We start from the raw sequence: 57,671 nt of genomic DNA, 5'->3' as shown, positions 1-57,671 counted from the left end.
CCTGAACAAATAGCATTTTTATTAATTTTAACTCAGTGTCAAAGCCAACATCTTTTTGAACACCATAAGAATAACCAGGACGCCATTTCTGCTTTGAATATTGTCTACCAGTCGGGATACATTTCTAATCAAGAGTTTAGTGCTACCTCATTTTTAAATAATGAGATGGCAATAAACTGCTTGGCAAAGCTTACGCCAATCATGCATTTGATGGATAAGGACGCTCAATTAAAGCTTGTTGAGCAAATCATGAGTTCAAATCTTAATTTAAATACATCAGAGCAACATCCATTATTAACTTATTTGCAATTTGACTCTCCAACACGACATTTAATTGCCCCTGTTTTAAGCATCGCAATTAAAAATGATGTTGACCTTGATGAGGTTCTTAAAAATATTGAATTTATAAAGGCGATATCTCCTCTTATCCGCGATAACCCCAAAAATATTATTTTGGGGCCTGGAGAAAATATAGTGGAGCGATTATGTTATGAATATAAGGGGGAGCTAGGTAAAAATCTTTCTCTTTTTTTCGCTGCTAAAAAATTTCTAGGCCCAGAAAATTTTAAAGAAATTTTTAGAACTCAAGACGTGATGGAGGCATTAAAATATGAAGTTCAGGAGCATAAAGAAAAATATTCCAAGAAAGGAATAGGATTTTTTGGTCGAAAAAATAATGATGGTATAAATAAATTAAATCAACTAGATAGTAGTGACGAAAAAACATATGGCAAGTTTGCACAAAAGATCGAAGGCATTAGTCCTGATGGTGCATTGCCTTTTTTCCGTTCGCGCGATCCTGAAATTCAAAAATTTTATTGTATTGCTCATGTGCTCTTAAGTACCGTAGGGTGCATCAAAGAAAACGAGCAAATCATGGAAAAACAAAATTACCTACTCTAGCCTTTTCCAGGATAAGGAGAAGACCTGCCCCTTTTTTGTAGGGTTCATTTTTTATACAAGCAATTTTAACTTGGTTATGTCGGTAATTTAATTTCTATTTGTGTTAAAAAATTCTTCTTGCCGGGTTTTGACTGGATTTTCAGCGAGCACCTATTTTTATTAAAAGGTGTTACAATGCCTCAGCATAAAGATATGACCGCTAATGGTGTTATAAGAAAAAAACTGGAATAGATAGATTCAAGCAATTGAATTTCAAACAAATATTCCTGAGACAAAATATTCCTGAGAAGTGATGGTTCATTATTTACTTACCTCAGGATAAGCTCTATTTAAAATAAAACAGAGGAGATGTTTAAATGTCATTGAGTAAAGAAGAAATTAGCTCTAATAATTTTAGTTGGTCTAATTTTTTAAACTGGGGTACTTTATATAGGGGATATAATGCAGGAGTTGCATTGCTCGTTACCTATCAATATTTGACCAATCCTGAGGCTGCATTTATTGAACATGTCCCTGATATCCTTATTCATGCCGCAGAAGCAATCATTCCGAACCAATGGTCTCAAATCGCAATCGTTGCAAATGTTGGGCGTGCCTCGCAAGCTGCTTATGGATTTTTCTCTGGAAATTCGACAATCCCTAGTGTCGCCAATGTGGTCGATGTGGGGAATCATTTGTTAAATACAGTGCATAGATTGTCTTAATCTTGTCTCTTGCAAATTGTTAAAAAACATTAAGGGGTCAGGTCGTCACCTTTCTCAGTAAGCGAAGCCTGGTTGCAAGCACCAGGCTTCGCTCACTTGTATCTGGGGATATTAAATATAGACATACTTAAAAAACTGGATATGGGAAAAGATCTATCTGTGGGCAATATGCTATACACTATTTTCCCATAAATGACATTCCCATACTTACGCCTTGGTCAAGTATATCCTCTCCTTTATCTATTACGGATTCAACTGGACTCTGTCCTCCACCACTTCCATTTGCCTGAAATAGCGAATCAAAATTATCAGGCAACAGAGATGAAGCTAACTGCGTAGGATCTAAACTAGATATAGCTCCTGAGGGAGCACTTAAGAAAAGGCTTTGATCATCTTGATCATCAGTGGAAGATGATGATTGGCTTTGGCTTTGATTTTGCCCCTGATTTTGTAGCATCTTATCAGCTTCATCTAAAGCGACCTGGGCGGCTACTACCCCGACTATTTGAGCCATAATGAATATCTTTGTTATAAAAGTACCATACATTAAGAATAGCATAAATAATAGAATAACAACTTCTTACTCCCAGGCACTGTCAATACTTCACGGCACCTGGATCTGAGGGGCAAGCCTTAGCATCGTATTAATTTTACATTGCGCCCAGGGTTTTCTTTTTTGCTAGGCAGCTAAGCCTTCTAACAATAAAATTAACAAAAATCCAACAAAAAAACATAAAGTAATCAATGGAGTTTCACGAACTTCATGAGCTTCAATTAAAAGTTCTTCTGTAACGAGATAAAGTAACGCTGCGACACCAAAAGATAAAATTACATTCGTAACTGTTTGAGGTAAATGAATTAACAAGCTTGCACCCAGACCTGCACCAATTGGAATCAAGAGTGCTAAAATAAAACTAGCTAACAAACGGATAGGTGCACTGACTTGCCTTGCCCCTAGAGTAGACGTAGTCGATAATCCTAAGAAGAAAATTTCAATGGAAAGGGCTATAGCGATAAGAATTCCTCCTTTTTCGCCCGCCAAAAAAGAGACACCAATCAAAATACCATCTACTAATAAATCAATTCCAACCGCAGTCAATAACCCCCATGATAGACCTTTTTTTTGTTGTTCGAGATCTTCTAATCTACTGGCTAACCATTTTAAGAACAACATTCCAAAAACACCTAATGAAAAACCAATAATAAGCGCAATAGAATCGTGATAAGCACCAATTTTGGGTAGGAGTTCTTTTGCTACTGCTGCAAAAACAACTCCCGCAGCAAAATGTTGGGTCGCACTTGTTATTTGATTGCCCGGCTGATAAATACTGGCAAGTCCCCCGCCAATAAACATCAGTGCAGCGGGCATTAAAGAATATAGAATTATAAAAGTGATGGATGGAGTCATAGTCGTTTTTTGCTTAAAGTAATAGTTTACAGCATAGTGAAACATTCGAGCTGATTCAAGGAGTATAAAGTCGGGTTTTTCTTTTTGCCTATTTATATAAAAAGCAAAGGCAAAGCCCAACCCCTGAGGAGCTATTATTGGAATTCTAGTAAACAATACAATGGACAGCCTGAACGCGATCAGGGGGGTTCCCATCATCTTGCTTTGGTACTGGTTTAGGGATTAAAGCTTTTAATTTTCGATAACTATCCAGTACACTGTCTGCTACTGTAAGTGCCTCAGGAAGGCAATAGTTGATTTGTTTGCATTGATTAGCAAGCACGGGGAGATTATTCCAAGAGCTTATATTTTCTTTATTGATTTTTTTAGAGTCGAGTAATTTTTTATAACAGAACAGTTCTAAAAATCTTTTTACTTTATCTTTGTCAGCTGTTCGTTCAACTGTATTATGAAAAATTTTACCTATCTGCAGCTGCAGTTTTTTTTGTGTCAAAGGCAACTCTGTATTATCAATAATAAATTCCGCTGCCTCTTTAAAAAAAGCAGGAAGCTCGGAGATTCCTTGAAATTGTTGCTTCTGTTTGAAAAAAGTGGAAACTGGAGGCTTCTTTTTTCGAACGAATAAATCTAAAAATTCACTGTTTTTTAAAATGGAATCTAACAATAATTTAAGTGTTTCCTGCTTTGTATCATCATTTTTACGATCTTTCATAGCAATAGAGACAGCTATATATAAATTAGGATCGATATTAGTCAAATGAGTATTTGTTAATAAAGCAATGAGTTCTTGGTCACAAGGAACTTTTTCACATTCTTTTAAAAGTATTCTTTGCAGCGAGCCTTGGTAAACAGCAATGTTTTCTGGATCATTTAGAATAGAATCATTGGTTATGATTTCGATGGATTGGGTAACCACTAATTTAAGTAGCGCACCCCTGTTTTCTTTTTTTTCCCGGTTAAGATAATCATAAACATCACTAAAAAAACCGGGGTTGTTCGCTGCCTTTTTTATTAAATGTTTGAAAAATTCATTGTTACTCTGTTCTTCGGAGGATAAGGCAACGATTTTATCCGCCTCATTGCGCAGCACTCGATAAAATATCTCTGGTTTTTGCATCTCCGTGTTAAGTAATATTTTCTTAGATGTATCTATTCTTGCATGAATATAATTTTTGATATCAGCCCTATTGGCCCTGCTCAAAGCTTTATTCTCATTAATTACAGCCTCATAATGTCCTATCGCCTTGAATGCGTTCTTTAGGGTTTCAGATTTCCTGATATTGCCGAAATAACAGTTGACTATTCCTTCGACCGATTTATCAAAAATATAATTGATTAATTGTCTAAGGTGAAAAAAATCATCATCAGTATCTATATTAAAATGTTTATTTTTTAAATCTTTGCCTGATTGCAGCATAGGATTTATCAAATGCTCAATAGTGCTTAGGTTTCTCATTTCCGTAGTGCACCATTTATAGACATCCTCAGGCAATCGTTCTTTTAACAGACCTTTTAAATTTGCCAGAACACAATTACCTATTTTTTGGGATTTTACATGTTTGCCCAGGCTAAAACTGAAACCCAAATTTTTTAGCGCCTTATCGTATTGATCATAAAATTTCTTATAGTTGTCTTCACTACTACTTACTACTTCCAATCCAGTAATTGTTTCAATAGCCGCTCTTAACTTATCTAAATCTAAACCGGCAATGTTAATGCGATAAACTAAATTATAAGTCGATCTTTGACCATCGCCACGATTGCAATGGGTAAGGACCAATTGATTTTTTTCTTGATATATTTGGGTATATATTGCATGACCAATGCAATTATGCTCAATCGTTAAATCATTACCAGAAAGAAGATTTTTAATTCGTTTTGGAGTAATTTCACTTTTATCTTCGATAACAATTGTTTTAATTGAGCCATAATACCGATTCAGGATGCTTTTGTATTTTTTTAACTCTGAAGGAGAATATGTTTTTCCTGCTATTGTGATGTCTTGTGAGAGGACTGTTAGCAATAGTTTTACAAATTCTTCACTAGCCGCCTTAACAGTTACCCCCTGTCTTCTAACATGTTCATTTTGATTAACCACTAAATCAATTCGATAACCATGAAACATAGCAACCCAGAACGCCAAGAAGTTTTTACTTTCGGCATCATTTACATCACTTAGCCATTTTTTCTTTTTAGTGATCGCCTCATTTAATGTAGCTCTTTTTTGAGCTTTGCCTTTTTTTGATTTTAGTTTATTTAATTCTTTTTCTGCGTCGGTTATTTCCTGTTTGACCCGATCATAAGCAGCGGAAGACGATTGATTGAGATTCTGTCGTTCGAGATCTCTTCGCATGAAGTTCTCGAATGTATGAGTAAAATCCACCATTTTTTCTATCGGAGGATTCGATACACCAGGTGTCGTCCTGCGCTTTTTTCTTTTATACACATCTTTTTTTGATTGCATATCCTGACTATCCCAATGGATTGATCTATAACAATACATAATTAATAGATATAACACTTACAGTTATATTGTAAATCCACTTTTACAGAGTTCAATCAGGGTGTATTAATATTTTAATTGGAAATTTTTGCGCCAAAGCTGTATGGACCCCATTTTGCTTTTGCACGTTTCAACGAGCAAGCAAGTGGGTTCAAAATGAGCATGCGCTTTTTTATACAAACTTCGAGGCAAGTCATAAATGAGGAAACTGGTGAGTATAAGAAAAGATTAAATTTTTGTGTGAAAAAAATGAAAAACAAGATGACCTTCTCAAAACTATGGGCTCGACGGGACAAGCGATTAAATCTGTTTTGGGTATGGGTTAATAAGAGAGCCAGTTGCAGCTGTCTTGATTTCTCAATTTAAAACAATTGCTTGGTGATTGTAGTGCCGCAATGGTTTCAGGTTAGTATCCAGGCTACGTTTGCTAAAATTGCTCAAATCATAAAAGAACGTGTTTCCTCATCAGGGTTATCTTCATCATCCGCATCACTATCTAGTTGCTTATCTAAAACCGCTCTGCTGATCACTCCAGTTGCCAAGTCAATTTGAGATATTTTCTCAGGACATGCTTTTATGGAAACAATAGGGCTCTTCAGGGTTTCTTCCAACATAAATGCGATTAATAATCCAGGAAGCTCGCTATCGTTTTGCTCTTGCTCTTCTTCATTAATATAATCGGGATAGGGTCCATAAATAACAGTAATATGAGTTGATGGACTATGTAAATCTACATTGCACTCTTTTAAATACTTCGTTATATATCTGAAATCTTCATTTATAAATTCATGTATCTCCGTTACTGCTACTTGTAAATGGCTGTCTAGAACAAAGTGTTGTTCAGCATTTGTGATGATCAAGCGCGTGCAATACTCAAGAGAGCTCTCTTGCAGACTAATAGAACCGTTACAATCTTTAAACATAAAAATTCCCATCCCTTCTTGCTTCAGATGGGGTATCGTATTTCTCAAGACAAGCTGAGAATCTATTTTTAATTCAGGGGACACGAAATATCTGTCAAAAAGATTAATACGCCAAGCTGGATTCTGCTGATGATTTGCAATGATTTGTTGAATGTATTCTGGCCATTCTTCATCACATTGATAACCCGATTTGTCCATCGTACAAACTAGTTTTAACTTTCCATTATCTTCACTTTTATCTAATGCTGATTTTCGCTCAGAATTCCCCTTAAAGTCGAATAATCTTAGTTTCTTGGTTGCTGTGATTATTTTTTCATCTTGGGTATTATTTCTTCTATTTAAAACACTATATTTTCGTTTCATCGAGTATGTACCAATTCAAAAATCTAAACTCTAAAATAACTATCGTTAGTTTTTAAATATGAATTATATCATCGAATAGGGCGCAGTAATTCAAATGCGAACAACAACAGTTTCGTTTATGCCTTTGAATATCAGACAAAAGCTCACTATAGTGCAAACCATACGCATTCCAGTTAATATTTCACTAATATTATTTGCTCATAATTTGAGCTATCAACTTTAAACTTAGGCCGTATATTATGTTTACACCAATTGAAAAAAATCGAAAGCAACAACACAGTCGTTTATTAGAAAATATAACAGAATTACATTCCCGCATTTATAAGTGCAGAAACACAGTGCTAGCCGCTCTTGAGAAAGAAAATCTCGAACCAAACGAGCTAAACAGCTGGCTAGACCTCAACTGGAATTTATTTCTACTGGAAGTGAACAGTGGCTCTCAAAGAGATGAATTGAAACATTGTTCTTATCTTGGTAGTTCAGCTCTTAATGCTCATATTGAGCAATACGAAGGATACAGTGAGACGTATAGTTCAATAGTGCAGAAAATGAATGGATTTCACTCTATGAATGGAACGAATAACAATGCTGACAAATGGTTCGATTGGGATTATGCAGAAGATGAATCCAGTGACGAATCATGTGTTAGCATAATCAGCAATAACTCATTTTAAGACTAATTTATTTACATAAGCACATTATATCTGTCGTTTCGCTCTTATTAACCATCTGGAGTTTCCGGATGGTTCTAATTTCTTTTGCTCCAATTGAAATTTAAAAATTACTAAAATAAGATTTATTTATAAGATGTTTGTTATTCTATTATTTCTTTACTATTTAGAAGTTGTATTATGAGCAAATACGGAACAAAATTTAAAACAATAAACTTCCAGCACGCTACTCCCCTGGATGAAATAATTAATGAACTAGCACATACGGAACAATTAGAGCAGGGGCAACCAGGACCTGAACAATTAGAACACCCCGGCCCCTTAGAGCAAGTAGAGCAATTAAGCAACAACCGACACAGTATTTTTCATAGATTGAATCATGATGAAAAACTGGATAATGCGGTGCTTATCGCCATGCTGTCAGGTATGCTCATATTTACAGCATCGCTTTACTCTCAAGATAATAATCACGCTGTAACCGGGTTGGCTATTGCATTAGCTGCTTTCTTCTTAAGGGTTGTAATTGAGCTCATGGGAGAAGCCTTGCAAAATAATAATGTCAACTTTGTCTATCAATCGCACTACAGGAATGGAAGATAACTAAAACAGTACTTAACAAGCCGCACACCCGTATCAAGAAGACAGGATGAATTTGAATCGCATTAGGGCGCGGCGAATCCAAGCTTGCAGGGGTATCATCTCTTTTCTAGAAAATGAAAATTATTCTTTCAGGTCTTTAATTGTCTGCACATGGTACCGGTTATGTTGCTTTCATGTAAGTGTTTTTGAGCATGATGATAGAAGAGGGAGTTTGATGCGGATTGATTACGGAAACACCCTGAACTATTGGCTTAAATTAATCAAGTGATTCACCTCATCCAAACGCCTAATTGAAACCAAAAGCCACAAGCATTGTTTACCCTTCCATTATTAATCTAAATAGTAGCGAGAAATTTTTTTATTCAAAGAATATTTCATCATCATATTGTTTTTAATTTTATCTTAATGTTTATTTGTTAACCTATATGCACGAATCATTTGGATGCTTATTTTTTTGCTCATCTCTAAAGATTCAGATTGCAGGGTTATATTTAAGAGGTATTAAAGATGAATAGAAAGATATGCTTGAGTTTGAGTAGATTCTTCGCTCGTAACGTTCCAAATTTTGTCAAACTAAAAGGAGCCGCTTATGACTCACACACTGTCTCAGCTTTACGACTTCTTAAACAGAACCATAATATTCAGTTTATTAAACGCAGTAAGCCAACAATATACAGAGGAATCTCAGTAGAACATTGTCTTGGTAGTTTAGATTATCCTGGATTAGGAATAACAACAATGCGCGCTAGCCTTGCTCGTTTTTTAAAAACAAATGGGATTCTGTGTCTTGATGATTTAAATCCCAGTCAGAAAAAAGAGCTCATAGATTCGCATGTGAATGGTTACTCTTTTACCAAGGGAAACACAAAAATAGCTCATTCATTTACCTACTGCTCTAGTGTTGCTCTAGGCTTTGGGCTTGATGCATCCAAAAAATCAAATTTCCCCGGTATCATATTAATTGGTGCTGCATACAAAGACAGCTGCACACAAGCATGGGATGTGGAATATGATCCACCCGACTTAGATGGAGAGTTTGGTACCTCTATATTCTCATATCAATGTGAGACTATAGTGCCTCATCTTAGTTTTCCTATTAACCATTGCATTATTATCAATCAAAAATCATCCGATATGATTCACCTTGATGATTTAACTCAAGCAAAACGACTTGATGTCACAGGAGAATCGATACTTGAGTTGGACATTATCCCTTCAGAGAAGATGAAAAAATATCAACAACTGGAAATTGAAAAGGTAATTGCTTTTGATGATTTTGCCACTTATGTGTGCAGAAACGCTTCCAAAACTGTAGACCCTGCCCAAGCAGCTGAATTATACGAGAAGTATAGAAATATTTCGAAAAAACAAGCTGAATTAGTGAGTTTTCCCCTTTTTGAAAGAGATCTATGGGTGAGTGTGGCGAGTGAAGTAGCACCCAAAAAGTATACTTGTATTTCTGCTCATGAAGAAGGTTTCACTCTTGAAGTACCTGCAAAATGCGGTGGAGTACTTACAATAGATATCTCGGATATCGAGGCAATAATCTGTCTTGCCCCTTTATTTGAAAAGGATCCGACATTAACATTAGATCAGGTAAAAAATGGAGCGCTTCCTTGTGCTTTAAATTATCTAACTGAGTGTATTCTCAGGAAAAATAAGGATTTGATTTGTCAATCTGGATTAGAACAGTGCGTTGAAGATAAAGAAAATCAAAAAGTCAAAGTTCTGGCTTAATAACTAATAGGTCTCCTAATGCCTTGAGACTCATCAAGGCATTAATTTTTTCATTGAAGTATCAGCATCAAATTCTCGCAACGAGTTAATGAATCACCTAAAAAGCATATCGGTTCCATTTATTATTTTTATATCTGTTTTGATCCACACCCTATATATGACTGATAAACCTTGAAGACAGAACCAAATTATGCGCCCTCCTTGGGTGCACTTGTTTTGCTAGATTTAGGTGATGATTTTTTCACGGTTTTTTTTGAGTTTGTTTCTTTTGGAACTGACACGTCAGCAGCTTTTGATGTTGTTTTGGGAGTTGGTGTTTTTACGGTTTTCTTCGCAAGTTTTTCACCTGGACCGTTCTTGTTGCTTTTAGCATGTAGCACCAAATTTGCTTTTTCTTTTAATGTACGTCTTATGGCTTTGAACTCTTCTGTACGAATTTTAGCAAGATCCTTTTGATGTGTAGCACTAATTAATACGTTTCTCTCGATTTTTTCAGATAATATTGCGTATTTTTTCAGTAAGTGTCGTGCATTTTTAGCCAGCTCTGTAGAATCAATCTTAGCAGGAAATTCTTTAATCTCGGCTACAATTTTTTTAATTTTTGTTATTTCCATTGGAGTTCCTTGTCCCATGATGACTCTCCCTTTTGATAGCAGTAAAAAAAGTATAGCCCATGGTTGGGGGTTCTTCCACAGATCACCTAAGTGATTCCAGCGAAGATTAAGCAATCCTGGTTGCTTGCAACCAGGCTCCCTGAGTAACCTGCCGGATATGGGGCTAGGGCCTTCCTTTTCTCCATAGGATAAAGGAAGGCCTCACCAGGTTTGATGCATATGCATCATGTCGGACAACTTGTTGTCCAACCGACGCTTGCTAAATTATAGTTTTAAGGCCTACCGATGAAAGAATTAATAACCAGACTCTATCTTTTAAACAATGCATTTTGTTTCTTCAACCAGATCATTGCAATCTGGCATATTTGTTTCATGTCTATGAGAATGATTTTTAGAGAATAACGACTCCCTTATTGAGCTTGCTCTGACTACTTGATTCGTTTTTTCATCTCTAGCCCATTTACGCATTTCACCCTCGCGTATCGTGGGTGAATATAAAATTTTGTTTTGATAATAATCAACCCTTATAGCATTTGAATAATTAGCAAAACCTTCTAAAAATCGGTTTGCAATAATATAGGCTTTATTGCTTGGATCACAAAACCACAATTTAATAGTAACGGAATCTGTTTTAGTTAATCCGTCTGCTATCATACGTTTGGAAATATCATCTATTGTAATTACTTTTTTCCCTCCCGAAACAGCATAGGCCCAATCCTGAAACGGAAGGTACTTTAATTCCTCATAGGGTAAATGGGGATTGTTTAAGATTGATGATAATTTCCTATCGGGATGACAATCGATTCCGTGTCCTAATATATAAATTTTTGTATTGGGAGCTATAGTAGATAGATCACATTGATTGTGAAATAAAATTATAAAATTTTTATTCTTAAATCTGCTTGCGCTATTATCTCTAAATGTTTGTATATCTTTCCTCACATCATCGGAAAGTTCATCCTCCTTAAATGGTACATAAATATATCCATCGATAGGAGCTTTTAGATAACTATTACAGAAATTATTTAAACCATGCTTTATAGTATTAAGGATGCTTTGAGTCATTTTTTGATATACAATAGTTCAGTTTGCACTATTATAAAACATAAAGATTAGTGTTTTATTAACTGTCTGATCGATTAAATTAAAACCTGTTTGATGCGCATGTGATCAGTATGGGATAAACAACATCCGGGGTAAGGTCTTCCCTTTTCCCTGTAGGGTAATGAAAGACCTTATGCCGTTTTGTTCTGGGGTTTCTCTAACTCAATGAAATTAAAGTAGCAGGAGCCCGATATCTGCTTTGTAAATTTTTTGCGTGGTCAGAGCTTATCCTATCAGCATTTTGTTGTTACACTTAAATTACTTACTATAGTGTAAATAACATGCAAAACGGATTTTTTGATGAGGCAAGCTCCTGCTTTTAAAATACGCAATTTATCTAAAAAATACCAAATGGGTGAGGTTCAAATCCATGCCTTACAACAGATTAATCTGGATTTATATCAAGGTGAATTGGTTGTTTTATTAGGTCCCTCAGGGAGCGGTAAATCTACCTTACTCAATATTATTGGTGGTCTGGATGTTCCCACATCCGGAGAGGTCATTTATAAAGATCATATTATCACCTCCTCCAGCGAACATGAGCTTACCCGCTACAGGCGGGAGCACATTGGCTTTGTCTTCCAATTTTATAATTTGATATCCAATTTGACAGCCTTGGAAAATATATCAATAGTTACCGAAATTGCAGAAAACCCCATGAATCCTGTGGAAGCAATCAAATTATTGGGACTGGAAAATCGAATATCACATTTTCCTTCTCAACTATCAGGAGGCGAACAGCAACGAGTTGCTATTGCTCGCGCCATAGCCAAACAACCTGATGTACTCTTGTGCGATGAACCTACTGGCGCTCTTGATTGTGAAACGGGCAAAATAGTATTGGAGACACTTGAATTGGCAAATAAAAAATTAAATACCACAGTCGTCATCATTACCCATAATTTGGTAATAGGGGAAATAGCTGATCGGATAATTCATATAGCAGATGGTCGAGTTGCCCAGATTATTGAAAACAAGAATAAACGGAAAGCCTCTGATTTATCATGGTGATGATCTTAAACAGGAAGTTACTTCGTGATTTACTTAAACTTAAAGGACAGGTTATCACTATTGCTTTAGTTGTCTGTAGTGGTATTAGTGTTTTGATTTCATCAATTAGTACCTACCAGTCTTTGTCGCAAGCCCAACATAAGTTTTACTCCGATTATCATTTTGCAGATGTGTTTGCAACCTTAAAACGAGCTCCAATTTATATGCAAAAAAGGATTGGAGAAATACCTGGTGTATCTCAAGTAGAAACGCGTATTGTTGAGGATGTCATTTTAGATTTGCCATGGTTACAAGAACCTGCCATTGGTCGTTTTATCTCCATACCTGATTCAAAGTCACCCAGGTTAAATCAATTATTTTTACGCAAAGGACGTCTGCTTGATTCTGGCAGGGCTAATGAAGTATTAGTTAATGAAGGGTTCGCCGAAGCAAATTCTGTAAAACCTGGGGATCAAATTTATGCGCTATTAAATGGCCATCGACAACTCCTTCGTATAGTAGGGATTGTTTTATCTCCAGAATATGTATATGCAATTCGTGGTGAGGATCTTCTCCCGGATAATAGGCATTTTGGCGTATTCTGGATGAATCATAAAGCTTTAAGCGCTGCTTTCGGAATGCAAGAGGGATTTAATGATATTAGTCTAACCTTGACGCCCAATGCCTCAGAAAAATTGGTGCGTAATGATTTAGAAAAATTATTTTTAGATTATGGCTTATCAATTACCTATCCCAGGAAAGAACAAATATCGGATAGATTCGTAACGAATGAAATTAATCAACAAAAAATTATTGCCTCCTTTATTCCACCTATTTTCCTAATTGTCGCCTCATTTTTATTAAATTTAGTCACTGGAAGACTAGTTCAAAATCAACGAGAACAAATTGCTCTATTAAAAGCCCTGGGTTATACCAATTCATCAATCGTTTTATATTATTCAAAACTCGTGTTGGTAATTGTACTTTTGGGTGCCATCTTAGGAATAGGGCTTGGTGCCTGGTTTGGTCAGTTAATGACATTACTCTATGCTGAATATTTCAGGTTTCCCGTCTTCTATTATTCATTTTCAACTCTGGCAGCATTTATAGGAGTTTTGGTCAGTTTTTTCGCTGCGGGCTCTGGAGCACTGAGGTCAATATATCAAGTAGTTAATCTAGCTCCGGCGGTAGCGATGCGTCCTCCAGCACCCTCCATCTATCGAACACTTCGTTGGGAACGCTTTACCTTAATATCCCATTTTTCTGCAAGTGCCAAAATGTTTTATCGTCATACGTTTAGACATTTTTTTCGTACTGTAATTACCTCTGTAGGCATTGCCTTGGCAATGGCAATCGTTATATTAGGGCTCTTTTGGCAAGATGCAATTCACTATTTAATAAAAACACAATTTTTAATGTCACAAAAACAAGATGCAACGGTATCATTTACCCAGCAATTACAAGATAAAGTGCTCATTGAATTAAAACATGTCAAAGGGGTAATCGATGCTGAAGGCTACCGTATTTCGCCTGTCTTATTAAACCATCAAAATTACACCGAGCAAACTGCATTATTTGGTATACCTCCCAATGCAAAATTAAAGGTAGTTCTGGATAAAAATGAGAATCCAATCTTCATACCTGAGAATGGACTTGTCTTGAGCCAGGGCTTGGCTGAACGATTGCACGTAACCATAGGAGATTGGATTTATATCAATATGCTTGAAGGGAATAGAGCAAAAACCAAGCTTGAGGTTAAAGGAATAGTTAATGATTATGTAGGAATGTTTGCCTATACCAATATTTTTTTAATTAATAGAATATTGAATGAAGACCATCTGATAAATCTTGCAGGTATTACCATAGATCATCAATATCTTAATCAGCTATACAAGGAAATCAAAAAAATACCTAAAGTAAATTCGCTAACCTTTAATACATCAATTATTCAGACATTCAAAGAAACTTTTGCAAAACATGTACTGGTTTTTACCTCGATATTAGCAGGGTTCGCAATAGTAATCGCCATTGCTGTAGTTTATAACAATACCATCATTATTCTTGCCGAGCGCTCCTGGGAGTTATCTACTTTAAGAGTATTAGGGTTCACTGAGCAAGAAGTGTCTAACATACTCTTTTATAATATTATTTTTGAAGTACTATTAGCGATACCAATGGGTATTCTCTTTGGATATTGGATATCATGGTCTATATTAGAGTTAATGCAGACTGATTGGTTTAAAATTCCGTTTTTAATTGAACCTGAAACCTATGCAATATCAATAATTGTGGTAACGATTTCAAGTGTGATGAGTTTGTTTATTATTAGAAAGCGCATAAAACAACTCAATTTAACTACCGTATTAAAAGTGGGTGATTAGTGCCAATAATTTATCAAAATATAAAAAAATACATCTGGCTTTTTATTTTTTTAGCCTTGTGTTTTAGTATTATTTTTTGGTTAATTTTACCTAAACCAATTAGGGTCCAACTAGCTGAGGTTAAATATGGAACCTATTCCGAATACATAGAAGATGATGCAAAAACACGAGCAATTAAAATATACACTATAACCGCCCCAGTGATGGGAAAATTACTGAGGATCAATTATTTTGAAGGAGATGGTGTACGTAAGAATGATATACTAGCAACCTTTCTTCCTGCTACGCCATCGCTACTTGATGTTCGCGCCAAAGATGAATTGGAACAAGAATTGGGTGCTGCAGAAGCAAGGTATGAAGAAGCCAAAGCAATACTAGAACAAGCCAAATCAGCATTAGATACAGCCCTTTCAGATTTTAATAGAAAAAAAGGGCTAGTCGCAAAAGGGTATGTCAGTCCAAGTGAAATGGAGCATACTGAATTGGAGTACAAGTTGAAGCAAAAAATGGTTAATGCTGCTGAACGTAAGGTCCATAGTGCCCAACACGATATTGAAAAAATTAAAGCATCTTTAGCTGCTACCTCATCGAATCAAAATTATTCTCAAGAACAAATTAACATTCTTGCTCCGATCTCTGGAAAGATATTACGCATTAATCAAAAAAGTGAAACCACCCTCAATGTAGGTGCCGATATTATGGAGCTTGCTGATGTATCTAAGCTGGAGATCGTAGCTGATGTCTTAAGTACTGATGCAGCCCAAATTCCAGACAAAGCAAAAGTTTTAATTAAAAGATGGGGTGGAACTGTAGATTTAAAAGGTACAGTTCGTACAGTAGAGCCAAGTGGGTATACTAAAATTTCAGCCCTGGGAGTTGAAGAGCAAAGAGTAAATGTCATTATTGATATTAACTCTCCTTATGAACAATGGAAGAATCTTGGAGACGAGTTTCGAGTTGACGTATACATCTTTATTTATGAATCAAAAAAAGAACTACTTGTTCCAATGAGTGCATTATTTCGAGACGCTGAACATTGGGCAGTTTTTGTCGTTGAAAATGGAAGAGCCATGAAGCGTATCGTAGAAATAAAACGCCACAACCCGGATAATGCGATTGTGGCTAAAGGGCTAAAAGAAGGAGAAAAGGTAGTTCTTTATCCTGGAAATTTAATTAGTAATGGGGTGAAGATTAAAGAATAAGGATAAACCTGCGGGAAACTTTTGAATAGAATTGAGCGCTTCTCATTATTTACCACACTTACCCCTATAAGAATTAATTTCACGTCTGTAGGGCAAAAAGCCCCCTGCCCACAAACCACTTTCCCATATTGTTCTTGGATAGGTTGTGCGGAAACGACAGCAGAAAAAGCCACCAAGATGTAAATTGCTAACGTTTGATGAGGTATTAAAAATTTTCGACAGAACCATAACGTTTCAATCAGCAAGGCTGCGCAATCCGACGAGCAGGCTGCATATCCATTTCTTGTTCCTGGTTTGTATTGGATGTACTCTTCGGGATGAAATCCACTTGATGGAGACATGATGCTCCTATATCGCCATTGTTTGATGAAAGCGGAGGCTGCATCCAACAATGAGATTCGGATGCCGCTACAGACTCGAGTGCTTCATACTCTTTTTGGGGAGCATTTACTTGTTCTATAGATTTTAACACTTCAGGATTACTTGTGCTTAAGTCAGGACTATTTGCACTTACGGTACCGCTTGCGCTTATGTCAGGACTGCTGTAAATACGGGTACCTGAGGGTGATGTAAGCACAGGCTCTTCTGAGCTTGCGTCGGTGTGGGACTCTGTTTGACGTGGATCTGTGGGGTGTGTCACACTGTGTTTTATAGCATGCTCTGCTGCTGTCTTTGGAGAAGAACTGTCCGTGATCTCTTTAAAGTTCCTTATCACATCTTTTGCAGCTGCTTTCATTTTCGTTAATTGATCACTATTTTTGGAACTCCAAAAAGAATCCAGAGTATTTTTTTCCTCTTTACTCACACTCATAACTTCTTTAAATTTACGTATGGAGTTTTCTAAATCGTTTTCGAGAACGCGCCGATCCGTGTATGCATCTTGGGAATTGGATAGGAGTGTATTAAAATCCTTAGGCTCATCAAGATAGTCTTTGAGTTTATTTAATTCCGTTATTTTATTATCAATAATTTCCTTTCGTTTTGGATCATTCAAGCTACCTGAGATTTTTCCTAAATCGCTAAGACTTGATTCTACACTTGCTCTAAGCAAAGCGGATTTTCTAGCATATAAATTAGTGGCACCTTCAAGATAACTTTGCTTGTTTAGCGTAAAATCAGAATTCAAACTGTTACTTAAGTATTCTGTGTTAAAATCTTTCACGGGAGACAAGCTATGTTCTTTCGGATCATAATCATGAGTTTTATTTACTATTCTTCCATCAGTGTAGCTACTACTAAAGGCTTTGGATTCCTTAAAAAAATCCTTTGCTTCGTAAACTTTATTTGCCCATGGATCGCATATATAGGCAGAATCTCCCCATTTGGTCGGATCATCTACTGCACTCTTTGGATCTCTTCCTAGAACTAAAAATGAATGATCCCCTCCTGGATCAGGCACTCCTTTTTGAATAGGATTCCTTCTTGCAAGCTGATACTTCTCCGCATAGATTGGTTCATTGTGAAAATTGTGATTCACAACATGCTCTAAAGCCAACGATGCATATTCACCACAATTTCCTTTTTTATGTTGATGTATTGAAGTAACTTCATCAAGAAAATCATCACTTGATTGTCGAACACTGGATCGGTATCCATCTTGGCGTTGAAGTTCTTCCCCCTCCTGTCTTTGTTTGCGAATACCATATCTTTTGGGATTAGTACTGTGTTTACGTGTATGGAGTGAAAATGGTTCAATTTCTTTGTCTAAGTCTTCTTTTCTTGGAATGCCTTTCCTCATCCACTCGACATCACTGTGCGTTTTCCATTGGTCTTCAAAAGTTGGTCTACTATTCATCTCTAAACTGGAAGAGGATCCAGTTTTATCATCAACAACACTTCGGGCGTATTTGTTCGCTGCTATTGCAAGTTCTTTTACTTTTTCCTTTCGAGATTTCATTTGTTTCCTCTATCCTTTAACAAAGCAGTATAAAATATAGACTATGATTTAAAGTTGTTCAAATTTTATGCAAAAAATTTAATTTTAACTCCCGCAAACTCCTGTCAACGCATCAATTAAAGTAAAAGATATGAAATCATGTGGATGTTCAAAAAAGGACAGTTCAATAGGTAGATGTTTGGAGCTCGAACCGAAGCATCCTTCATCAATGAACAGTTTGGTCTGTACAGCTGAGACCCGCCCAAAACATTAAGCATTTTTAAATCAATTTTTTTTGCGGCGGAGCCGAAAAACCTTTGAATTAGCCATATAGGCTGCGGGTTCAATAAGTGTTGCCAAGAGCGTCATTTCAAACGCAAACATAAGACCGTTGCATTTATTGCGTAAATATTTTAACTATTACTTATAGATTGAAAAATATAGAATTACGGTGAATTCACAATGAATTATATAGTGAATAGTAACTCTCCTCTTTAATTAGATTTAAACTATCTTTTCAGCGTTAAGTTACCAATTAATCACCACAAATTTATTACCAAAAAAACTCATATATTGAGCTCTTACCCTTAAGAGATGCTGCAATAGCAGCTAAAATGATTCACCAACATTTAGAGTTTCTGCGGCAAAGGGACGAGCTTATACCCACCCAATCATTAATCTTTATGAGCCAGATAATATTAAATGCTTATCATCTCGACTAAGTCATGGTGATTCTACTGGGGCCCGCATTTTTGAATACACGGATACCTGTAACAATTCAAAAGAAATTTGGAAAGCAAATCCCAATAACCCAGAAGAAATTGACCTATGGGAGTATATCGACGTTTTAGTAAAACCAACATGCTATTAATCTTGCTACCATTGGAGAGAGGATAAGTGATCTTTCCCTCTATTCCGTTTTGCAAGAAAAAATAAGATAATGCTATCATTTTTTGAATGGAAAAATACTAAAAATATGCATGTTGGCATCTCGCTTTATTTCTCAAACAAAAGGGTTCTCTGATATTTTCATGCGGATTTAATTATATATATCTTATTGATAAAAAATAGATTTTATTTACCAGTTTCAATAATTTTATTCGTATGCAAATTTTATTTTTTGTTTGCGTTTATGGCCCTGCATCACTTACGGCTATAACTCTCAAATATCGAAGAAAATAATTTAAAAATAAAAATTAACAGGAGTACAAATGATTTTTTTTACTAACGCTGGAAGACAACACGCCCTTCATTTTAAGAAATTATCTGAATATGAGGAAAATAAAGAAGAATATTTAAAACTTGCAGCTTCGTGGGCAAAAAAAGCCTGGGGGTATTTGCAGAACAATGACAAACAATTTTATCTCAGAGATGTGCGTGAAAAGCAGGAGCAAATTTACGTTGGAACTTATAATAATCAACCTGTTGGCATGTTTGGTTTATTTGAAAAAAAATTTCATCCGTTTCAAGATAATGAAGGGAACTTCGCAATACCCGGTGAATTAAAAGTCGTTTATTTTGATTATATTTATGTAGAAGAGAATGCACGAGGTTTAGGTTTTGCGCGACAGCTTCTGGAAAAGGCGAAATCTCTAGCTGTTGAATTGGATGCTGATTATATTTACCTCGATACCTTAAATCCTAAACTCAATAAAATGTATATAAAAATCGGAGCAAAAGTGATTTGTGAAGGGCAATATCTTGAAAATCCAACAGATGTATTAAGCATTCATCTTTAATACATGCATTTTGCAGCCTTGATGGAGCTATGCGCAATCAAGGTCAATGTTCGTTGCCTTGAATACTAAAAAGTCAGGCCTTGAATTGTGAATTATCGACTAAAAGTTGATTAATATATTGACGATCCGAATCACAGATTAAAAACATGCTAACAAAATTCAAGGCCTGCCCCTTAGACTAAAACATTCTCCACAAAGAATTTTTATTTTTTTGGCTTTTAAATTGATACCATCTTTTGCACAGAGGAAGAAGAATTATCAATCCAATTAGCCATACAGTGATTATGCCAGTCAGCGTAGTTAGATGGTACGGCAGGGCAATGGATAGGCCGTAATATATAAACCAATGACCAATAAAAAAGAAAAGAGCATTTTGTCCAAATATTTTAAGCGCTTTGAAAGAAGTAAATAATTTGGGTTGGATTTGTTCCAGTTTAAACCACCAAACTATACCTAAAAGATTAATACTCCAAGACCAAAGAAAATAAGTTAAGCTTGGAGGAAATTTTGAAATGCTCATGTAAGATTGCCAAGTCAGCGGGGCAGAATTTGGTGATATTGTTTTATAATCGCCGAAGAAAAATAATCCTTGTATATTTGCAGTACGAATAACAAACCAGATGGTTAAGAAAATAAAGGCAAGTGCGCATAGAGGAGCCCAGGCTTTTTCTTTTTTGGTTGTTACTATTTTACCAATAATTAGTCCCAAAGCGACCGAAGGAAACCACGGAAATGGGGTAAAATTAATGTCAATAAAAAACATCGGCGTGTGGTATTCTCCACCAAGTAATAATGCTATTTGTAAGACATCAGGGGAAATATTATAGTGATGATTGCTCCAAATAACCCCATGAGAAAATAAAATTATTATTAATCCTAATGACAGAGGCAGCCAGTATTCAATTTTAGAAAAACCAAACCAGGATTTGGTTTTAAGGAGCTCGACTCCATACATGACCCAAGCTGCCATCATCATACAAATGCCCAGGCTAAAAAGAACACCTACATAAAGGTAGAATTGTCCCTCGGCAATTGTTTCAAAGAGCGCCAGAACAGTGAACTGTACAGTAACCAGAACAAATCCTCGGCAGACTAAGTAGTTCCTAATTGTTTTGGGATTTACGCCGTCTTTGATCCTTGATTGCCATAAAAGGAAAATACCAATGCCCATCATCATATAAAAGCCGCCAGCTGCAACAAGGCTAATCAGTGATTTTTGCAAAAAATCCAAAGAGCTTATATTTTGCTCGATTAACGGGCTATTCCAGCTTAAATTTTTATTCGGGACCGAACTAACGTAATCCCTGCAATGAGAAAACGCCATTAAGCACATAATCAAACCTCGCTGTAAATCAAGCGCACTTAAACGAGATGATTTGTAAGTATCCCCTTTTTTAGGAGTTATCAGTACATTTTGAGAGAGGAATACCTGTCCTTGGTTTAACCCTACATCTTCCATTTTTTTCCTGACCTAAATTTCGTTTGCAGAACCCAGCTTCTATGGACGAAATTTTAATTAATTGAAAATAGCAGTGCTAATAGTGGAGTTCGATTGACGAACGTAAAGACACTAACGGAGCTGCCAGAATGCATCATAATATATCAGAAAAACTATGGGATAAACCTTGTTCTTACCGATACCATCTACAATCCGAGAATCGTATCATCATTGTCAATTAATGGGCCATTAGTGTTATGTCTTTGCGGAGCATAATATGATATATACGTATTTTTCATCAATGCCTATCTATATTTTTTCTGGCTCTGTGTATGACCGATACCCTCAAGTTATGTTTTATTTAACACTATCTTTACTCATTATGAGCAAAATATTAACCAATCTTGTTTTCAATCTTTTAAAATAGACTCTTTTAGTATGTCTAAGATAAGGTTCATTATGAAAAAAATTATAAGTATCGGCTTTCTTCTTTTCTTTATTTCCTGCCAAGTTTTTGCAGCAGATGCTAACGATCTGGTTTTAATCTATAGGGTTTCAGAAAATGATAAAAATCAAATTTATAACAAGTTCGTGAAAAACACTATTGTTGCAGAAAAAACAAACAATAAGCCTAGAAATTATCATGTCACCTTAGGATGGATAAGACAGGTTGGCCAAGCAAAAGAATTGAGAAGTTTTATGAAAAAGGAATTAAAAAATAAGGAGCAGTTTATTTATTATTTTGCTCCAGCTGCCCTACTGCATGTAGCACCTAACTGCCCTGAACCTTCTAATCCGAAAAATCCGCTGAATAAAAAATGCACGCGTAATGCTGTAGTTCTTTTTCCTGCACAGGATTCTCTGGAAACACTAAAAATCATTAACCGGGAATTGAATGAAGCACTGGAGCGATATAATGAAGTGCATGGAACAAAGTACAAAATGGATACCGATCTCCTTCCAAAATATTTTGCTCCCCACATAACTCTGGCAAATACAAGTCAGATTAAACAAAAAGAGCGGAAAAGGGCTATCAACGAGGTAAACAGTAACATGAAAGATAATAATAATTTTATCTCTGTCATTCTAAATAAGAAGTAGGATGATTTGCTAGTGAGGGTCTTTTGTGATTTACCTGGAGCTTCTCTTTTGGATAAAAGGAGTGCCTAACCTCTCCTGCGTTCTATCACAGCATTTTGATTAAATACGGTCTATAATTAGTTCATGTTGTACAAATTTGCTTCTGCGCCATGAAATTAAAAATTGACCCCACCTTGATTAACAAAACCCCGGAAGAAGCACGAGAATTAGGTGCTTACTTGATTAAAAATGATTTAGCTTTTTTAGAAAAAAAAGGAGAATATCAGGCATCAACTACTCTCCAGCTAGAAATAACTCATAACTTGATTCTTGATCAAGAAAACACCGATACTAACATTAAACGCTATTACGTTATAGACAAAGACTTTTTAGGAAAAGGGGCTTTTAGTAAGGCCAGAGGTGCTCTTGGTTATATTGATGTAGACATTACAAGTGGTCATGTTGTTTTTACACCCAGCGATGCCAAAGCCATTAGAGTCAAAAACACTCAATACGCCCAAAAGAAAATCCAGGCCAAGGGTGCCGCTCCATATAGCCATTCAGAAGCCATAGCAGATTATATTCAAAGTAAAAACTTTGGACATTTAGGTATGCAACCACCTATTGAGGTTAAAAAATCTCACCTTCAACTCGGATTGTTTTCAAAAAGTTACTCCATTATGAACAAGCTAAAGGGAGGAGATCTTGATGTAGAAATTGATGCGTTCATTGGTAATGATGAGCCTGATACTGCTACCATGCTGAAACAGGTTCTACTCCCTATATTGGAAGCATACAAAGCACAAATTGCCGATAAAAACTTTGTACATAGGGATATCAAACCAGAGAACATTCGGGCTTATCTATCTGTGTCTGAAGCTAAAATTAATTTTTTAGATATAGACAGCGCTTTAAGACCCGGGTCCAATGATTCTGCTTATGGTAGCCCAGGCTTTTTACCACCAGAGCTATTTACATCCTCTAATCCAATATTAGTGGCTCAAGCAAGAGACATCTTTCAGCTTGGTATAGTGTTGACAGCATGTTTGAATCCTGATTTAAATCCTAACGCTTACTTTCCTAATGAGCTAAATGTACAGAGCGGCGAGGAATTTGTTCTATTGGCTCTCCAACAAATAGAAGAGAATGGATGTTACGATCCGGACCAAATGGGACATGATTTATTTGAGTACATCCATGACTCTCTCATCATTTCGGCCGCAGAAGAAAGTGAATTACGTAAGGAGATAAAGGACATTTTAAAGGAAATGACATGTGATGACCCGACTAAACGCCCTGACATTGATGCGGTTATTTCCAAGTTTAATGATATATTGGCTCTATTGGAAAAACAGAAAATCGCTTATACCTCCAGTTAAAACCATTAAACGGACACGGAAATGTATCCTCCAAACCGGCGAGGGCTGGCCTTGGTGATATCCTGAAAACCTGGTTATTACTGATGCATTTTTAATCTATATCGGTTATAGTCAGCGGTTTTTTGCCTGAGTATACCGTATGCCGAAAGAAAATATCTTGAGAGCGCTTACACCTGATGAAATCCGTAGCGCTACCCTTCACTTCTGGCCAAGAAGGCAAAAAACTGTAAATATACCCTATTCTTTTGATCTATCGATTATCCCGCAACGTCTCAAGAAGGAAGCTCTCGAGAGATTTTCGCAAATCTCGTTTGATCCCTTAAATGTTCATAGTATAAAATGGCTTCAAGAAGTACTTCACAAATGGCAAGAGTCTTGTGAAAACGCAGTTAAATTCACCTACGTGGATAAAATTCACACGGATGTTTTTAATGGTATCGTAATTGCTAATTGCGATAACATGAATACGGCAAATGGATATTGGCAACGAGTCTACTCCTCATCAAATCAGTTTCTATTTGGCCTGGTATGCATTCCTTCAAACTACTATGATGATTCTGGTAAACTCATAGAGTACAATCTTAGAACCATTAGTCATGAGATCGGGCACGCTATTGGCTTGGGGCATCTGCACGATGTAGAGTCCCTCCGAATTTATTTGCAAAACAGCCCCGAAGGAATGGGGTATTCCGTAATGCCTTACCTCGATAACATAACATCGGATGTAAGCTTATGTGTGAATATGGATGCCTGCTTAAATACTACTTACGCCATCATGCCTGGACCTTTAGATGCACAAATGTGTCAAGCACTCTATGGGGAAGATAGTCTATTTTTTCATAAACCCAGCCGATTAGAAGAGCTGCAAACTTACGCATATGGAGGCGCATCCATTGGATACACCCTTGGGATTTGTAACGCTATGGAGTATCTTTTTACACGTTTGGGCGATACTCATATAAACGCACATTTAAAGGTTGTTGGAATTTATTACTCGATTATCCTTCTTTCGCTTGTATATAACTCCAACTCTAGTAATTACTTAAGCCTTTTTGAGCAGGCGCAACAGTTAATGATTCCATTGGGTGGCGAGTTATGTCATATTATTTTTAAATTGCTGGGAGATTATTTACAAAGCAAAAATCTGCACGTACTTAGCCATACCTTAGAAATAACCGCTACCAGTTTGCAATTCCTTGCCTTAAGTAAAGGGCTATTAGATGCAACCAGAGATAGCTTTCATACAACCTGGAATTATGGCGCAACATTCCTATCAGGTATCGCCAGTTATGGGATTTCCAACTCTATAGGGAAATATATAGTTAACACACTCCTTAGTTCAGATGAAAAAAACACTGAGCATGTTGAACAAACACCTAAAAAAGGACTACTGTCTTCCTTTTATGGCTTTTTTGGTACAAAAAGCAAAGAAAAAGAAAGTGATATCCAAACCCCGAAATTAGCGGCATACAAGTGAATAATCAACAATACCTGGAGGCCAGGCCGTGAGTTGTGACTTCTCAATTTGAATTTGATGAGTCTCTTGAGGAGACGTATCAAACAGATTAAAAGCATGCTAATAAAACTCAAGCCTGCCCGCTGGGTACCGCATTCATTCTATGAATAATATACTAGACTTATCTATATTAACGAATGGAATAAATAGGTTGAAAATGAAAAGGATTGCATTAGAGGAAGCGATTGTTGTTCCTGGTCGAGACTTAATTTTGGAACACAAAAGCCATTTCGAGTTTAGTCAAAATTTAGATCGTTTAAAAGATATACATAAGCTAAGAATTGAAAGTATGGATGAGGCGGGCATTGACTTATCAGTTCTCTCTGTAACGACCCCAGGATTGCAATCATTAGCACTGGCATCGCAATTAGAATCCTGCGCCCAAAAGTGGAATGACTACTTAATAGACTGTGTTACTCAGTCCCCAAATAGATTTCGTGCCTTTGCCTGTGTCCCCACATATGCCCCGGAGCTTGCCATTAGAGAGCTTGAACGCATTCAAGGTGCGCAAGAAATCGTTGGCTGCCTCATAAATGGATATGATAGCAGTAACTATACACCTGCAAAATACCTGGATGAAAAGGCCTTTGACGAATTTTGGGGATACATTCATGACCATAACATCCCTGTTTATATACACCCCCGAGGGATTCCGGAAGAAAGAGTAGCTACCTATTCACCCTATCAAGCATTACATGGCTCAACATGGGGATTTCATATTGAAACTGCCGAACATGTTTTGCGCATAATGCTATCAGGACTTTTTGATAGGTATCCAAATCTTAAAATTATCATTGGACACATGGGGGAAATGCTTGCATTTTGGGCTTGGCGACTTGATCATCGGCTAAAAGAAGAAGGTTGGCGTGAAAAATTAGAATGTAAAAAAACAATTACAGAGTATCTCAATACTAATATATTCCTAACAACAAGTGGTTTTTTTGATACTCCATCTTTGATGCATGCAATTTCTACAGTGAGCACAGATAGAATCATGTTTTCAGTTGACTACCCTTACGAAGATAACCTAAAAGCAAGCCAATGGTTGGATTCTGTGCCATTGGCTGATGAAGATAAATTGAAAATAAGCTACTTAAATGCTGCTAACTTACTCAATATCTAAATCCTGCCGTTTTGATAACAGCCTCTTTGTCGCCTTTCCACCTAGAGAACCAGGTCTTAAATTGTGAATTATCAATTAGAAGTTGATGAATCTATTGACGATCCGAATCAAAATGAGGGGATTCACGTTGCGTCCAGTGTGGGTAAAATCACCCATTTTTTCTTTCTTTAACGTAAATTACCTTATCTTCCTGGCTACTCTGATTTTTCATACCAATCCAAGTCATTCAGCAAGGAGAAATAAGTGCTTTCCGTACAATTTTTTAAAAATGAAGAAACTTCAACTTCTTTTGAAATACCCCTCCCCAAATTATTTTGGGAGTATGGTATTGTCCTTGACTGGCAAAGTAATCCTCCCATTGCTCCCGAGTTAATTAAACAGCTAGAGGATAAATTTATCCCCGAAATAAGGGATATCGTATGGCCAAAGAAAGGAGCCCCCTTAATTGAAACTGTCCTTAGACTCGTAAAGAAAGAGTTTAACAATAATCACCCCACTGTATCGTTACAGTTAAATCCACAAGCCAGTTCAATGAGTCACCCTTTTTTAATGTGTATTAGTGATTTTGTAGTCCTTCCTCCCCAAAAACCAGCTTATTCACTTGAAGCCTTTGTCTATAGAGTCACTGTATTATTAATGATGCGATATACAGTAGACCATTGTCAGAAACTAGAGCAGACAAGCCCCTTAATAGAAAAATACCAATTAGAGGGTAAAGGAGTCACAAACCGCTTATTCCCCTTTGCTCTGGTTCAATATGCTTATGAAAAAAATGGGCGCATCGAAGAATTAAAAGCAAGGGTACAAGAAGCTATCACACCGGCAGTAAAGCGTGCGTGGGAAATCATCAGTACAGAAGGAAGTGAATTTATAAAAGAGATAGAAGACCATGAGTTTTTTATACAAAACAGCGTAACAACAGCTGAGTTCAACTAATAATAGATGCCCCATATTTTGTTTAAAATTTATGGGGATTGGTCTATTTAGGACTGGGATTCACGTTGCGTATAAAAGCGGACAATTTCTTCAAAAGAAAATTGGGGTCTATTTGGGCAGGCATTGGGTAGTTCAGGGTTGCTCAGATTGATGTGATAGATAATGTAAAAATCCAACTAATAAGACCAGTCTTATGGAGCGGGATTATTAAGCCTCGTTGAGCTCTTTAGGCTAAAGACCAAATGCTGTAGCAGCACTTAAGGCTTGATGGGTATCATACTCAATAAAATCATCATATTCTTCAATGATTGGGTCTGGCTCATCATTACTCAGCTGACTATTTTTACTAAACCGCTCTATAAACTCCCTTAACTGTGCTCTTTTAGTAAGTGGGTCGCCAGTTGGGATACCTTCAAGTTTTGCATAGCTCGAGAATAATGCTTCTAGTTGATCCTCTGCACACAGTTTGCTAAATCCAGGGTTAGCTATTATTTCTTGCAAGACCTTGGTCATAGGGAGGGTAGGCGGAGTATGGGTAATGTTGTCTACCAACTTGTTGACATTATTTTTCTGAAAGACTTCTTTGCCCTTTCCAAGGGTTGTTTTCTTTAGATATTCATCAACTTTTAGTAGCGCAGCGTCTAAGTTATCCATATCTAATGATTTAAGAAAGATACTAAGAGAACTGCCGCCACCTACTTTTTTTATTTTGGATAAGCTTTGCTTGTAATCGGCATGAGCTTGCTGAATAAGATACAATTTTTGCTGGGGATCAATCCTCTTATCATGTAACTCAGTTAAAATAGGCTCTAAGTAAAAAGCGAAATCTTCTGAACTTCTATTTTCTTGAGGTCTACTATCTAGATAATTTTCTACAACTTGAGTCAACTTAGTAGTTAATCTTTCTATTTTGCTGTCAGAACCAAATGGAACTTGCAACTCAATGTTAAATAAATCCTGCAGGCTATATTCTTCCTCATTGGTTTTATTAAAAAACTCAACTATGCTGTCTTTAAATGGCTTTTGTGCTGTTTCAATTTTGACGGCTTGTTTCTCTATATTCTTTTTATGAATTTTAAGAAGAATACCTGCTATCACGCTGCCAATGACAATACCAATCGCAATCGTAGGTAAAATTGGGGCAGCCGCTATTGCTAGCGGAAAAGAGCAAGCAATGGTAATTGCCAGTACGGCAGCGGATGCGGCAGCAATTGTAAATGCACCAAACACTTGTATTAGTCGAGCATTATTAGTTTCCTTGAGCATGGGCTGATACATTTCATAAGCAATCATGTGCTGCTTAAAAGCAATAGCTTGAGAAATTGCAACTCGGTAATTTCCTTTTTCATCGTCCGGTAAATCCGATAAAGCGCTTTCGATTTTTTTTTCTATTGCCATTTGATACACTCGCGCTGTTGGCAATAGTTTTGCTTTTTCATGAAAGCGAGCATAAGTTTGTTCATAAATCAGTTCAGAGTAGGTTTTTTCTTCACCTAATAAGTCTGATGCGACTTGAGCCCCAAGATCCTCAATGTTTTTACGTGTCGCTTTAACAGTATTCTTAAATAGAAAAGCGTAGTGATCTTTTGCATCACGCTCATCAGGAATTTCAATCTTCTTGCTAAAATCATCGTCTAAAATAGATTTCAACCATTGATAAACAGGATCAGAGATATCTGCATTATTTAAAAAGTCATTAAATTGATTTTCTAGTTTGTTTTTTATTTGATCCAGCTTATTAAGCTCTACATTTTTGGCTACGAATTTCCTTAGTTCTTTGAAGCCAGCAACAGTTGCCATGCAAACACCAGCAAAAGCAATGAAAGGACAAGTTTGACTAACTATGCCCCCGATCGCCCCACCTATGTCACTTATGCTCTTTCCTGCTTCTAAAGTAGTACCTACAAAATTAATAACATTCGCCCCTGTAGATACAATCGCTGCACCATTGGCTAGCACACCGGTGAAAATTGTACTTACTTCTGCAAATGCTGCAGCTTTTTCAGCTGAGCTGTATTTTTGATAGGTTTTCAAATAGGCTTGATGAGAGAAAACATCATCAATGTTATTTACGAAAGAGGATACAAAATTTAGAATAGGTGGCTTATCTCTTGCCCAATAGTGTTGAGTATTGAGCTTTTTACGATCAGCCTCAACCTGGCTAAGAATCTTTCCCCATTTTTTAGGCTCAGCAGTGTTTAATTTATCAACAGCTTGAAATAGCCAGTGTTGTCTTAGGGAAAATTGATCCCATTTTTTTCCTTGTTTTAATAACTCAAGGTTTAATTGCTGCATTTTAGCTAGCTTTTCAACAGAAGTTAAATTTTGAAATTTATCTGAGCTTAACAACTGATGCATACTTTTAGCATAGGTACAAACCTTTGCTGAATGATGTTGTTTTTTATCTTGAGAAAGCGAGTTTGTTTTTTGCTGCGCTTCTAAATAGCCAAATGTTTGATCAGAATCCGTAACTTCGTCATCAATAGGATCAACAAACTCTTTATCAAGAATTTCTTTTAAAGTATTTATGGGGCTGTCTTCAGGGACAAAAAGTGAGTCCAGATCAAATGCATCTTCAATTTCCGTGACTAATAAACTGAAGTTATTGTTCAAGTCATCATTTAATAAACCTAGAAAAACTTGCTCGACAACCTCTTCACTTGCACTTATGTTATTTTCTAGTTTAAGAGAGAGCCTTTCCATCTTTCTTCTTGTCATAGCCAAAATGGTCGCGGTAACAGTGATCAACGCGCCGACTATGCCAACAGCAATTGGTAGAAATGGTGCCACTAAGAAACCTGACGCTAATATTGTCACTGCCGTAATGAATACCAAGGATAGAAGTATGCCTTTTAGGCTATTGCCGACAGCTAATTTGTGAATGACAGGTTTCATTACTTTGAGGTTTTCAATTTGCTGTTCAGCAATGACAATTTGTTTCATTTGATTTTTTATTTCATCATTAGAAATTCTAGCAATTCGTGATTCAATTTCGGCTTGATACACATCAGCTAATGATAAGGTGCGTTCTTTTGTGTTCATTCGGGCGATAGATTGCTCGGTTATAAGCTGTTGCAAACTTTTCTTTTTAAGTACTCGTTCAACTTCAGATATTTGTCCTTTTTTTAAAAGTTTATCTCCTCTTTTAATATAGTGAAGAGATTGTATAGACTCTGGATTCCTGTTTATATCACAAAGAGATAGACAGTCATCATACCAAGAGTTTTGATCCTTTAGACTCAGCTCTATGTTATTTAAATTTGTATAAACAGCATGTTTGACAATTGTTAACTCATCTTGTAATGCGAAAATAACATCATCGATTTCTTGGAATTTACGCTCCTGCATTCTCTGCTTTTTGAGATCTTTTAAATACAGCCCGGTTTCAGATACAAGCGCTAATGATGCGGCCATCATAGCTTCATGTCCAATGACATCGCCAAGAAATTTGTTTGCACTTTCATGTTTTATAATAGCGTTTTTTACATCGACAACCGCTATCAGTGCCATTGCTGATTTTAATACAAACTCACTCCCTTGTGATGCTATTTGACCAGCGTGCAGCAACTTATCTTCATCAGATAAATTTCCATACCGCTCTTTTATCATATTTTCTTCAAATACTAATTGTTGAATTGTAGGCATCACTCCTTTTACCTGCTCCGCTTTATCAATAGCTTGTTTACCTTTTCCTACTATTTCTTCTTTTTTTTGAAATGATTTTTTGGAAAACGACATGTCTATTTCCTTTTAACATACATCATTAAATGCTTCTAAGGCGCGTTTGGTATTGACCGCGTCAGTAATATCTTTACTAAAATCCTGATAGACGATATAACCATATTTATCAATAACAATTACTTCTCTGGCTAATAATCCGGCTAATGGTCCATCGATTATGGTTAAACCATATGCGTGGCCAAAATTATGATTCCTAAAATCAGATAACAAACGCACATTTGCAAATTTTTTTTCTTTTTCATAACGAGCTAAAGCAAAAGGTAAATCTTTAGAAATACAAAGAACCTCACCATCTTGTTTATGTGGTTGATTAAAGACTTCACAAGAACCAAAGCAAACCGGTGTGTCTATGCTCGGAAATACATTAAGGAGTAAAGCCTTATCTTTATAATCAGATAACCTTACCAGGCTTAAGTCGCTGGCTGTAAGGGTAAATTGGGGGGCTTTTTCTCCAATTGCATTCACTTCCCCACTGGTATGATATGTATGGTCTTTAATAGTGAAGTCGCTCATAGCATCCCTGATTTAATTGGTAATGTTTTGAGTATAGTCCAATTTTTAATATACACTCGAGTTTCACGCGTGTATGGTAAACCCTTGATTGCGCCCTGCTCCACCAAGGCTACGTTGTTTTCAATGCGACGTACCCCCTTAAATAGCCTATGATTTAAGCCACTTTCTGAATTAGATAATAAAAATAATATTTTTTACCCCACGCTTTTTCCTTACGAGCATACTTCGCCAAGTAACGTAGTGTGGGGTTTTTAAATCTTATTTTCCACCAAGGCAGAAAAGTTGCCCCCTTAGAGCCTGCTAGCGCAAGAAGCTCAGTAAGCGGCATCGGATTATCATCGCCGAATATCCGTTGAGCCCTTTTACAAAGTCCAGCTTCATCTTCAATGAGACGTTTGTAGATAGATGCTTGAACCATCCGGGTAATATTTTTCTTTATGATGATTTTTAAATGCTTACTGGTCTTAATATATGCTTCCAATCTGTCTGATTGCTGTTTATTCTTAAAATAAATATCGGCATAACAAAAGAATCCGCCAGGAGCGAGGACACGCTCCACTTCAGCAAAAAAAAGCTCAATTATTGGGTAAAGATGGGAACTTTCAAGGTTCGTTACCACATCAAAACTTTCATCTTTTAACGCTAAGCTTTCCGCATCAGATTGTAGATAATTTATTTGGTCATTTTTATAAAAATTACTCTTTGCATGTCTTATCAAAGGAGTTACTAAATCAACACCTAAAGCATATTGAGTTTTCAATAATTCAGAACCCAATCGTAAACCGAGCCCATTGCCGCAACCAACCTCTAACAATCTCTTATCGAAAAATTCCATTTTTACTAATGGCTTGATCAGGTAATAAAGAAGCAATGGTGAATAAATATCTTGATATGGAGATAAGGTAGAAATATCAAAATTTAACGCCATGTATTCCTTATATATTTTCTTATTCCACAAACCCCAGTTTAAAAAAACTTTCTCTTCAATAAAATTAGCAAAACATTCATAGCTCGACGCGACATCCTGTTTCATTAATATAGCATCTGAGCGATGATAACATTTTTGTTTAAGTATTTTATTTGTTTTTCTAAGAGCTTGACTGTACGTTTTGATTTCTTCTTTCATTTTAGTCACTTATTAAATCAGCAATTTTGGCTTCGTCATTTTTTACTAATTTTTTAATAAACTTAACTAATTCGCTGGCTATTTTATCGTTGCACTTTTCAGTTAGAGGGCCATTAATTGACACTAGATATTCGCCATCCTGATTCCTGGTAAAGATAATCCATAAGTATTGATTGCCTATAGGACGGTCTAAACTGGCAAAATGACTGGCATAATTATAATCAAGATCTGCAAACTTCATATGCGGAGGCTCTTTGAAAAAACCCTCGGTAATATTAATACATACGTTCAGCGGACTTGGTTTTAGTAAAGGGATATTCAAGTGAAGCATTTTATTAAGCTTTGATTTGATTAAAATATTTTTTTTCCTTGATGTGAGTTGCGCTAAGTAGTTCAGATAGTAGTCTATTACTATTGAGTTTAGTTTACTTTTTTTAAAATGTTTCGTTAGAAAAGCTTTGTTAAATGCATATACCAAATACTGAACAAGGGACAATGAAAAACCTCTTAGCCTCTGGTTTTTGATGAGTTGGGAACATTTTTGATAAGGGGCTGTTTTTAACAGTTCCGCTTCAATTGAATAAATAGAGTCAATATAGCTGTCCTCCACATTTAAGGTAATGTTTATCATTTTACGCTCTGAGAACAAACCAAGGGTTGACTTGTATTGACTTCCCTCTCTACCTTGATGAGATAGTATGACAGGTATTTTATTTTGCTGACTTATCTTGTACAAAACAATTTGGCACGCAGCAATTAATCCAGAGCTGATACTAATATTTTTTTCTTTATGCCAGTCGATATATTTTTCAATAAATTGTGACTCAATAGTATAATGAAACAAATGCTTTGAGCGGCCAAACCCTGAATCAGGCAAATGATTTCCGGAACCAAAATTTAATCCTTTAACCCCTTTATTATAACTCCACCAAAAATCAAGTTTATCTTTCAGATTTTTTGCATAATCAATATTATTCTGTCTCACATAATCAAAAAAAGATGCTTTTTCGGATATCGGGGTGAGTGTTTCTCCACGGGTAAGTGCAGTGTAATTTTGCTTAACCTGTGCAAGTACAATGTTACACGTATCATCATCGGATATAATGTGAGGCATCACGATATGTAATTCATGCAAATCATGATGCACCTTATACAGCCATACTCTAATCAGTGGCTGTCTGTTTAATGGAATAATACTCCTTACACTACTATAGAACCCATGCTTCAACACCTCCCTCTTATTATCTAAGGAAATGTCTTCGTAGTTGAGTTGAAATAGGCCGTCTTTCTTCACCATTTGGATCGGCGCATCTTCATTAAAGTTTATCCAGAAAGTACTGTTTTGCTTCACAACAAAATCAAACGCTTTGAACAAGTATTCTTTATTGAGTTTTCCATGAAGTTGTATGTGTATACCGCAATTCATAGCATACCCCATTTTATTTGCAACCCAATATATGTATTGATAATCAGATAAAGCTATTTCTTCTAAAACTCGATTTTCTGCGACGTGATTAGCGGTTTCTTTTTCAAAAATATTTTGTAATTCATTTGCAAGACTTCTGGCAATTTTATCTATACTTGGATGATTAAGAAAATATTCTATGGGTATGCTAAGCGATGGGCATTGCAATTTATCATGCATTCGGTTTCTAATTTCCAAATACATCAATGAATCCATCCCCATTGAGTACAAATCATCTTTTGCCGCCGTTTCATCCAGCTCCGGCATCCCCATAACATCTGCGGTAATTTTACATAAAGCCAAGCTCAACATAGCGACTCGCTCTTCATGAGTATGCTCTCGAAGAGAGTTTAAAAAGTGCTGATCGGGTACAGAAACCTCTTTACTCTGGGCGTGATTAGCGGTTTCTTTTTCAAAAATATTTTGTAATTCATTTGCAAGATTCCTGGCAATTTTATTAATGCTTGGCTGATTAAGAAAATATTCTATGGGTATGCTAAGCGACGGACATTGCAACTTATCATGCATTCGGTTTCTAATTTCCAAATACATCAATGAATCCATCCCCATCGAGTACAAATCATCTTGTGCTGCGGTTTGATCCAGTTCCGGCATCCCCATCACATCTGCAGTAATTTTACATAAAGCCAAACTCAGCATAGTGACACGCTCTTCATGGGCATGCTCTCGAAGAGAATTTAAAAAGTGCTGAGCTGGTGCAGGAGCCTCCCTGCTCTGAGCAAAAAACCTCTTTTGTTTCGGTTCGTTTTTGAAAAAAATATCTCTATCAATAGGACATACTGAAATTTGCGTCACCTGATGTGTCAATAAAACATCAAGAATATCCACACTGTCTTTATCTAAAGGAATTAAACCTTGTTGTTTCATAGCTTGCGTAAGATTTGCCGCCATCCCCACCGTATGAAAAGGGCCCCAGTTAATCGTAATTGCGGGTAAACCCAGCTGATGTCGTAAATGCGCTAGCCCATCTAAAAATCCATTAGCAGCAACATAGTTTGACTGCCCTTTTGATCCGAGTACTGAGGCTATAGAAGAAAATAGAACAAACACGTCCAACTGAATATTTTTAGATAATTGATGCAGAATAAGAGCGCTTTCCTTTTTCGCGCGTAAAACAGTTTGGATATCTTCATCGCGTAAATTGACAATCAAGCCATCTTTAATGACGCCTGCGAGATGAAACACTCCTCTGAGGGGTTTGGAATCTTGCTTAGCATACTCAAATATTTGCTTCATTTGCTGATAATTACTTGCATCAGCAGCAAAATGCCTAATGTAGACTTGTTTTTTTCTTGCACTCGAAATCAAGTCCTTTACATCCATTGAACATTCAGAGCGACTAGTAATAATAATATGTCTAGCACCTCTAAGAATAAGATATTCAATTAATGCCTTTCCCAAGCCTCCAGTGCCCCCTGTAATGAGGTAACTTGCCCCTCTATCGAATAATGTCTTTTGTTGCTCAGGAGCAGGAGACAATTGTTTTTTTTCTAGCCTGGGGACATAAATCGAATCTCTTACTGCAAATTGAGTTTCCAAATTTTTAGTATCAAATACATAGGTTAAAAGCTTGTTCAAATTGCCGTTAGCACCCAAGTCAATCGTATAATTTCTGCTGAGTCCGAGCTCATTTCTAAAGCTTTTCCAAAAAGCACTTGCCATAGTATGCTCTGGATTTACTTTATTTTTCCCATAAATGCTATAAGCATTTTCTGTAACTAATATAAAGCTGCTCGGGCATGATTTAAACATTTTTTGACAGCAATGAAACAACGCAGTAAATTGCCCTTCTTCATAAAAGAAGATTATATTTTTATTTTCTATACTCTCTAATGTATTCACATCATCTATGCGCTGGTAAACAAAATGGCCAAATACTTGTTTCGCTTTCATTTCATCTTGCGCAATAACCCAAAAATCAGGGATATCAGGTGTGCTTAGTAAGTTTACGTTAATCTTATTCCAGATTATTTCATAGAGATGATTCAAGTGAGATTCATTGCCCGAGACTGAGCTCGCCTGTCCTGAATCACTACTTATACTCATTAAAGAGTCCCTTTTTTCAAACCAAAATTCTCTCCGGTCAAACACATAGTTAGGAAGCGTTACTTTTATAAAACTATGACCACAATTTTTATAGTATAAATTCCAGTCTACGTTTTTGCCTTGCAAGTAATCGGTAAGCAATGACGTTAATGCGGCGTCATCTTGTAAATCAAACGGATTATTTTTCTCCTGCGATGATGCAAATTGGCCCATATCTAACAATCGCCCGGCCTCAGCAGCGCTCTTAGCAACCACAGCCAACCGATAAGGATGATGTTCTCGGCAAGTGGCAGCGGTAAAACATACATCACTAAAACTATCTTTTGTTGTTTCTAAATACGGTTGATATCGTGTTGCCAAATGGTCTAATGAGGTTTGGGTTTTTGCCGATAGAACCAGTACATTTAATCTGGCTGGTTGAGGTGGACTTTGATCTGCCGTTACAGCAAATTCTTGCAAAATAAGATGGGCATTCGTACCGCTGAAGCCAAAAGAATTGACCCCTGCGCATTTGGGTTGTGCACCCATATTCCAATCCATATTTTGCAGAGCGATACGTGTATTATCTAGTTTTATGTTGGGATTCAATTTCTTAAAATTTAAATTCTTATAAATTTTCTTCTTTTGTAGGCTAATAATCGTTTTAATAACACCTGCTATACCAGAGGCACTTTCAAGATGACCTATATTTGTTTTAACCGCCCCGAGATATAATGGGTTATCTTTGCTACGCTGACATCCATAGACGTTATTAATAGCATGAACCTCGGTAGGATCACCTATAGGAGTGCCTGTTCCATGTGCTTCAACATAGCTGATATCACTGCTCGATAACTCAGTTTGTTTCAGAGCTTGCAACATCACTTCTTCTTGGCTTTTACCGTTAGGAGTAGTAAAGCCCATAGATTTTCCGTCATTATTAACTGCTGAAGCTTTAATAACCGCTAAAACTGTATCCTTATCGCGAACCGCGTCCGCTAGTCTTTTAAGAAAGATGACCCCACAACCTTCGGAGCGCACATACCCATCTGCACCCTCATCAAAGGTTTTACATTGACCATCTGGCGATAACGCCTTTGCGTTGCAAAGAGCTATATTTAGCTCTGGCATTAATATGATATTCACACCACCAGCCAAGGCACAATCGATTTCTCTATTTTTTAAGCTCTGACACGCATAATGAATGGCAACTAAAGATGAAGAACACGTAGTACTAAAACCTATGGATGGTCCTTTAAAATCAAAAATATATGCCACTCGACCCGGAATATAACTTACTCCATTACCGGTGACATAATAAAAATTTAATGTTTCATTTTGATGTGGGTAATATCCCGTACCAATAGGACCCACGCCAGCAAACACACCGGTTAAACTATCACGCAAAGAACTGGGAGGGTAGTTTGCATTTTCCATAGCCAGATAACAACATTCTAAAAAAATTCGATGTTGAGGCTCCATAAATTGCGCCTCACGGGGACTAATACCAAAAAAATTCGCATCAAAATCTTTAATATTCTCTATTAATCCAAGTTTATTAACGTAAGATTTTCCTGGGACATCTTTATTTGGATTATAGTATTTTTCATTGTCCCATCGTTCAATTGGAATATCCTTAATGCCACTCAGCCCTTCTTCAAGCAACCTTTCGAATGCCTTAATATCAGGTGCATTAGGCAGTGAACAGCTCATTCCTATAATGGCGATTGCATCGTCTGCCATCTTCTGGGGCACATTAATTGATGATTGCGCCCTAATGCTAGGGCTTCTAGGATCATGCCAATAGAGTTTTCTATCAAAGTAATACGACGGTAAATCAACTTTATTGTATTGATTATCACGCTCATCTAATCTTATGTTGGCACCGGATAGATAAAGCTTAAACATCTGATTTGCATCATTTCCAGTGAGTTTGATGTCTTCTTTTATCGTTACTCTTTTCAATTCATAATCTTTAGACTCTATTGCCTTGATTAACTCCCTCTTATCTTTTGCAATGATGGCGCAGCGAAATTTATAATGGTCTCGGCAATTGATTAAGGTATAACACACATCGTGCAAACTTACGGAGGATTCCTTTAAATAGTGTAAGTACCTTGCCATCATGTGTTGCAATGAGTATTCACTGTTTGCTGAAATGACAAAGCATACGGGTTCACCGTTATCCGCAATTGGCTCTTTTGATGTAAAACTTGGGGGCTCCTCAATAATAGCGCTCACATTGGTACCCGTAAAACCAAAATTGGATACTTGTGCATACCTCTTTTTATTGAGATGTTTCGTAAAAGGTATTGCCTTAACAGGTATCAGCGCGGGTATGCTTTCCGGATCAATTGAGCTGTTTGGTGTTGCGTAATGTAGGTTTGCTGGTATGGTTTCATGCTTGAATGCCTCGATTACTTTAATCAGTGAGGCGATTCCCGATGATGAAATTGTATGGCCTAGATTACTTTTTAATGCACCGATAATCAGAGGTTTGTCTTGGTCATGCTGGCCTTGGTGTATGTGCTGAATCGCATTAAATTCAACCGAATCTCCAACAACGGTACCTGTTCCGTGTGTTTCAATATAATCAATGTCGCTTGCTGCTAAATGAGCTTGCTCTAACACAGATTGATGCATCGCAATTTGTGCCTCTATATTCGGCGCAGCCATGCCCATTCCACCACCATCCTGATTCATGACAATGCTTTTGATCACCGCATGGATCTGGTTATTATCTTTTATCGCATCACGTAACCGTTTAACTACCACAACACCACAACCTTCGCTACGTGCATAACCATCGGCTTTAGCATCAAAGCTACTGCATTGGCCAAGAGCTGATAGCATATTTGCCTTGGTTACGCCGATAAAAATTTCAGGACAAAGATTAAGATGGACTCCGCCAACAATTGCCATATCGCATTGCTGATTTCTTAATGCCGTGGTTGCAAGATAAAGCGCTGATAAAGAGGAAGAGCATGCTGTATCCACCGTGATGCATGGTCCCTTTAAATTTAAAAAATAAGAAAGCCTGCCTGCTGCCGCACTGTCAGCAGAACCAATATAGGTATATGCATTAAATTTTATATTGTCTTTATAATTCAGCTGGTTGTAGTCGTTAGTAGAGATCCCACAGTACACCGCGGTATTTGAATTCTTTAATGAACCAAGGGGGATATTGGCATGGTTTAATGCGCGAATGGATACTTCTAAAAACAGTCGGTGTTGTGGATCAATTTGTTTGGCTTCAATGGGAGCTATTTCAAAAAAAGCAGCATCGAATAACTGAGGCTCATTTAGAAAACCTCCTTTTCGACTCACTATTTTATCGTCTTTCTGTCTATCAGGATCATAATACCTGTCAATATCCCAGCGATTTGCAGGCACTTCTTTGATTGAGGTCTGTTCGTTAATTAACATCTCATAAAATGCATCAACATCTTCGATATCCGCATTAACTCCAGGAAACTGACAATTTATTCCCACAATAGCGATCGGCTCATGCATTATATCTGAAAGATTATCCCCCGAGTTTTTCTTTATCATAAAAAAAATTCCTTAAACCACTCTTTACAGATCTATAAAAATGTAAGCGAGTAGTAGATTCGTTTCGCTTTAGAGTGGAATTTTTAAAATCATTGTTTCAACTTCAGCAAGATTTACCTACATATCTATACCTATTATCCATAACATGTCCTATCCTAAAGAACAATCTCACACAATTTAGATTCTTTTAATCCTAATAAAACTATTGAGTTACATTACTCTTAAATCATGATCTCATACTGTTAACTTTTATTATAGTTGATTGATTATCCAATGCTTTGAAAAGCAATAAGTATAGGGTTCAATTAATCCTGGGGAAGCAGAGGATATAGATGGTTTACTCTTGGAAAAATAATGCCCCAGTTTATCACGGGTCGTTTTCCATACATTCGTAATAATTCTACTTAAATAATATTTTAGAAAGAGTTATTTGGTGTAAGCCATACATCTTTAAATGAAAATAAGTACCTGAATCTCAGTGCCTATACATGCTGGTTTACAATATTGGTACGAACAGCAAAAATCAAATCCAGTTATCGAGCAACATTGCCAACAACTCATTATCCAAATGAATGCACTCATTAAAAGAACTCAAGGACGCTTGATCAAGCACTTGTCGATTGGCTTCTCTGTTGTTGAAATTGATGAGTATTTTCATCGTTGTGTTATTTATATTGATTTAAATATGGTTCGGACTGAACGAGTTCAAAATTCCTTGGATTGGCAGTATTGCAGTTATTATGAACTATTCTATGGTAGACCACGATATCAAGTACTGTCAGTAGCTAAGGCGCTTGAACTTTTAGGGTATCGCTCAATTGAAGAGTTTAGAGAAAATCATCCGCTTTTGATAAAAAAATTATTGAAGAAAAAAATGTATCAAGAGAGCCTTTCTGGACTGAAAATAAAGTGATTGGTACAGAGACATTTCAAAAAAATTGATCTCAGCATAGAATTTATTGGCCAATAATCATCATTTCTTATTTTAGGACTCGAAAATAGCTATTAAGAACAGAAGCTTAAGTTTTTTGGGGCATCCTATTGTTTATTAACGAAGATTTTTTGTCAGACCGCTATATCAGTTACTTGCCGGATTTATATAGCACGTTGATTTTAACCCTCCTTATTTTCTGACTCTACTATACTTATAAACAGAACTATTTAAATCAAAAGTTAGCGATGGAAGAAAAGCATAACCTTCAAAAAACAGTGATTGTAGCTTTAGATATAAGTAAGTATTCGGAAAATTTTGGCGACTTTAGTAGGCTATCTACGTTAAGAAAAACAGATTTGGTTACCCAGTCTATCAGAAATGTTTGTAACAATTTATCTAAAACTCATCCAATGGACAAGTGGATTATTTCATGGAGAGAATATGGAGTATCCGATGAGTCAATTTCAGATGTTGATAAAAAAATTTTTGAATCAACAATACAAAATTTGTGCAAAGAATTTCCTAATTTATTAATTATTAGTGGGAATATAAAAACTCGTAAAGAAATTAACTTAGAAAAGGCAAAGGAAATTCATGCTTTATATGATTCTTATCAGTATTTAGCTGAAATTGAAGAACAGCAAACAAAAAACGTCGATAAACACTATATAAAAAAAGAACGCGAAAAAATTAATTCAGTCATAGAATCCGCCTCAACTCAGCCTATTCTAGCAGTGAGATCTACCGCTTTTTTATTTAATGCAGAAGGTACTAGAAAACATGATAAACTTGCACCTACTGACGAAGCTGGAAAAACAGAAATCCACCACCCTGCGAAAGAAAAGAACAAGGCTTTTTTCTTTAGTTTTGGAAATGAAACAATAGGCATAGAAATATGCAGGGAACACCATTTTGGTTTGCTCAGAAAGGAAGGTGAAGCATTAGGTATTAAGAAACCTTTATTTCATTTTGTTCTATCCGACACGATTGCATTAAATTTAAACAATTCATTTGGAAAATTTATTGTTCATATCGACAGTTTGGAAGAACCTACATTGATTTTATCTCCAGGCCAAACTCTTAATGATGTTGTTTTTTATGTTTATGATTTATTATCTAATAATCCACAGTTAGTAGAAAAAGAAGCAGTATATCCTTTTAAGTATAAATTTCTTGATGAAATTGAAAAAGTAAAGAATAAATTTTCGAACGACCCTCGATTTAACCATTTCACAGAAGAAACTAAAAAAGTTGAAATTACTAATATCAATATTGACGCTGAACAATATGATGCATATAAATATCTAATAGAACGTGGGTTAAAACAAAAAAGGCCGTTAACATACGGAGAAATGTTCTATTCATTTTTTATTAAAGCTGATGCAAACGAAGATCCATTCCACACTTGGTTAGCTGGACTAAGTGAATTTTTAAATAATGAAAAAGCTTCAGCCCAAGAAAACTCTGTTTATATAGATTTAAATCCTTTTGAGATCTGACATCATCAATCTCAGCTCAAAGGGTCAGGCCTTGAATCGTGAATCTTGTGCTGAATACGCTTTTAACTCCTTACATTCCTGAGCGTCAATAGATTCAATCATTAATTCGCTCATTTTGTGGAATAAAATGTTACCAAGGTTTTTTCTCTACGAGCGATCATTGAACAAGCACTTAATGATGAGTACATTAAGAGTAATCCGCTGGATAAAATTGTTATTTCTAAGTTGTTAAGCAAACTAACCAGCAAAAGTAATTTCAAAATAGACCCATTTGATAAAAATGAAGTCAAAGCTATTTTAGATACAACGCACCACGAACAGATCAGGAGTCTCGTTCAGTTTGCTTTTTTTACAGGATTAAGAACACCCGAACTTATAGCTCTTGAATGGGAAGATGTTGATTTAGCTCATGGGATAATAAATGTCGTCAGAGCTCTAGTTAAAAAACAGATTAAAGGAACAAAAACAATTGCGGGTAAACGTGTTTTTCATAATCCACGGACGAATCAACCATGGGAAACCGATCACCAAATCCGGCGAACTGCTTGGATACATACTATTAAACGAGCAGGTATTAGATATAGAAATCCTTATCAAACAAGACATACGTATACCAAATGGGGCATGTTGATACTGAAATGGTTATGAAGACCTATGGCAAATGGATTCCTAATGAAACTTCTAAAAGAGGATACGCACCTATTAATAATTGGGAAGATTATATTAGTAGAGAATAGTAAAAATGTTTTAAAATGCGATAAGAGCTGTAAACATTCTAATGGAGGTCAAAAACTAGATTTTTATCAGCGTTCTTTATGTAGTAAGCCATGATAGATTAGACGAATTATGTCTGCAATCTCCTAATTTTGGTTTTTTACTTAGGGGTTGGCTTGCCTCCCGCTTAGAAAATCATCTGCTTTATGAAAAGCAAGCTCGATCAAACCAAACAATTTAAAGTTCTGGTGCAAGGCAAATGCATAATGAAGCATCAGTTAAATTTATATTTAAAAAATAAATGAAGTATGGATGAGGTTTAAAACTCCAAGTGGTGAATAATTAAAACTAACATTGTTTCACGCTCGAGGATTTCCTGTCCTTAATGGGTAGTACTAGTTTCACAAATCATGTACAGATTAGGATCAGGTCTTTCCTATTTCCTCTAGGGATAAAGGAAAGACCTGATCCCATTTATGTGAAGGAAAATTAATACATCGGGAAATAATTATCAAGAATTAATTCCTGAATTATGGATAAAGGCAAATAGCAAGATCTGACCCTAGACTTGCTAGACTCTTGATTCGCCCTGATTTATCCACCCTTATTGCGCAATTGTTCTCTTTTTTTCCTACTATACTTTTTATACGGCTCATCAAATCCTGTGCTAATCATGTATTCTAAAGAACTCAATCCAGATACGTTATATTCATGTGATCATTACTGGGGGAATGACGTTTCATTTCCTAAAGGAACTCAAGTGGGCAAAGACAGTTGGTTTGAAACCAAAATAGATCATGTCATTGGCTTAAGTGGTAATGATACAGGGGAGGGTCCGGGATTGGTTATCGAAGATATCGAGCATTCTGATGTGGATATGTTATGGACTTCAGGCCTCAATGGATGTATGGGATTAGCCATCCTCGGCATCAATCCAGTAACAAAAAAAACAGACGTTTTTTTTACTCATGCCAGACACTATGAGAAGAACGATGCCACTACAGATAAGGATAATCCCATGTCTTTGGCACGTCAATTCGTACAGTCGCATGAAGGCATTCGTGTTTTTTGGGGTACCGACTTCACGAAATATGGGAGTCAAACAGATGCCAAACGTCAAGAGGCTCAAAAAAAGCTCAGCAATACTTTAGGGTGCTGGGTCCGGAGCGATGATTGCTTTAATACTGCCGAAATGACCTTTTTCCCTAAACATAGTCTCCTTATACCCAAGTTACCTCCATCTGCATACAAGGATTACAAGGAAGACAACAATCGAGAGCGGAAAAAAGAATTTTCTGATAGTAAACAATTAGAGGAGTATAAACCTGACCCAAGCATAGAAGGTGAGATCCGCTTACATATTGCAGCCTTACGTAAAGACCGGGCATCTTCTGCCCGCTTATATCATCAGGATAAAAAAAGAGATTTGAAAATCCAAGCGCTAACCGAAATATTGGAAGCTTATCATGTAGGCAATTATGATGTATTAAGGCAATACCAGAGAGCAGCGGAAGATAATAAATCTCCTTATATGGATCCTGATGGGAAAAAGATATGGGATTCCACCCAAGGCAAAACAGTAGAACTAGCGCAAAAAGCAGCGCAGGATGCGTTTAATAAGATTAGAGATATGGGGAAAGATGGGTGTGGATTACAAGAAAATGGAGAAACCATCCCAACTTATCGTCAATACCACCCTAAGACGAACGCTGAATTATCATCTTCATTTCTGTGATAACCATGCTAATGGAGCCGTTTATTTAAGATTATACATTAATCATAATAAAATCAATGAGTTAAGTGGAGGCGGCGGGAATCGAACCCGCGACAATTTCTCGTAACTTATTGATTTATATATGCCTAATTTTCTACTTGCTAATTCTGGGGCGTAAATGGGTCAATTTTGATGCTTTTTCTCTATCACCTAAAATCATAAGCCGCGATCTCACATTTAAGCCTATTAACTTCTTGAGTTTTCTGTTCCTTGCTTCTTCATTTAATGTAACATATAATTTACATTAAATCATATAATGTAAAACTTATGATACATTAAGGGTTAAGAAATGAGTAAAAAAACACATTTGCCCATTCCGGTACAGAAAGTTTTAAGAATATTGGGCAAGAATATTGGTGATGCGCGCCGTCGTCGTCGTATAGCTATGGAGCTTATGTCTGAACGTTGCGGTTTTTCTCGCCCCACTTTATCCAGAATTGAAAAAGGCGATCCAAACGTATCTATGGGTGCGTATGCGTCTGCTCTTTTTGTTTTAGGAATGTCTGAGCATTTGACACGCGTTGCTGATGCCTCTCACGATATTGTCGGGCGTGAACTTGAAGAAGAAAGTCTACCTAAAAGAATCAGATCGCCACAAGGTAATAAAGGGGAAGCAAATGAGTAGCCAAGAAATTTATGTTTCGATTGAGCTTGGCGAAATAACTCACAAGGTCGGCAAGCTCTGGTTTCATCAGCGTGGCGCAAGGCAAAGTGCGTCCTTTGAATATGATCCTGAATGGCTGAAACATTCGGAAAAGTTTGCTCTTGATCCAGCTCTTCAATTAACCTCTGGCGCATTTCATACCACCCCAGACCAGATTTTATTCGGTGCTATTGGTGATTCGGCACCTGATCGCTGGGGTCGTGTTTTGATGCGCCGAGCAGAAAGTGTGCGCGCTAAATCAATGGCCGAGACAGCAAGAACATTGTCAGAAGTCGATTATCTGTTAGGCGTTAATGATGAAGCTCGTCAGGGCGCTTTACGTTTCTCACTAAAAGATGGCGGGCCTTACTTAACCTCAAAAGATAAAGAAAGCATACCACCTTTAATCAGCCTACCTCGATTACTTTCTGCAACGGAACATTATCTTAATGACGAGGAAACAGCTGAAGATTTGAAAATATTATTGGCACCAGGTTCATCTCTTGGTGGGGCGCGGCCAAAAGCATCGGTCAGAGATAAAGACGGTCATCTTGCAATTGCTAAATTTCCAAAAAAAGATGATGAATTTAACGTGGTTGTCTGGGAAGCTGTTGCCCTGACCCTTGCAGAAAAAGCGGGTATTAAAACAACCGATTGGCGTCTCGAAACAATCATGGATAAACCGGTACTGATTCTCCGCCGTTTTGACCGTCACGAAGGTCGGCGTGTTCCATTCTTATCTGCAATGAGTATGTTAGGCGCAAAGGATAATGACCTCCACAGCTATCTTGAAATCGCATACGCCATCACTCAACACGGTGCAAGTCCAAACAGTGACTTAGAAGAGCTGTGGCGGCGTATCATCTTTACCGTATTGATTTCAAACACAGACGATCATTTAAGAAACCATGGTTTTTTATATGAACGTCATAAAGGTTGGAGGTTGTCACCTGCCTATGATGTCAACCCAACCCCCGTTGAAATGAAAGCACGGATGTTATCAACGTCGATAGATTATGATGATCCAACGGCCTCTATTGATTTGGCGCTTTCCGTTATTAAGGAGTTTCGGATAAAAAAAACAAGAGCACTTGAAATTATAAAAGAGGTTGCGATGGCCGTGAGTGAATGGCAAGCTGTTGCTAGCCAATTAGGATTGACAAAAAGGGAGATTGACCGCATGACCTCAGCTTTTGAGCATGAAGAGTTGAAGAAGTTATAATCTGATTTGCATCGGAAACAAATTCCAATCAAGAAATAATGAATCTTTAATCAATTGTATTTAAAGGGCTTTGTGTGAATTCAATGGCTAAAATAAGCCTTCGAATCAAAACCCAATCAAGAAAATTTACTTAAGACTATTTTTTCACTTGACCAGTCAATGGCGATGACCAGTCATTGACTGTTGTATATCCTGCCAAAGTTGATGTGTCAGGAATCCATCTACCATAATTTTTAATAATCATTTCTGTATCTTTATGCCCCATTTGCTTCGCAACCCATAAGGAATTTTCACCAGCGGAAAGCATCATAGAAGCATAAGTATGGCGAGTCTGATATGGGTTGCGGTAGCGAACTCCTGCCTTTTTTAAAATATGAGTCCAGCAGGTTTTTCGAATTTGACCGTCTGTTTCCCAAGCTGTGTTAGTGCGAGGGTTATAAAAAACACGTGTCCCCTCAAGGAAAGTAAATTTTTTTTGATTTTGCAGAGCTTCTAGTGCTGGAGGAAGTAAAAGCACATCGCGTTGACCTGATTTTGTTTTGGTGCCTTTTTCTTTTTTAAGAACCACGGCCCTTGATACCCTTACAATCCCATTTAACCAATCAATATCGCCCCATTCTAAAGCAATAAGCTCAGAAGTACGTAAACCGCTATAAAAAGCAAATTGGAATAGATTCCTTGATTGATCTTTAGCCTCCGAAAGAATGGCTTTAATTTCTTCCTGATTAAATGGATCTACCTCCCAATTACTGCTGCGAGTTTTTTTATCAACTAACTTAGATAAAACCAATCGATCTAAAGGATTTGATGTAATCATTCCATCATTTAATGCTTGATCTAAAGTATTTCTTAATGGGGTTAGAATATTTCGTATGGTTTTTAGCGTCAATTCGAGTTTTGTCACATAATTACGAATAATCATGGATGACAGATCTTTTATAGGAATATTGCCAAATGCTGGGTATAAATGTGCTTCACATGCTTTTCTATAGCCATTAAAAGTACTGGGCTCAAGTGTTTTTTCAGCAATTTCCATATATTCGTTGAGCAACTCACCCACAGTAGATTTCATCACTGAATAGCCAAACATTTTTGACCTTTGTGAATTTGGGAAATAATCCTGATAATTAAATGTACCCAGACTAATAGCGTTTAAAATTTCACCTCTCAACCTTTCGGCATATTTAATATTTGCTTTGGTTGGTTCAATTTTTAAAGTTTCACGACATCTAACACCACGATACGTAAAATCAATTCTAATACATTTACTGGAATCTAACTCTCGAACACTTATCCCACGCGCAACCGGATATTCGTTGCTTTGTTGCCGTTTTCCACCCATCGTTCAACCTCAACTAAATTAATCCATATATTACCATCAGGCCCCACTTTACATTGTACACCATCTAACCACATACCTCGCTTTCGTTTAGCGTGAACTGCATTAGAAGTGTCCCCCGATATTTCGCAATATTTTTTTAATTTTATCCATTTCATAATAGATTACTCCACTCATGCACTAAGTTGTCTAAAATTTTTAGGAAGAGGTAAATATTTTTTAAGCTGCTTTTCTCGACTATTTATTTCAAGAATCATTTGATATAACCGTACTAATTGCATTTCAGAGGAAAAATTATGGGGTACGAAGTTTTCACTATAAATGGCACTAATATTTTTAATTGATGAATTTGAAAGATCTGCAATATTTTTTAAGGTGTAGTTTGTAGACTCCAAAATATATTGAATAATTCCTTTATAAATTTGTAATTTGGAATTGTTCTCCATGAGTAATTCTCCTTTGACTATCTTATTTAATAGCTAACTTATTCATTAAAAGTAAAATTATCCCGCTATTTTATTTGGTGGATTAACCAACAACATGATATATTGGCTATAATTATTCTATTTAAGATTATTTTAGCAGATAAATTGAATAACTTTATTCAATTAAAGATAATATACATACTATTTTATGTTTAAGTCAATCTGTTTTGAATAATTTTATTCATTTGTTTGGGCTATTAATGACTGAGATGACATTAAGCAATAACTTGCAACAACTCATGCGAATACATGGCAATATTTCTGTAAGTGAGTTAGCTCGGTTAACCGGTATTCCTCAACCAACTATTCATCACATTCTGACAGGTTCAACGAGAAATCCACGAAAGAAGGCATTAGAAGAACTGTCTCGTTATTTTTCTGTTTCCATTAATGAATTAACCGGCCAAGAACCTCTACCTGCTGTTATTCCTGATGCAGTTAAGGAAAATTTACAGATCAGTACCATACCTGTTATAGAATGGGATTCATTAAAAAAATGGCCTTCAGAAACAGTCAAAACCCACGATACGCAAGAAATATTAATTGATAAGAAAATTGACAATAATTCTTTCGCATTAGTTATGCCTGATGCATCAATGGAACCTCTTTTTCAACAAAATAGTCTTTTAATCTTTGATTCAGGTAAAACACCTAAAGATAGGGATTTCGTAATAGTGTACTTATCAAAAGAGGATAGAGTCGCATTTAATAGATTATTTATCGAAAATAATACCTCTTATCTGCGACAGGGTTTAGAAGATGGAAGTCTTAAACTAACAAAATTAGACAAACCTAATGATCGGATTCTCGGCACTCTTATTGAAGCGCGGATTCAGTATTAATTTGGTAATCATTCCCGCGTTCTTCATGTAACCCGAATATAAATGGATTAAAGTTTGTATGAATATCATAATGATCTACCTGCTCTGCTTTCTTAAGATATTTGACCACCAACCAAGCGGGAAAAACCATAATGACTGCACAGCACATTTTCCATAAATAACCACAAACCATCATCCATCCGAGATGATGCTCCGTTAGCTTTCCAAAATAATTAAGCATATCAACAATTACTGTAAGCAAAGCCTGGCCTAAAGCAGTTGATAAAAGGCTTCTCAATATAAAAAATTTTCCCTTTAGAAAAATCTTCCATTTTGAAAGTAGATAAACATTAGTCAGCTCTCCTATAAGCAAACCAACTAATCCTGAGCCTACATACCTGAGTGTAGGATCAAACACAATTTCATATGCTGAAGCTTGCGTGAAAAAATCGGGCGCAGGCAAGTGGGAAACCGTAATTACAACTAAAGAAAATAAGAATTCAGCTAAAACACCAATCCAAATAAATAATCTAGGGTATGCATAACCGTATACCTCACCAACAATATCACAAATACTAAAAGTAAGAGGAAATACAAAAATACCCCCTGGCTCAAGCATCGTTCCAATCTGAGTTATCCTGCTTGCCAAGCACACTGTTGATAGCAAAAAAGTTAAATAAAGTCCGAGCAATAAGTAAGGGTATTTATATTGCTTTTTGCGAGTTAACGCATCAAAAATTTCCTTTCTCAAAAGCCTCTCCTACATCAACTATTTACTTTTATTAACTAATTCGAATTCCTTAACTGTTTCCCTAACGCCTGCCATATATCCAATTCTATTCGCATCTTCGGGTTTAAACCTTGCTATTAAATCTTTATCTTTTGAAAGTTCAGAGGGAGATTTTTTTATAGTAGTTGCTTTAGATTTTGATTTTATTTCAAGCAAGTACTCATCTACTTCAGGGGTCATATGCTGAACTACAATAGAGTAATCAGGTTTTAACCGTTCTACCGTAGCCATATAAGTCAAGGTTCGAACTGTTTTAGGATCCAGATTCTCAATTAACTCATTGTCCATGATAATATCGCTGATATTTTTTTCTTTTGTATGTCTTTCAGATAATTTAATTACTGCTTTTGTAAAGCCAGTTTTTTTACATTCAAAAATATCTACAATTTCATATTTAGGTTTCTTTGCTGTTTCTGCTACAAATTCCTTTAACATGGCAGCAAACCATTCATACCAACTGATCCTTTCTTTCATGATCCCTCACTCAAATTACGCCAATTGCACCAATACTCTCTTTACCATACTCTGGTAATAATAAGTCTTCTGGAAATTGACCACTTCTGTTTATGTATTCAGAGTGCTCAATTGAAAAACCAGCTTTTAACAAACTTCGATCTATTACTTCTTTTGTGATCCAATGTACAAATGTTGGTAATGAACTTGCCCGTCCACTGCTTTCAAATTTTGCTGGTTCAGTAATTTCACCTGGCCATTCTTCCTCATTCTCTACTCGTCTATTGAATTCAGGAATAAAACGTTGCCAATTTCTTAAAAACGGTGTTTCGCAAACGATATATATTTTACCTTTTGGAGCTAACAGTTTTGATAATAAGGCCAAGGATTCTTCTATCTTGGCACCAGAGAAAAAATGTAAAACACGGCAAATCAAAATAGCATCAAACTGTTTCTCAGGAAGGCCTATTAATTCATTTGGCAACTCACCCGGTACAAGAATTAATTTACTACTATCTCCCGTTAATGATTCACTGAGGTCATCTGTTGTTTCCATGAAACGCTGACGAACAACAGCTAAATTTTCCGGATCAAAATCATTGCAAAAAACAGTTGCTCCTTTTGCAATAGCTTCCAATGTTGCCGCTCCAAAAGCGGCTCCTATTTCTAATACTTTACCCCCATGCTTAGCTGATAAAGCTGCATGTTCAATGAACCGCTGAGAAACTGGATCACACGGGGTTGTTGTAAAACCTCCAAAAGGATTATGAGTTTTCGTAAAGATACCTGTAGTCTCTCTGGTAAGTGGAGCATCTACACTCGAAACACTTTTCGGGTTAGTAACAACATTATTATCGTGGTCTATACTAAAGCCCTCAATTTTTGAGATAAGCCAAGGTAGATCAAGAGTTCGCTCTGCTACGAGACTTAATTCATCAAATAACTTTGTTGTTTTATCAATCTGCGATTTAAACGATAGGAGAAATGTAATTGTAGGAGTACCGAAATGATGCTCCCATCGCTTGGCTCTGATAAACTGAAAATCTTTTTTCAGTGATTCCGTGTTTAGATGACGATAAAAACCTTCAAATAAAATGGTTGCTTGAGTCATACAGAGAGATTTATTCTTTTCATCGCTTTTGATTATCTTATCTAACTCAGCAAGCAAAATAAGATTTTTTTCTGGGACACCATTGCTTTTATTGTCATTTTCAACGGTTTCTTGAATAGCTTTGCAAAAATCTAAAAACTCCATTTACATCATTCCTACTTCTTAAAGTTTATGCAATATATAATTAAGACTAATTAATTTCAATAATTTTATTCAAATAATTTTGTTAGGCAGGCCTACTAAAACAACCCCTCTCGTGAGTTAGAGCTAGTCATGAAACAAATACACATCATGCGTGCGAAACCATATGCTAATTCGCTTGGATAGAATGCCAGCATACTAATAATAAATTAATCTAAAAAAAGAAATTTAAATAGCCCGATTCGTCATTTAAAGCCAAGATAGCCTATATAACCCCAAGCAATACAAAAATAGACTATTATTTTAATAAATATACAAATATAAAATTTAACATGGCAACTAATACAAGAAGTCAATTAACGGATCTGATTGTAAAAAGATTAAATGAAACTAAAGAGCACTTGAAACAACAGTTTTTTCTTGAGCATCCTATAAAAGTTGCCCGTTATTTTACACTGGATAACCTTCTTCCAACTGAAATTGCTGAAAAAATATATGCTAACTTTCCTAAACCAAGTGAAATGCATCTATTAAATATTCCTGGAAAATTAAAGCTAAAATACAGCCACTTAAAAGATGTATCCAGTTTACTGCAAGATATTAATTTTGCGATTCAAGACCCTCAAGTTGTCGCTTTGATTGAAGAGATAACCGAGATTAAAAACCAAATTCCTGATCCATCAGAGTATGCTGGTGGAATTAGTACATTACTCAAAGGATATCGTCTTAATCCTCATTTGGATAATTCGCATGATGTAGGAAGAAAACACTATCGAACTGTAAATGTCCTTTATTATGTATCCCCTAATTGGCGACTCGAAAATGGCGGAAATTATGAGCTATGGGATAAAGAAATTAAAAATCGCATTGTTGTTCCTAGTCTTTTTAATCGCCTGCTTGTGATGGAAACAAATCGAACCTCTTGGCATGCTGTGAATCCGGTTTTATGTGACGCGCCTCGATGTTGTGTATTTAATTACTTTTTTTCTAAGCAATCTCCTGAAGGTGAAGAATATTTTTTCAATGGGAATTCATTTAGCGCTCGACCTGAACAAAAAATTCGTCGTGCAATTGAGCGTATCAAAAACACATTCATAAGAAGATGAGGATTTATCAATGCAACTGGGTACACACTAGGGAGCATTGAACGATGTTGAGAAAAGGATCAAATAAATGTTATTTGCTTTAGTTGTTCTCTTCGGTGTTGTTATGGTTCTTTTTTCAGAGGAGTTTAGCAAATCCTTCAAGAAGCTATGGGCAATAAAAGGAGCTAAATTACTTCTACCACTGTTTGCTGCTTCTTGGTTTATCTATACTTTTGATTTTTTGTTTGTTGGGGTAATCTTTTATTTGCATCAATTTTTGCACGATACACTGGCCTTTTTAATAAGGATTATGCCTTTTCAGCAAGGTGCAGAATCCATAGCATTAGTCATCTTATTAACATTTTTTTCTGTTGCCCCTGTGCTAATTATTGATTTTTTTACTCGAAAGAAAAACTATAAGGGTTATCAATACCCCTATATAACAAGTACAATAATTTGGATATTTTGCGTTGCTCTATTAATAATCATCTAATTGTTTATACCATTCACAGCACAGAACAATTTTTAAAAAAGTGAATAAACAAGAGAACGTTAGCCGATTTTAATCCATTTTAATCGAGCCATCGCCTTCTCTTTTACCTAAAACATTTAATACATAGTCCCAAATGATACTTGGTACATTGATTCGCGTTCCATCAGAGGGATTAAGATGCAAGTCGATATAGGGAAAGCTATTATTTTCAATAATGCCAAATTGTTGCTTATGCCATGGAAGAGAAATATCCTGACAAATAAAATCAAGACCCGTAAGGGGTATATTGAGGACTTTATGTACTCGTTCCAATAACAGTTTATTCTCTGGATGGATTAAATCAGTAACGTTACTAATTTTTGCACCACTACCTATAGTCACTTTTTTTGAAATAAAGATTTGTTGTCCTTTGTTTATTACTGCGTTAAATGCAACTCCCTGAGCCTCTAGTATTTTCTTCAAGTAACTATTGAGATTAATTTTGCGTGAATTACTACCACCTGCAGCTTTATTCTTTTTATCGATTAATTCAGCCAAAGTACTGAGACCATCACCAATCACACTTCCAGGTTGGCGCATCACACAAGCGACTAATGAGTCATCAATAATTAATGACCGATAAACATTGCCAGGAATATGTTGTTCAACCAATACACGAAAATCAACTTGTTTTACTATTTTAATTGCCTCTTTTAATTCATTTGGCGTTTGAATAGTACAAAAGGCATGAATACTTAAGGATTCGGATACGGGTTTCACAGCAAGAGGGAATCCTAATTCAATACCATATTGATAAGCGCTTTTACTGGAAATAAAAACCTTTCCTACAGGACAGGGTATTTTTTGGTTTAATAATTTCTTTTTGAGAATCCATTTATTATCGTATTTGGTATCATCGTCAAAGTACGTATTGTTTTGATAGAAAAGAGAAATAGGGGTTTGCGTAAAATAATATTTTTTGTTATTGAATACCAACATAAAATACAACGTATGTAATTGGGACTCCTTAAAATTATACAGTTCTAATCCCCTTCGTTGCGCTTCATCCCATAGTGCAAGTACGCTATTATTAAATTGGTTCCTATCAATGCTATTGGTTTTGGTAAATAATTTTAATTTTTGAAAAATAGTAATGGACATCCTATTTAATAGATTATCGAAACGTAAAAAATCCTGCTCTGAGAGGAGAAACGTTTTAGATAAAGCATAGATCAATGGATTGAATATAAAATAATCGAATAAACTAAAAAATTTCCTTCTAACATGACAGCGTTTTTCAGGATAGCAATGCTCACAAATTTTATCATCCATCACCGTATACTCCCTTATATGTATGGTGTCATCTCAAAATGTAATAACGCTTTTATTTAATCCGTCAGCTCGACCTTTTTTATATTCCTAATATTAGTTTCTTCGTAACCTCAAAGCTACCCCCAAAGGCACGAAGCAATTAGTTTAAAAAGACTTACCTATGAGAAACCCTGATTTAAACCCACAATAATTATCCTGTTGATTTTTTTCTTTTCTCTTTTCTGGTGTCAAAAATCCTAAAGTTAATGTTTTTGCTTTGGGTAAAGAGGCAGTGAGTCGTTCTGATTCTTCACTCACAGTGGTTCCTTTTTCTAATTCTTTGGGTGTATCTGGTTTTTCTTCCATCTTAGGCGATGTTTTCTTTAAGCAATTGGAGTTTACCCCATGAAAATTAGTTATTCCTTGTAACTCATCAAAACTCCGTGCAAATCCATAGGTTTGAAAAAAGTAATTAAATACGTGATCTATCTCTACTTTGGGAGAGATGATTGAATCTGCTAGAATATGGCCATTATGTGAATTGGCAAAATAAACTACCGCCGACTTGTCTTCTAAATTCATTGCCACCCATGCTCTGTATTCATTCATATCACCGGAATGATAGGCTCTCTTTGCACTATGGATACGGCCTGTTACAGAGGAAATTAATTTTAACTCATTCCCTTGGGCTAATTTATAGGACTCGGTACATTTTGTTTTCAGCCTATTAAAATCATCCTGATTACTCTCAGTCAATTCAATCTTACTAACCGTTCGACTGGTTTGATCTGCATAAAAAAGCGCATCATTAAATAAAAGGACCGCATTTCTATCCTCCAATAAGCCTTCGATAGAATCAAATGAAGATTGGCTTGGATCTATTGTCATTTTAATAAGACCGCACCCACATTGCTTATCGGTTTGTAGTCCAAAACCTAAACCCCATGCTACATGGTTTTTATCCTGTTCTAATCCATTGACTTCCATTGGCCAGTTGCCAGGCAAATAATCATTGTTCATGGAGAGATTGGGTTGAAATGCATACTGTAGCGCTTCATCATTCATCCAGGTCACTATAAATTTGGCATAATCACTTGGCGTTGTGTAGAGGCTATTTGCTGCTTGCGGAGGCTTGCTTTTATCGAAATGATAGCTGCTGTGCTTCATTTTTAATGCGTTTTCCCCAAAGATGTGTTCTTGGGCAAGTGTTTCCAGATTTGAGTCCGTTAATGCCTCGATGACTTCTTGCAAGTAAGCAATTCCTGGACCTGAATAAGCGTATTTTGTGCCAGGGTCAAACTGAAATTCAATGAGCCCTTTGCGCTCATCATGCGTAATGGGTAAGCCTGTCGTATGGGATAATACCATTTCTGCGGTCAAAAGCTTGGCCTTATCTTCATCTTCTTTGCGAAATTTTTTTAGTATCTCTGGAAAAACTTCATAAAGCGGAGTGTTTAAATCAAATTTGGCGTTAAATTTCCCAAGACCCGGTTGGGCTTCATTCGCATTATTGGCTGCTATTAATTTTAATACCAAATAGGCAAATACAGGTTTACTCAGTGATGCAGCTCCAAAAACTGTTTCAGGAGTTACGTCCATTGAGGGGCTTGAGTGAAGATGGTCTGTAATCGAGGTAATCTCACTTAATTGATCATCGGACAAAATATCTATTTGTTCGTCTTTGGCGAAACTTTTACGAAATTCTTCTAACTGATATTCATCCAGCTCAAGCTTATGAAGCTTATCCTTTGATTTGTTATAATAAAGTACACCTTCCTCGGTCAGGATGTAATACGATTTATAAAATTTGCTTTGCTCCTCCTTAATTTTAGCCACAGGCATCTTCAATAACCCACATTGGGTTGAACTGACAGTGCCTTTCACGAATGGCGGAGAAATAATTCCTTCATGATTGACTGTGACAACCGATATGCCTGGAATATCGGCTTTTTTCATCACCTCTTCCAATGTCATTTTTGATGTGGGGGCAGTTGCTTTTTGTTTCTTCTCTATAATTGGCTGAAATGCTAAATCGAGAAAGTGATAAGCAACATACCCGCGTTCTTTGTCGAATTCAAGGCGAAAATTGAGATTGTTTTCTGGTGAAAAAATGTTGTCACCAACAGGAATAAGCTTATAACTTTGTCCGAATGACTTGAGCTTAAGTGACTCTCCTTCAATGCTTAATTCATGAGGTCCATACTTGCCCGTATATTCTTGTAATTTTTCTTTACTTACCTCAATTGGGTTATCCAAATCATTTAACCATGCAAGGTGTTTTTTGATCTGCTGCTCAGATTCTAAATCTTGAAGCAGTGCTTGTTTGAATTTGATTATGGCAGTTTTATAATCACCCTTTAATTCAGCTTTTATGCCTTCCTGTTGCTCTTTCCAACCAGGCCTATCATAACACTCCATATGTTTCGTCAGTTCAGTAGTGTATTTAGGCTCCAATTCAATGGCCTTGAGTAATTGGATTTTTGCAGTAACGTAATCGCCTTTTGATTCAGCGATTAATCCTTCATGTCGTTCTTTGTAACCGGGTTTATCATAGGGCGTATAATCATATTTGCCACAAAGGTAATCAAGACCTTTTGTTACACCAACAACAGGAGTAACTAGCTCCTTGGCAAGAGACAAGCCATTTTGGCTGTTCGCAAAATAACAAATTGCAGAACCAGTATCAGGGTTTATTGCAACAAATGCCTTCGCGCCTGGTGCATCTCCCCAATGAAATGCCAATGTTCCTTCCTCTGTTTTTTCTAAACCCCATCCTAATCCCCAAAATACGGATTGTACTATTTCTTGAGGAATCTCTTTCTTTCTTGCTGTTTCATCTTTTTCTGTTGAGACGAGTTCTTTCATTGCTGTCTTTCTCAGCATTTGCTCTTTGAGTAGTGCCATGACAAATTGTGCATAATCATATGCTGTGGTTTGTAACGAGCCCGCTGCAGTGACTTCGTCTTTATAGCGTTGGGGCTGCATTAATTCATTATGACGGGATGCAAATTGTGTTCCTGGCTTAAAACAAGCATGTTCAAAGTGACTGTTTTTCATTCCAAGTGGTGTAAATACATATTCTTGTGCAAGCGTTTCAAGACTTTTACCCGTTTTTGCTTCAATTACTTTCTGTAGATAGTGATACCCTTCTCCAGAATAATGGTATTGGTCACCCGGTTTGAATTGGAACTCAAGTTGATTATTACCAGGTTCCCAGTTAGGCAATCCTGTTTGATGCGACAAA

General features: G+C 36.4%; 41 protein-coding genes and 2 pseudogenes (2 of these 43 running past the window's edge). 23 read left to right on the top strand and 20 right to left on the bottom strand.

Annotated features, from left to right (window positions below):
- Positions 1 to 903, top strand: the end of a protein-coding gene (locus Lpar_RS05170) for a protein kinase family protein (protein ID WP_058516916.1). The gene continues 1,059 nt to the left of window position 1, outside the view; only the last 903 of its 1,962 coding nucleotides appear in the window; its start codon lies beyond the left edge, outside the window; the stop codon is at positions 901 to 903.
- A gap of 356 nt (positions 904 to 1,259) precedes the next feature.
- Positions 1,260 to 1,607: a hypothetical protein gene (locus Lpar_RS05165; RefSeq protein ID WP_058516915.1), complete on the top strand. Its 348-nt coding sequence runs from the start codon at positions 1,260 to 1,262 to the stop codon at positions 1,605 to 1,607.
- 178 nt (positions 1,608 to 1,785) lie between these two features.
- Here Lpar_RS05165 and Lpar_RS05160 read toward each other — a convergent pair whose 3' ends face one another.
- The 4 genes from Lpar_RS05160 to Lpar_RS05145 form a co-directional block, all read right to left on the bottom strand.
- The gene (locus tag Lpar_RS05160) at positions 1,786 to 2,121 is read right to left on the bottom strand and encodes a hypothetical protein (RefSeq protein ID WP_058516914.1); all 336 of its coding nucleotides are present in this window, start codon (positions 2,119 to 2,121) and stop codon (positions 1,786 to 1,788) included.
- A gap of 165 nt (positions 2,122 to 2,286) precedes the next feature.
- Positions 2,287 to 3,015 (bottom strand): ZIP family metal transporter, encoded by a 729-nt coding sequence (locus tag Lpar_RS05155; RefSeq protein WP_058517078.1) that lies wholly within the window; start codon positions 3,013 to 3,015, stop codon positions 2,287 to 2,289.
- Positions 3,016 to 3,160: 145 nt separating this feature from the next.
- On the bottom strand, positions 3,161 to 5,479 hold the full coding sequence (locus Lpar_RS05150) for a hypothetical protein (RefSeq protein ID WP_058516913.1): 2,319 nt from the start codon (positions 5,477 to 5,479) through the stop codon (positions 3,161 to 3,163).
- 476 nt (positions 5,480 to 5,955) lie between these two features.
- Positions 5,956 to 6,804, bottom strand: a complete 849-nt coding sequence (locus Lpar_RS05145) for a hypothetical protein (protein ID WP_058516912.1) — start codon at positions 6,802 to 6,804, stop codon at positions 5,956 to 5,958.
- Between the two features lie 239 nt (positions 6,805 to 7,043).
- Here Lpar_RS05145 and Lpar_RS05140 point away from each other — a divergent pair, with 239 nt between their 5' ends.
- From Lpar_RS05140 to Lpar_RS05130, 3 genes are all read left to right on the top strand, one after another.
- Entirely contained in the window at positions 7,044 to 7,478 is a 435-nt protein-coding gene (locus Lpar_RS05140) for a hypothetical protein (RefSeq protein WP_058516911.1), read from the top strand.
- A gap of 177 nt (positions 7,479 to 7,655) precedes the next feature.
- The gene (locus tag Lpar_RS05135; protein WP_058516910.1) at positions 7,656 to 8,075 is read left to right on the top strand and encodes a hypothetical protein; all 420 of its coding nucleotides are present in this window, start codon (positions 7,656 to 7,658) and stop codon (positions 8,073 to 8,075) included.
- Positions 8,076 to 8,582: 507 nt separating this feature from the next.
- On the top strand, positions 8,583 to 9,812 hold the full coding sequence (locus Lpar_RS05130; RefSeq protein ID WP_082650331.1) for a hypothetical protein: 1,230 nt from the start codon (positions 8,583 to 8,585) through the stop codon (positions 9,810 to 9,812).
- Between the two features lie 188 nt (positions 9,813 to 10,000).
- Here the strand turns inward: Lpar_RS05130 and Lpar_RS05125 are convergent, their stop codons facing one another.
- Together Lpar_RS05125 and Lpar_RS05120 are read right to left on the bottom strand one after the other, a co-directional pair.
- Positions 10,001 to 10,444 carry a hypothetical protein gene (locus Lpar_RS05125; protein ID WP_058516908.1) on the bottom strand — a complete coding sequence of 148 codons (444 nt, stop codon included), beginning with the start codon at positions 10,442 to 10,444 and terminating at the stop codon, positions 10,001 to 10,003.
- A 297-nt stretch (positions 10,445 to 10,741) separates the two neighbouring features.
- Complete coding sequence (locus Lpar_RS05120; protein WP_058516907.1) at positions 10,742 to 11,491, bottom strand: hypothetical protein; 750 nt, start codon at positions 11,489 to 11,491, stop codon at positions 10,742 to 10,744.
- A 339-nt stretch (positions 11,492 to 11,830) separates the two neighbouring features.
- On the opposite strand from Lpar_RS05120, the gene Lpar_RS05115 reads away from it, so the two are divergent.
- The 3 genes from Lpar_RS05115 to Lpar_RS05105 are packed head-to-tail and all read left to right on the top strand — an operon-like array spanning position 11,831 to position 16,103.
- Positions 11,831 to 12,541, top strand: coding sequence for an ABC transporter ATP-binding protein (locus Lpar_RS05115; protein ID WP_058516906.1), 711 nt, complete (start codon positions 11,831 to 11,833; stop codon positions 12,539 to 12,541).
- The gene (locus Lpar_RS05110; protein ID WP_058516905.1) at positions 12,535 to 14,901 is read left to right on the top strand and encodes an ABC transporter permease; all 2,367 of its coding nucleotides are present in this window, start codon (positions 12,535 to 12,537) and stop codon (positions 14,899 to 14,901) included. Before Lpar_RS05115 ends, Lpar_RS05110 begins: the two co-directional genes overlap by 7 nt.
- Positions 14,901 to 16,103: an efflux RND transporter periplasmic adaptor subunit gene (locus Lpar_RS05105; RefSeq protein ID WP_058516904.1), complete on the top strand. Its 1,203-nt coding sequence runs from the start codon at positions 14,901 to 14,903 to the stop codon at positions 16,101 to 16,103. The genes Lpar_RS05110 and Lpar_RS05105 overlap by 1 nt, the downstream gene beginning before the upstream one ends.
- Before the next feature lie 238 nt (positions 16,104 to 16,341).
- On the opposite strand, the gene Lpar_RS05095 is transcribed toward Lpar_RS05105, so the two are convergent.
- Positions 16,342 to 18,000, bottom strand: coding sequence for a hypothetical protein (locus Lpar_RS05095; protein WP_058516902.1), 1,659 nt, complete (start codon positions 17,998 to 18,000; stop codon positions 16,342 to 16,344).
- Between the two features lie 1,190 nt (positions 18,001 to 19,190).
- Here Lpar_RS05095 and Lpar_RS05090 point away from each other — a divergent pair.
- Positions 19,191 to 19,718, top strand: coding sequence for a GNAT family N-acetyltransferase (locus Lpar_RS05090; protein WP_058516901.1), 528 nt, complete (start codon positions 19,191 to 19,193; stop codon positions 19,716 to 19,718).
- Positions 19,719 to 19,896: 178 nt separating this feature from the next.
- Here the strand turns inward: Lpar_RS05090 and Lpar_RS05085 are convergent, their stop codons facing one another.
- Positions 19,897 to 21,177: an acetyltransferase domain-containing protein gene (locus Lpar_RS05085; RefSeq protein WP_058516900.1), complete on the bottom strand. Its 1,281-nt coding sequence runs from the start codon at positions 21,175 to 21,177 to the stop codon at positions 19,897 to 19,899.
- Positions 21,178 to 21,615: 438 nt separating this feature from the next.
- Between Lpar_RS05085 and Lpar_RS05080 the strand changes: the two genes are divergently transcribed.
- The 5 genes from Lpar_RS05080 (at position 21,616) to Lpar_RS05060 (ending at position 27,190) form a co-directional block, all read left to right on the top strand.
- Positions 21,616 to 22,257, top strand: a complete 642-nt coding sequence (locus tag Lpar_RS05080) for a hypothetical protein (RefSeq protein WP_058516899.1) — start codon at positions 21,616 to 21,618, stop codon at positions 22,255 to 22,257.
- Between the two features lie 149 nt (positions 22,258 to 22,406).
- Positions 22,407 to 23,615 carry a protein kinase domain-containing protein gene (locus tag Lpar_RS05075; protein ID WP_058516898.1) on the top strand — a complete coding sequence of 403 codons (1,209 nt, stop codon included), beginning with the start codon at positions 22,407 to 22,409 and terminating at the stop codon, positions 23,613 to 23,615.
- A 139-nt stretch (positions 23,616 to 23,754) separates the two neighbouring features.
- Positions 23,755 to 25,092 (top strand): zinc metalloprotease, encoded by a 1,338-nt coding sequence (locus Lpar_RS05070; protein ID WP_058516897.1) that lies wholly within the window; start codon positions 23,755 to 23,757, stop codon positions 25,090 to 25,092.
- A 196-nt stretch (positions 25,093 to 25,288) separates the two neighbouring features.
- Positions 25,289 to 26,254, top strand: coding sequence for an amidohydrolase family protein (locus Lpar_RS05065; protein WP_058516896.1), 966 nt, complete (start codon positions 25,289 to 25,291; stop codon positions 26,252 to 26,254).
- 243 nt (positions 26,255 to 26,497) lie between these two features.
- Positions 26,498 to 27,190, top strand: a complete 693-nt coding sequence (locus Lpar_RS05060; RefSeq protein WP_058516895.1) for a hypothetical protein — start codon at positions 26,498 to 26,500, stop codon at positions 27,188 to 27,190.
- Between the two features lie 231 nt (positions 27,191 to 27,421).
- Here Lpar_RS05060 and Lpar_RS05055 read toward each other — a convergent pair whose 3' ends face one another.
- From Lpar_RS05055 to Lpar_RS19650, 5 genes and pseudogenes are all read right to left on the bottom strand, one after another.
- Positions 27,422 to 30,928: an AAA family ATPase gene (locus Lpar_RS05055; protein WP_058516894.1), complete on the bottom strand. Its 3,507-nt coding sequence runs from the start codon at positions 30,926 to 30,928 to the stop codon at positions 27,422 to 27,424.
- A gap of 12 nt (positions 30,929 to 30,940) precedes the next feature.
- Positions 30,941 to 31,444, bottom strand: coding sequence for a thiol peroxidase (tpx, locus tag Lpar_RS05050; protein ID WP_058516893.1), 504 nt, complete (start codon positions 31,442 to 31,444; stop codon positions 30,941 to 30,943).
- 154 nt (positions 31,445 to 31,598) lie between these two features.
- The gene (locus tag Lpar_RS05045; RefSeq protein ID WP_058516892.1) at positions 31,599 to 32,570 is read right to left on the bottom strand and encodes a class I SAM-dependent methyltransferase; all 972 of its coding nucleotides are present in this window, start codon (positions 32,568 to 32,570) and stop codon (positions 31,599 to 31,601) included.
- A gap of 1 nt (position 32,571) precedes the next feature.
- Positions 32,572 to 35,478: pseudogene (locus Lpar_RS19655) on the bottom strand (SDR family NAD(P)-dependent oxidoreductase); the annotation flags it as partial.
- Between the two features lie 840 nt (positions 35,479 to 36,318).
- Positions 36,319 to 39,633: pseudogene (locus Lpar_RS19650) on the bottom strand (type I polyketide synthase); the annotation flags it as partial.
- A 478-nt stretch (positions 39,634 to 40,111) separates the two neighbouring features.
- Here Lpar_RS19650 and Lpar_RS05035 point away from each other — a divergent pair.
- From Lpar_RS05035 to Lpar_RS05010, 6 genes are all read left to right on the top strand, one after another.
- Positions 40,112 to 40,546: a hypothetical protein gene (locus Lpar_RS05035; protein WP_058516890.1), complete on the top strand. Its 435-nt coding sequence runs from the start codon at positions 40,112 to 40,114 to the stop codon at positions 40,544 to 40,546.
- A 266-nt stretch (positions 40,547 to 40,812) separates the two neighbouring features.
- On the top strand, positions 40,813 to 42,066 hold the full coding sequence (locus tag Lpar_RS05030) for a hypothetical protein (RefSeq protein WP_058516889.1): 1,254 nt from the start codon (positions 40,813 to 40,815) through the stop codon (positions 42,064 to 42,066).
- A 225-nt stretch (positions 42,067 to 42,291) separates the two neighbouring features.
- Positions 42,292 to 42,714, top strand: a complete 423-nt coding sequence (locus tag Lpar_RS05025) for a tyrosine-type recombinase/integrase (RefSeq protein ID WP_058516888.1) — start codon at positions 42,292 to 42,294, stop codon at positions 42,712 to 42,714.
- 739 nt (positions 42,715 to 43,453) lie between these two features.
- Positions 43,454 to 44,515, top strand: a complete 1,062-nt coding sequence (locus tag Lpar_RS05020) for a hypothetical protein (RefSeq protein WP_058516887.1) — start codon at positions 43,454 to 43,456, stop codon at positions 44,513 to 44,515.
- A 328-nt stretch (positions 44,516 to 44,843) separates the two neighbouring features.
- Positions 44,844 to 45,179, top strand: a complete 336-nt coding sequence (locus Lpar_RS05015; RefSeq protein ID WP_006869944.1) for a helix-turn-helix domain-containing protein — start codon at positions 44,844 to 44,846, stop codon at positions 45,177 to 45,179.
- Positions 45,172 to 46,419 carry a type II toxin-antitoxin system HipA family toxin gene (locus Lpar_RS05010; RefSeq protein WP_058516886.1) on the top strand — a complete coding sequence of 416 codons (1,248 nt, stop codon included), beginning with the start codon at positions 45,172 to 45,174 and terminating at the stop codon, positions 46,417 to 46,419. Before Lpar_RS05015 ends, Lpar_RS05010 begins: the two co-directional genes overlap by 8 nt.
- A gap of 136 nt (positions 46,420 to 46,555) precedes the next feature.
- On the opposite strand, the gene Lpar_RS05005 is transcribed toward Lpar_RS05010, so the two are convergent.
- On the bottom strand, positions 46,556 to 47,761 hold the full coding sequence (locus tag Lpar_RS05005) for a site-specific integrase (protein WP_058516885.1): 1,206 nt from the start codon (positions 47,759 to 47,761) through the stop codon (positions 46,556 to 46,558).
- Between the two features lie 170 nt (positions 47,762 to 47,931).
- Positions 47,932 to 48,204, bottom strand: coding sequence for a hypothetical protein (locus tag Lpar_RS05000; RefSeq protein WP_058516884.1), 273 nt, complete (start codon positions 48,202 to 48,204; stop codon positions 47,932 to 47,934).
- 239 nt (positions 48,205 to 48,443) lie between these two features.
- On the opposite strand from Lpar_RS05000, the gene Lpar_RS04995 reads away from it, so the two are divergent.
- The gene (locus Lpar_RS04995; RefSeq protein WP_058516883.1) at positions 48,444 to 49,085 is read left to right on the top strand and encodes a LexA family protein; all 642 of its coding nucleotides are present in this window, start codon (positions 48,444 to 48,446) and stop codon (positions 49,083 to 49,085) included.
- Here the strand turns inward: Lpar_RS04995 and Lpar_RS04990 are convergent.
- Genes Lpar_RS04990 through Lpar_RS04980 form a run of 3 tightly spaced genes read right to left on the bottom strand, consistent with a single transcriptional unit; the run spans position 49,060 to position 51,562 of the window.
- Positions 49,060 to 49,815 carry a queuosine precursor transporter gene (locus Lpar_RS04990; protein ID WP_058516882.1) on the bottom strand — a complete coding sequence of 252 codons (756 nt, stop codon included), beginning with the start codon at positions 49,813 to 49,815 and terminating at the stop codon, positions 49,060 to 49,062. The genes Lpar_RS04995 and Lpar_RS04990 overlap by 26 nt on opposite strands.
- Before the next feature lie 18 nt (positions 49,816 to 49,833).
- Positions 49,834 to 50,328, bottom strand: coding sequence for a hypothetical protein (locus Lpar_RS04985; RefSeq protein WP_058516881.1), 495 nt, complete (start codon positions 50,326 to 50,328; stop codon positions 49,834 to 49,836).
- Positions 50,329 to 50,338: 10 nt separating this feature from the next.
- Complete coding sequence (locus tag Lpar_RS04980) at positions 50,339 to 51,562, bottom strand: class I SAM-dependent methyltransferase (RefSeq protein WP_058516880.1); 1,224 nt, start codon at positions 51,560 to 51,562, stop codon at positions 50,339 to 50,341.
- Positions 51,563 to 51,891: 329 nt separating this feature from the next.
- Here Lpar_RS04980 and Lpar_RS04975 point away from each other — a divergent pair, with 329 nt between their 5' ends.
- A complete protein-coding gene (locus Lpar_RS04975; RefSeq protein WP_058516879.1) occupies positions 51,892 to 52,665 on the top strand; it encodes a 2OG-Fe(II) oxygenase in 774 nt (257 codons plus the stop codon).
- Between the two features lie 67 nt (positions 52,666 to 52,732).
- On the top strand, positions 52,733 to 53,137 hold the full coding sequence (locus tag Lpar_RS04970; RefSeq protein WP_058516878.1) for a hypothetical protein: 405 nt from the start codon (positions 52,733 to 52,735) through the stop codon (positions 53,135 to 53,137).
- 69 nt (positions 53,138 to 53,206) lie between these two features.
- On the opposite strand, the gene Lpar_RS04965 is transcribed toward Lpar_RS04970, so the two are convergent.
- Positions 53,207 to 54,448 (bottom strand): hypothetical protein, encoded by a 1,242-nt coding sequence (locus Lpar_RS04965; RefSeq protein WP_058516877.1) that lies wholly within the window; start codon positions 54,446 to 54,448, stop codon positions 53,207 to 53,209.
- 144 nt (positions 54,449 to 54,592) lie between these two features.
- A protein-coding gene (locus Lpar_RS04960; RefSeq protein ID WP_237759344.1) for a serine hydrolase domain-containing protein crosses the window boundary here: on the bottom strand, positions 54,593 to 57,671 show its 3' portion. Its footprint extends 3,053 nt past the window's final position; only the last 3,079 of its 6,132 coding nucleotides appear in the window; the start codon falls outside the window, past its right edge; the stop codon is at positions 54,593 to 54,595.

The sequence above is a fragment of the Legionella parisiensis genome, from assembly GCF_001467945.1.
GTDB classification, from domain to species: domain Bacteria; phylum Pseudomonadota; class Gammaproteobacteria; order Legionellales; family Legionellaceae; genus Legionella; species Legionella parisiensis.
This window is presented reverse-complemented; position numbering and strand designations above follow the sequence as displayed.

Coding starts and splice junctions, on each gene's coding strand:
- Lpar_RS05165 (WP_058516915.1), top strand. CDS start 1,260: ATGTCATTGAGTAAAGAAGAAATTAGCTCTAATAATTTTAGTTGGTCT.
- Lpar_RS05160 (WP_058516914.1), bottom strand. CDS start 2,121: ATGGCTCAAATAGTCGGGGTAGTAGCCGCCCAGGTCGCTTTAGATGAA.
- Lpar_RS05155 (WP_058517078.1), bottom strand. CDS start 3,015: ATGACTCCATCCATCACTTTTATAATTCTATATTCTTTAATGCCCGCT.
- Lpar_RS05150 (WP_058516913.1), bottom strand. CDS start 5,479: ATGCAATCAAAAAAAGATGTGTATAAAAGAAAAAAGCGCAGGACGACA.
- Lpar_RS05145 (WP_058516912.1), bottom strand. CDS start 6,804: ATGAAACGAAAATATAGTGTTTTAAATAGAAGAAATAATACCCAAGAT.
- Lpar_RS05140 (WP_058516911.1), top strand. CDS start 7,044: ATGTTTACACCAATTGAAAAAAATCGAAAGCAACAACACAGTCGTTTA.
- Lpar_RS05135 (WP_058516910.1), top strand. CDS start 7,656: ATGAGCAAATACGGAACAAAATTTAAAACAATAAACTTCCAGCACGCT.
- Lpar_RS05130 (WP_082650331.1), top strand. CDS start 8,583: ATGAATAGAAAGATATGCTTGAGTTTGAGTAGATTCTTCGCTCGTAAC.
- Lpar_RS05125 (WP_058516908.1), bottom strand. CDS start 10,444: ATGGGACAAGGAACTCCAATGGAAATAACAAAAATTAAAAAAATTGTA.
- Lpar_RS05120 (WP_058516907.1), bottom strand. CDS start 11,491: ATGACTCAAAGCATCCTTAATACTATAAAGCATGGTTTAAATAATTTC.
- Lpar_RS05115 (WP_058516906.1), top strand. CDS start 11,831: ATGAGGCAAGCTCCTGCTTTTAAAATACGCAATTTATCTAAAAAATAC.
- Lpar_RS05110 (WP_058516905.1), top strand. CDS start 12,535: ATGGTGATGATCTTAAACAGGAAGTTACTTCGTGATTTACTTAAACTT.
- Lpar_RS05095 (WP_058516902.1), bottom strand. CDS start 18,000: ATGAAATCTCGAAAGGAAAAAGTAAAAGAACTTGCAATAGCAGCGAAC.
- Lpar_RS05090 (WP_058516901.1), top strand. CDS start 19,191: ATGATTTTTTTTACTAACGCTGGAAGACAACACGCCCTTCATTTTAAG.
- Lpar_RS05085 (WP_058516900.1), bottom strand. CDS start 21,177: ATGGAAGATGTAGGGTTAAACCAAGGACAGGTATTCCTCTCTCAAAAT.
- Lpar_RS05080 (WP_058516899.1), top strand. CDS start 21,616: ATGAAAAAAATTATAAGTATCGGCTTTCTTCTTTTCTTTATTTCCTGC.
- Lpar_RS05075 (WP_058516898.1), top strand. CDS start 22,407: ATGAAATTAAAAATTGACCCCACCTTGATTAACAAAACCCCGGAAGAA.
- Lpar_RS05070 (WP_058516897.1), top strand. CDS start 23,755: ATGCCGAAAGAAAATATCTTGAGAGCGCTTACACCTGATGAAATCCGT.
- Lpar_RS05065 (WP_058516896.1), top strand. CDS start 25,289: ATGAAAAGGATTGCATTAGAGGAAGCGATTGTTGTTCCTGGTCGAGAC.
- Lpar_RS05055 (WP_058516894.1), bottom strand. CDS start 30,928: ATGTCGTTTTCCAAAAAATCATTTCAAAAAAAAGAAGAAATAGTAGGA.
- tpx (WP_058516893.1), bottom strand. CDS start 31,444: ATGAGCGACTTCACTATTAAAGACCATACATATCATACCAGTGGGGAA.
- Lpar_RS05045 (WP_058516892.1), bottom strand. CDS start 32,570: ATGAAAGAAGAAATCAAAACGTACAGTCAAGCTCTTAGAAAAACAAAT.
- Lpar_RS05030 (WP_058516889.1), top strand. CDS start 40,813: ATGGAAGAAAAGCATAACCTTCAAAAAACAGTGATTGTAGCTTTAGAT.
- Lpar_RS05020 (WP_058516887.1), top strand. CDS start 43,454: ATGTATTCTAAAGAACTCAATCCAGATACGTTATATTCATGTGATCAT.
- Lpar_RS05015 (WP_006869944.1), top strand. CDS start 44,844: ATGAGTAAAAAAACACATTTGCCCATTCCGGTACAGAAAGTTTTAAGA.
- Lpar_RS05010 (WP_058516886.1), top strand. CDS start 45,172: ATGAGTAGCCAAGAAATTTATGTTTCGATTGAGCTTGGCGAAATAACT.
- Lpar_RS05005 (WP_058516885.1), bottom strand. CDS start 47,761: ATGGGTGGAAAACGGCAACAAAGCAACGAATATCCGGTTGCGCGTGGG.
- Lpar_RS05000 (WP_058516884.1), bottom strand. CDS start 48,204: ATGGAGAACAATTCCAAATTACAAATTTATAAAGGAATTATTCAATAT.
- Lpar_RS04995 (WP_058516883.1), top strand. CDS start 48,444: ATGACTGAGATGACATTAAGCAATAACTTGCAACAACTCATGCGAATA.
- Lpar_RS04985 (WP_058516881.1), bottom strand. CDS start 50,328: ATGAAAGAAAGGATCAGTTGGTATGAATGGTTTGCTGCCATGTTAAAG.
- Lpar_RS04980 (WP_058516880.1), bottom strand. CDS start 51,562: ATGGAGTTTTTAGATTTTTGCAAAGCTATTCAAGAAACCGTTGAAAAT.
- Lpar_RS04975 (WP_058516879.1), top strand. CDS start 51,892: ATGGCAACTAATACAAGAAGTCAATTAACGGATCTGATTGTAAAAAGA.
- Lpar_RS04970 (WP_058516878.1), top strand. CDS start 52,733: ATGTTATTTGCTTTAGTTGTTCTCTTCGGTGTTGTTATGGTTCTTTTT.
- Lpar_RS04965 (WP_058516877.1), bottom strand. CDS start 54,448: ATGGATGATAAAATTTGTGAGCATTGCTATCCTGAAAAACGCTGTCAT.